Origin of the sequence: Kordiimonas marina (assembly GCF_023006325.1) — a bacterium.
GTDB lineage: Bacteria > Pseudomonadota > Alphaproteobacteria > Sphingomonadales > Kordiimonadaceae > Kordiimonas > Kordiimonas marina.
The window spans coordinates 627,899-685,519 of record NZ_JAINDF010000001.1 but is presented as its reverse complement, the minus strand read 5'-3'; the positions used below and the strand labels follow the sequence as shown (position 1 = coordinate 685,519).

At 59.1% G+C, this 57,621-nt stretch carries 45 protein-coding genes (1 of these 45 running past the window's edge); 30 read left to right on the top strand and 15 right to left on the bottom strand.

Annotated elements, in window-relative coordinates; all coding sequences use genetic code 11:
- Positions 1–41: 41 nt before the first annotated feature.
- Both K6118_RS03075 and K6118_RS03070 read right to left on the bottom strand, forming a co-directional pair.
- Entirely contained in the window at positions 42–2,003 is a 1,962-nt protein-coding gene (locus tag K6118_RS03075; protein ID WP_247118745.1) for an alpha/beta hydrolase family protein, read from the bottom strand.
- 33 nt (positions 2,004–2,036) lie between these two features.
- The gene (locus K6118_RS03070) at positions 2,037–3,965 is read right to left on the bottom strand and encodes an alpha/beta hydrolase family protein (protein ID WP_247118744.1); all 1,929 of its coding nucleotides are present in this window, start codon (positions 3,963–3,965) and stop codon (positions 2,037–2,039) included.
- Between the two features lie 237 nt (positions 3,966–4,202).
- Between K6118_RS03070 and sdhC the strand changes: the two genes are divergently transcribed.
- The 8 genes from sdhC to K6118_RS03030 all read left to right on the top strand — a co-directional run bounded on the left by sdhC (position 4,203) and on the right by K6118_RS03030 (position 11,425).
- The gene (sdhC, locus tag K6118_RS03065) at positions 4,203–4,598 is read left to right on the top strand and encodes a succinate dehydrogenase, cytochrome b556 subunit (RefSeq protein WP_281500534.1); all 396 of its coding nucleotides are present in this window, start codon (positions 4,203–4,205) and stop codon (positions 4,596–4,598) included.
- Positions 4,599–4,601: 3 nt separating this feature from the next.
- Positions 4,602–4,985, top strand: a complete 384-nt coding sequence (gene sdhD, locus K6118_RS03060; RefSeq protein WP_247118742.1) for a succinate dehydrogenase, hydrophobic membrane anchor protein — start codon at positions 4,602–4,604, stop codon at positions 4,983–4,985.
- Positions 4,986–4,988: 3 nt separating this feature from the next.
- Entirely contained in the window at positions 4,989–6,779 is a 1,791-nt protein-coding gene (gene sdhA / locus K6118_RS03055; RefSeq protein ID WP_247118741.1) for a succinate dehydrogenase flavoprotein subunit, read from the top strand.
- 17 nt (positions 6,780–6,796) lie between these two features.
- Positions 6,797–7,573, top strand: a complete 777-nt coding sequence (locus K6118_RS03050; RefSeq protein ID WP_247118740.1) for a succinate dehydrogenase iron-sulfur subunit — start codon at positions 6,797–6,799, stop codon at positions 7,571–7,573.
- A 202-nt stretch (positions 7,574–7,775) separates the two neighbouring features.
- Entirely contained in the window at positions 7,776–8,480 is a 705-nt protein-coding gene (locus K6118_RS03045; RefSeq protein WP_247118739.1) for a substrate-binding periplasmic protein, read from the top strand.
- 89 nt (positions 8,481–8,569) lie between these two features.
- Positions 8,570–9,316 carry a substrate-binding periplasmic protein gene (locus tag K6118_RS03040; RefSeq protein WP_247118738.1) on the top strand — a complete coding sequence of 249 codons (747 nt, stop codon included), beginning with the start codon at positions 8,570–8,572 and terminating at the stop codon, positions 9,314–9,316.
- 101 nt (positions 9,317–9,417) lie between these two features.
- On the top strand, positions 9,418–10,104 hold the full coding sequence (locus K6118_RS03035; RefSeq protein ID WP_247118737.1) for a substrate-binding periplasmic protein: 687 nt from the start codon (positions 9,418–9,420) through the stop codon (positions 10,102–10,104).
- Positions 10,088–11,425, top strand: coding sequence for a substrate-binding periplasmic protein (locus K6118_RS03030; RefSeq protein WP_247118736.1), 1,338 nt, complete (start codon positions 10,088–10,090; stop codon positions 11,423–11,425). The genes K6118_RS03035 and K6118_RS03030 overlap by 17 nt, the downstream gene beginning before the upstream one ends.
- Here K6118_RS03030 and K6118_RS03025 read toward each other — a convergent pair.
- Complete coding sequence (locus tag K6118_RS03025; protein ID WP_247118735.1) at positions 11,410–12,201, bottom strand: tyrosine-protein phosphatase; 792 nt, start codon at positions 12,199–12,201, stop codon at positions 11,410–11,412. The genes K6118_RS03030 and K6118_RS03025 overlap by 16 nt on opposite strands.
- 266 nt (positions 12,202–12,467) lie before the next feature.
- Here K6118_RS03025 and zapE point away from each other — a divergent pair, with 266 nt between their 5' ends.
- Positions 12,468–13,694, top strand: a complete 1,227-nt coding sequence (gene zapE, locus K6118_RS03020) for a cell division protein ZapE (protein WP_247118734.1) — start codon at positions 12,468–12,470, stop codon at positions 13,692–13,694.
- Here the strand turns inward: zapE and K6118_RS03015 are convergent.
- Positions 13,688–14,419, bottom strand: a complete 732-nt coding sequence (locus tag K6118_RS03015) for a 2OG-Fe(II) oxygenase (RefSeq protein ID WP_247118733.1) — start codon at positions 14,417–14,419, stop codon at positions 13,688–13,690. The two genes, zapE and K6118_RS03015, sit on opposite strands and share 7 nt — an antisense overlap.
- A gap of 380 nt (positions 14,420–14,799) precedes the next feature.
- Between K6118_RS03015 and mdh the strand changes: the two genes are divergently transcribed.
- The 7 genes from mdh to K6118_RS02980 all read left to right on the top strand — a co-directional run bounded on the left by mdh (position 14,800) and on the right by K6118_RS02980 (position 25,480).
- Positions 14,800–15,762: a malate dehydrogenase gene (gene mdh, locus K6118_RS03010; protein ID WP_247118732.1), complete on the top strand. Its 963-nt coding sequence runs from the start codon at positions 14,800–14,802 to the stop codon at positions 15,760–15,762.
- Positions 15,763–15,797: 35 nt separating this feature from the next.
- A complete protein-coding gene (gene sucC / locus K6118_RS03005) occupies positions 15,798–16,967 on the top strand; it encodes an ADP-forming succinate--CoA ligase subunit beta (protein ID WP_247118731.1) in 1,170 nt (389 codons plus the stop codon).
- Positions 16,967–17,842, top strand: a complete 876-nt coding sequence (sucD, locus tag K6118_RS03000; RefSeq protein WP_247118730.1) for a succinate--CoA ligase subunit alpha — start codon at positions 16,967–16,969, stop codon at positions 17,840–17,842. The genes sucC and sucD overlap by 1 nt, the downstream gene beginning before the upstream one ends.
- 46 nt (positions 17,843–17,888) lie before the next feature.
- Positions 17,889–20,792 (top strand): 2-oxoglutarate dehydrogenase E1 component, encoded by a 2,904-nt coding sequence (locus K6118_RS02995; RefSeq protein ID WP_425531531.1) that lies wholly within the window; start codon positions 17,889–17,891, stop codon positions 20,790–20,792.
- 22 nt (positions 20,793–20,814) lie between these two features.
- The gene (gene odhB / locus K6118_RS02990) at positions 20,815–22,080 is read left to right on the top strand and encodes a 2-oxoglutarate dehydrogenase complex dihydrolipoyllysine-residue succinyltransferase (protein WP_247118728.1); all 1,266 of its coding nucleotides are present in this window, start codon (positions 20,815–20,817) and stop codon (positions 22,078–22,080) included.
- 86 nt (positions 22,081–22,166) lie between these two features.
- Positions 22,167–23,573, top strand: coding sequence for a dihydrolipoyl dehydrogenase (gene lpdA / locus K6118_RS02985; protein WP_247118727.1), 1,407 nt, complete (start codon positions 22,167–22,169; stop codon positions 23,571–23,573).
- A gap of 152 nt (positions 23,574–23,725) precedes the next feature.
- Positions 23,726–25,480, top strand: a complete 1,755-nt coding sequence (locus tag K6118_RS02980; RefSeq protein ID WP_247118726.1) for a bifunctional metallophosphatase/5'-nucleotidase — start codon at positions 23,726–23,728, stop codon at positions 25,478–25,480.
- A 38-nt stretch (positions 25,481–25,518) separates the two neighbouring features.
- On the opposite strand, the gene K6118_RS02975 is transcribed toward K6118_RS02980, so the two are convergent.
- Genes K6118_RS02975 through K6118_RS02960 form a run of 4 tightly spaced genes read right to left on the bottom strand, consistent with a single transcriptional unit; the run spans position 25,519 to position 27,967 of the window.
- A complete protein-coding gene (locus tag K6118_RS02975; protein ID WP_247118725.1) occupies positions 25,519–26,010 on the bottom strand; it encodes a methylated-DNA--[protein]-cysteine S-methyltransferase in 492 nt (163 codons plus the stop codon).
- Positions 26,011–26,034: 24 nt separating this feature from the next.
- The gene (locus K6118_RS02970; RefSeq protein WP_247118724.1) at positions 26,035–26,355 is read right to left on the bottom strand and encodes a hypothetical protein; all 321 of its coding nucleotides are present in this window, start codon (positions 26,353–26,355) and stop codon (positions 26,035–26,037) included.
- 2 nt (positions 26,356–26,357) lie between these two features.
- On the bottom strand, positions 26,358–27,311 hold the full coding sequence (locus tag K6118_RS02965) for a tyrosine recombinase XerC (protein WP_247118723.1): 954 nt from the start codon (positions 27,309–27,311) through the stop codon (positions 26,358–26,360).
- Positions 27,308–27,967: a COQ9 family protein gene (locus K6118_RS02960; RefSeq protein ID WP_247118722.1), complete on the bottom strand. Its 660-nt coding sequence runs from the start codon at positions 27,965–27,967 to the stop codon at positions 27,308–27,310. Before K6118_RS02960 ends, K6118_RS02965 begins: the two co-directional genes overlap by 4 nt.
- Before the next feature lie 290 nt (positions 27,968–28,257).
- Between K6118_RS02960 and rpsU the strand changes: the two genes are divergently transcribed.
- From rpsU to K6118_RS02940, 4 genes are all read left to right on the top strand, one after another.
- Positions 28,258–28,476, top strand: coding sequence for a 30S ribosomal protein S21 (gene rpsU / locus K6118_RS02955; RefSeq protein ID WP_020401352.1), 219 nt, complete (start codon positions 28,258–28,260; stop codon positions 28,474–28,476).
- A gap of 143 nt (positions 28,477–28,619) precedes the next feature.
- On the top strand, positions 28,620–29,078 hold the full coding sequence (locus tag K6118_RS02950; RefSeq protein WP_247118721.1) for a helix-turn-helix domain-containing protein: 459 nt from the start codon (positions 28,620–28,622) through the stop codon (positions 29,076–29,078).
- A gap of 291 nt (positions 29,079–29,369) precedes the next feature.
- On the top strand, positions 29,370–31,436 hold the full coding sequence (locus K6118_RS02945) for a TonB-dependent receptor (RefSeq protein ID WP_247118720.1): 2,067 nt from the start codon (positions 29,370–29,372) through the stop codon (positions 31,434–31,436).
- 10 nt (positions 31,437–31,446) lie between these two features.
- Complete coding sequence (locus K6118_RS02940) at positions 31,447–32,388, top strand: alpha/beta hydrolase (protein WP_247118719.1); 942 nt, start codon at positions 31,447–31,449, stop codon at positions 32,386–32,388.
- A 3-nt stretch (positions 32,389–32,391) separates the two neighbouring features.
- Here K6118_RS02940 and K6118_RS02935 read toward each other — a convergent pair whose 3' ends face one another.
- The 5 genes from K6118_RS02935 to K6118_RS02915 form a co-directional block, all read right to left on the bottom strand.
- A complete protein-coding gene (locus K6118_RS02935; RefSeq protein WP_247118718.1) occupies positions 32,392–32,694 on the bottom strand; it encodes a DUF3892 domain-containing protein in 303 nt (100 codons plus the stop codon).
- 252 nt (positions 32,695–32,946) lie between these two features.
- Positions 32,947–34,425, bottom strand: coding sequence for an L-piperidine-6-carboxylate dehydrogenase (gene amaB / locus K6118_RS02930; protein ID WP_425531533.1), 1,479 nt, complete (start codon positions 34,423–34,425; stop codon positions 32,947–32,949).
- 49 nt (positions 34,426–34,474) lie between these two features.
- The gene (locus K6118_RS02925; protein WP_247118716.1) at positions 34,475–36,136 is read right to left on the bottom strand and encodes a thiamine pyrophosphate-binding protein; all 1,662 of its coding nucleotides are present in this window, start codon (positions 36,134–36,136) and stop codon (positions 34,475–34,477) included.
- A gap of 9 nt (positions 36,137–36,145) precedes the next feature.
- Positions 36,146–37,312, bottom strand: a complete 1,167-nt coding sequence (locus K6118_RS02920) for a saccharopine dehydrogenase family protein (protein WP_247118715.1) — start codon at positions 37,310–37,312, stop codon at positions 36,146–36,148.
- A gap of 1 nt (position 37,313) precedes the next feature.
- Entirely contained in the window at positions 37,314–38,399 is a 1,086-nt protein-coding gene (locus K6118_RS02915; RefSeq protein ID WP_247118714.1) for a saccharopine dehydrogenase, read from the bottom strand.
- Between the two features lie 208 nt (positions 38,400–38,607).
- Here K6118_RS02915 and K6118_RS02910 point away from each other — a divergent pair, with 208 nt between their 5' ends.
- Both K6118_RS02910 and K6118_RS02905 read left to right on the top strand, forming a co-directional pair.
- Positions 38,608–39,036: an Lrp/AsnC family transcriptional regulator gene (locus K6118_RS02910; RefSeq protein WP_247118713.1), complete on the top strand. Its 429-nt coding sequence runs from the start codon at positions 38,608–38,610 to the stop codon at positions 39,034–39,036.
- Positions 39,037–39,171: 135 nt separating this feature from the next.
- A complete protein-coding gene (locus K6118_RS02905; protein ID WP_247118712.1) occupies positions 39,172–40,113 on the top strand; it encodes an MBL fold metallo-hydrolase in 942 nt (313 codons plus the stop codon).
- 11 nt (positions 40,114–40,124) lie between these two features.
- Here the strand turns inward: K6118_RS02905 and K6118_RS02900 are convergent, their stop codons facing one another.
- Together K6118_RS02900 and K6118_RS02895 are read right to left on the bottom strand one after the other, a co-directional pair.
- Positions 40,125–41,477, bottom strand: coding sequence for a sensor histidine kinase (locus K6118_RS02900; protein ID WP_247118711.1), 1,353 nt, complete (start codon positions 41,475–41,477; stop codon positions 40,125–40,127).
- Positions 41,467–42,879, bottom strand: a complete 1,413-nt coding sequence (locus tag K6118_RS02895; protein WP_247118710.1) for a sigma-54-dependent transcriptional regulator — start codon at positions 42,877–42,879, stop codon at positions 41,467–41,469. Before K6118_RS02895 ends, K6118_RS02900 begins: the two co-directional genes overlap by 11 nt.
- Positions 42,880–43,250: 371 nt before the next feature.
- On the opposite strand from K6118_RS02895, the gene K6118_RS02890 reads away from it, so the two are divergent.
- The 8 genes from K6118_RS02890 to K6118_RS02855 form a co-directional block, all read left to right on the top strand.
- Positions 43,251–44,507, top strand: coding sequence for an efflux RND transporter periplasmic adaptor subunit (locus K6118_RS02890; RefSeq protein WP_247118709.1), 1,257 nt, complete (start codon positions 43,251–43,253; stop codon positions 44,505–44,507).
- 92 nt (positions 44,508–44,599) lie between these two features.
- Positions 44,600–45,283 carry an ABC transporter ATP-binding protein gene (locus K6118_RS02885; RefSeq protein ID WP_247118708.1) on the top strand — a complete coding sequence of 228 codons (684 nt, stop codon included), beginning with the start codon at positions 44,600–44,602 and terminating at the stop codon, positions 45,281–45,283.
- A gap of 75 nt (positions 45,284–45,358) precedes the next feature.
- The gene (locus tag K6118_RS02880; protein ID WP_247118707.1) at positions 45,359–47,863 is read left to right on the top strand and encodes an ABC transporter permease; all 2,505 of its coding nucleotides are present in this window, start codon (positions 45,359–45,361) and stop codon (positions 47,861–47,863) included.
- Positions 47,864–47,921: 58 nt separating this feature from the next.
- A complete protein-coding gene (locus K6118_RS02875; protein ID WP_247118706.1) occupies positions 47,922–50,423 on the top strand; it encodes an ABC transporter permease in 2,502 nt (833 codons plus the stop codon).
- 45 nt (positions 50,424–50,468) lie between these two features.
- On the top strand, positions 50,469–52,895 hold the full coding sequence (locus tag K6118_RS02870) for an ABC transporter permease (protein WP_247118705.1): 2,427 nt from the start codon (positions 50,469–50,471) through the stop codon (positions 52,893–52,895).
- A gap of 18 nt (positions 52,896–52,913) precedes the next feature.
- On the top strand, positions 52,914–55,424 hold the full coding sequence (locus K6118_RS02865; protein WP_247118704.1) for an ABC transporter permease: 2,511 nt from the start codon (positions 52,914–52,916) through the stop codon (positions 55,422–55,424).
- A gap of 300 nt (positions 55,425–55,724) precedes the next feature.
- Positions 55,725–56,723, top strand: coding sequence for a DUF2336 domain-containing protein (locus tag K6118_RS02860; protein ID WP_247118753.1), 999 nt, complete (start codon positions 55,725–55,727; stop codon positions 56,721–56,723).
- Between the two features lie 189 nt (positions 56,724–56,912).
- Positions 56,913–57,621, top strand: the 5' portion of a protein-coding gene (locus tag K6118_RS02855) for a DUF2336 domain-containing protein (protein ID WP_247118703.1). 260 nt of this gene lie beyond the right edge of the window; 709 of the gene's 969 nt are visible here — the first part of the coding sequence; the start codon lies at positions 56,913–56,915; the stop codon falls past the right edge of the window.

Here is a 57,621-nt window from a genome sequence, read left to right as displayed (position 1 = left end):
CCGAAGCCATCGCCAAGCTGGAAGCCGGGGCTTAACCCGCCTTACAGGTTCTTCTTCAGGAATTTTTCCAACTCAGTCAGCATGGTTTCACGCGCTTCTGCCGTGACCAGTTGATGATCACCATCCTCCAACAAGACGAAGCGGCTTTTCTTATGCGCATGGCGAAGTTTGCGGTCCATGTCCTTCGATTGCCTGGTGGGGACAGTTGAGTCGTTCTTGGCGGAAATCAGCAGCACCGGAACTTTGATTTCATCGATATGGTCGATAGGGGAAACGTCGCTGTCACTTGCACCTTCAAGCCCCATGCTTTTGATCCAGGCAAGTCCACCGATGAAGTTTTTCTCATAGCGCTTCATGTCAGGAATATCGGTGACGCCGTTGATGGAAGCCGCGCATTTATAGAGACCCGGTTCCATCGCTGCCCCCATCAGGGCTGCATACCCGCCGTAGGACCCGCCGACGATGCAGATGTGGTTCTTGTCGGCATAGCCTTCCTTGATCAGCCATTTGGTGGCGTCTGTGACATCATTCTGCATCAGGCCACCCCACTGGTGCTGACCTGCATCATAGAATTTGCCACCGTATCCGGTAGACCCGCGGAAGTTGGGCTGCAGGACCAGATAACCGCGGTTTGCCAGGAACTGGGCCCAATAATTCCAGTCACCAGTGTCCCGGGCCGAAGGTCCGCCGTGGGGTAGGACTACAGTTTTAAGTTTCTTGGCATTCTCCAGGCCGCGTGGAATGGTCATATAGGCGGGGATGGTGGAGCCGTCCCGGACTGGAATATTGACTTCCTTCACATGGGCCTGAGTGTTGGGTTCGATCCCTTCCATATAGGTGGACAGGACGCTCATTTTTTTGGCCTTCAGGTCGAGAAAATAATAGACGCCGGGGTCGGTGTCGTTATGGGCGAAGATGATATAGATGTCCTGGCCCTTGGCTTTACCGACGATTTCATTTGTCGTGTTCGGCAGGCTTTTATCGGCAATGTGCTGGATGCGCGCCAAGCCTTCGTCAAAATAGATGATATGTTGACGGTCCGTGGTATAGGCAACGCCCGCAGGCCAACCGGTTTCCGGGCTATCTACAACGCCATCGACATCGACCTTGGGGTTTTCATAGACGGTATCGATGATCTTGCCGCTGTCGATTGCCAGTTTGTAAACGCCCTTGGTGCCATATTGGCTTGCCTTGGTGACATAGATAACGTTCGGGTCTTTGCTGAAGCCTGCAATATCAGCAGTCTTGTACCAGTCGGTTTTGGTGAGCGGCTGTGTATTGCCGTCTGCATCCCGCAGGACCGCATACTCATTGTCGCGCTCATAACCGACGCCAAAGCGCACCGTGTGGGTCTGGTCGGCATACCAATATTGGATGCCACGCATGTCCTGCATGACTTCCCGGTAATGGCCATTGAAGATATTGAGCTTCCAGACTTCATCTGTGCCGTCGAGGTCGGCGTCGATCGAGAGCAGAATATGTTCCGGGTCATCGGGAAGAAGATCGATGATCTTATCCTGAAACTGCGGAAACGGTAGTTTCTGCGTTGCTGCTTTTGAGCCGACAACAGCAATTTTCTTTTGTTTGACGATCATCTCGGCATTTTGACCGTCCCGGTCAATGGCCAGCAGGCGGGTCTGTTCGGACTTTACAAGGCTGCCGCGGCGTTTCATGGAAAACTGATAGACAACCAAAAGGCGGTCGTTTGTCGCCCAGTAGAAATTCACGATATTGGCATCTTCACCGGAGGGTACGGCGGCTGGTTTGCTGCCGTCCAGGTTCTCCATCACCAGAGCGGTGCGGCCCTTGAGCTTGGTGATATAGCCAAATTGCTTGCCGTCCGGTGACAGCTTCACGCCATGGAAAGCCGGCAGGCTGGCATAGGCCTTGACCGGCAGCAGTGGCGCGGTCCCGTGGGGCTTTGCCTGTGCGCTGCTAGCCGGTAAGAGGACGGCACCTGCAAGCAAAAGCGCAGCAGCCGTGCGGTGTGTGGAAAAAATCATAAATCCCCCAACTCATGTTTTGAATGTTTGTGTTTATTTACCGATTTCCTGGGTGAGGAAACTTTCGAGCGGCTTGAGGAAAGCGACGCGGGCGGCCTCGGTATCCAGGAAATGGTCGCCGCTTTTGATGCTGACCATTTTCACCGGCTTCTTCAGGTGCTTCAGCGCCTTATACATTTCGGTGCTTTGTTCATAAGGCACGACCGGATCGTCCTTCACATGAACAATAAGAACCGGCGCGCTGACCCGGCCCGCCTGCTGGACAGGGGAGACGGCTTCAACTTTTTCGCCTTCATGGCCCATGGTTTTGGCAAAATCCTTGAACCAGAAAAGGTTGCGGGCGCGGGACGCCATTTCCTTGAGGTTGGCAACACCGTTCAGCGACACGGCGCACCGGTAAAGCCCAGGTTCCTTGATCACGCCCATGTAAGCCGCATAGCCGCCGTAGGAGCCGCCCACGATGCAGATGCGCTTGGGGTCCGCGATGCCCTGGGTGATTGCCCATTTGGTGGCGTCGGTGACGTCATCCTGCATCTTGCCGCCCCATTGGTTTTTCCCGGCTTCCATGAATTTCTTGCCGAAGCCTGCCGACCCCCGGAAGTTGGGTCTGAGGACGGCATAGCCCCGGCTCGCCAGAAACTGGGTCAAATAGTAATATCCCAGTGTGTCGCGGGATTGTGGGCCACCGTGCGGCAGAACCACCATCGGCAGTTTCGACGGTGACTTGCCGACGGGCAGGGTCAGATAGCTGGGGATGGACACGCCGTCCCGCGCCTTGATCACCTGCTTCATCGTCGGCGACAATTTCTGTGGTGGGATCAGCACATTGCGGGCAAAAGGCTGGACCCTGCCGTGGGCCATATCCACCAGATAGTAGGTGTCTTCCCGGTCGCTGAAATGCTCAATCATATAGAGCTGTTTTTCGCGGTTGGCCGTCCGGATGATATTGCTGCCACCGTGCAGGAGCCGGTCAAGCTGGGCCTGAAGGGCCGCGAGGTCTTTATCGAAATACTGCTCGCGGTACAGGTCGTCGATATAGCTGAAGCCAATGGGCTTGCCGGTTTTGGGGTCCTCCACCAGTCCTTGAACGCTGGCATCGGGGCGGTCGAACAGAACCTTCACCCGCTTTCCGGTTACCACATTGAAGGTGATCAGCCGTCGCGGGCCGCCTTTATAGGGGTCAGCGGCATAGGCGATATGCGGGTTTTCGGTGAAGCCGAGCGGGTTGATATCATCATCCGAATACCATTTGATATCCGCCAGGTTGCGCTTCTTGTTGCCGTCCGGGTCGATATAGACCATGTGCTCGCCGTCCGGGCCCATGCCCCAGCCCAGGCGGTATTGGTGGTTCTGGTCGGTTACCCAGCTTCTGATCCAGTCATAGCCTTGGGTGACGTTGGTATAGCGGCCCGTTTCCACGTCGACCTTGCGGATTTCCGCGCGGCCATCGAAGTCGGAGTCGATTGCCAGCAGGAAATGCTGCGGGTCGTTCGGCAGGAAGTCGATCACCCGGTCACGGATCTGCGGCTTTTGGCGCGCATAGGGATTGCGGTCATGCTGCTTGGGGTCACGGGCCATATCCACATAGCCCGGTTTTTTCACATCGACGCTGAAAAGCGCGCTGCGAACATAGGATTTGCCGACATCGTTGGTATAGCGGTAGGCGACGATCAGGCGGTGGTTGTTGATCCAGTGGAACCAGTTGATGTCGGTGTCCTCAACCGGCGGGATCGCATCCGCCTTAGCCCCGGGCGCAAGCGGCCGGATGATCAGGTTGATGCGGCCCTTGATTGGGCTTGTGTAGGCGATATAGCTGGCGTCCGGTGAAAACTGGACATCCCGCACGGTCGGTAGTTTAGCGAAGGTTTCAGCTTTGATGAGATCCTGCCCTGATGCGGCTTCCGTTACGGGAGTGCACAGGAACATCGCCGCCAGAAGCGGCGCAGCAAGTGAGATACGCATATGGATAAAGTGCCCCTAAAAGAAAATAGATAGTCCCCAAAGCTATTTCCTAGCAAACAGGTTGTGTTGGCGCAACCGATTTGCTGCCGGGAAATCCGGGCCAGCGCCCTGCAAAAACCATATCTTTTCTTGCAGCCGCCCCCTTGGGGGGTCTAAACAGTTGTTCGTGATTCAAAACGCGCCATCTCAACCGTTGGCGCAGGCCAAATTTGTTAACATCTGTCAGGGGATTATTTCATGGCACAGGGGAATAGGCCGCTCTCTCCCCACCTGCAGGTATATCGTTGGGGTGCACACATGGCCGTGTCCATTATGCACCGCGCGACCGGATCGGCGCTGGCTTTCGGCGCGATCTTGCTTACCTGGTGGTTGGTGGCACTGGCGACAGGACATGAGTATTTTAATATGGTTCAGGGCTATGCCTCGAGCTTCATCGGACGCATCGTTCTTTTCGGGCTGACCTTCGCGCTGATGCAGCATATGGCATCGGGCATCCGTCACCTGTTCATGGACACGGGCAAGCTTTACGACCTCAAGCCGAACTCGTTGACGGCTAAGCTCACCTTCCTGTTTTCCATCGTCATGACCCTTCTGATCTGGGTCGCGGCCTACAAGGTAATGGGGGAGCTTTAAGCCATGACTGATTTAAGGACTCCACTTTCGAAAGTGCGCGGCCTCGGCTCGGCCAAGGACGGCACGCATCACTGGTGGCTCCAGCGCGTAACCGCTATCGCCAACATTCCGCTGACGATCTTCATGGTCGTCTCTTTCGTCGGCAACGTCGGCAAGGATCACGCTGAATGGGTGGCCTGGCTCAAGCAGCCGCTGGTTTCGGTGATCATGATCCTGTTTGTTGCCAACCTTTTCTATCACCTGCGCCTCGGCCTCCAGGTCGTGGTTGAGGATTATGTGCACGATCATGGCACGAAGATCACCACCATGCTGGCGATCAGCTTCGGCACCGTGCTGATGGCAGCGCTCAGCATTTTCTCCGTTCTTCGTATCGCGTTTGGGGGATAAGACATGACCACGAGCAGTTACCCCGTTACTCTTCATACCTATGATGCCGTGGTTGTCGGCGCCGGTGGCTCGGGCCTCCGCGCAACCATGGGCCTCTCCGAGGCCGGTCTCAAGACCGCCTGCATCACCAAGGTGTTCCCGACCCGCTCCCACACTGTGGCAGCGCAGGGCGGTATCGCAGCTTCGCTCGGCAACATGGGCCCGGACAAATGGCAGTGGCACATGTATGACACCGTCAAGGGCTCCGACTGGCTCGGTGACCAGGACGCCATCGAATATATGGTGCGCCAGGCCCCGGCCGCGGTTTACGAGCTGGAGCACTATGGTGTGCCCTTCAGCCGGACCGAAGAAGGCAAGATCTACCAGCGCGCGTTCGGCGGTATGACCACCGAATTCGGCGAAGGCCCAGCGGCCCAGCGGACCTGTGCCGCCGCCGACCGGACCGGCCACGCCATGCTGCACGGTCTTTACCAGCAGTCGCTCAAGTACGATACCGACTTCTACATCGAATATTTCGCCATCGACCTGATCATGGAAAATGGCGAATGCCGCGGTGTGATCGCCATGTGCATGGAAGACGGTTCGATCCACGCCTTCCGCGCCCAGTCGGTCGTGCTGGCAACCGGCGGTTACGGCCGTGCCTTCTTCTCGGCGACTTCGGCCCACACCTGCACCGGTGACGGCGGCGGCATGGCACTGCGTGCCGGTCTCTGCCTGCAGGACCTTGAGTTCGTTCAGTTCCACCCGACCGGCATTTACGGCGCGGGCGTGCTGATCACCGAGGGCGCACGCGGTGAGGGCGGTATCCTCATCAACTCCGAAGGCGAGCGCTTCATGGAGCGTTATGCCCCGTCCGCGAAGGACCTGGCGTCCCGTGACGTGGTCTCCCGCTCGATCTCGAACGAGATCCGCGAAGGCCGCGGTGTTGGCCCCCTCAAAGACCACATGTACCTGCACCTGGATCACCTCGATCCGGAACTGCTGCATGAGCGCCTGCCGGGTATTTCCGAGTCCGCGAAGGTCTTCGCGGGTGTCGATGTGACCAAGGAACCGATCCCGATCATCCCGACCTGCCACTACAACATGGGCGGTATTCCGACCAACTATCATGGTGAGGTCATCAACCCGACGAAGGATGATCCGGACGCTGTTGTGCCGGGCCTGTTTGCCGTCGGCGAGGCCGCGTGTGTGTCGGTCCACGGCGCGAACCGCCTTGGTTCCAACTCGCTCATCGACCTTGTGGTCTTCGGCCGCGCAACCGCGCACCGGGTGGCGGAAATCACCAAGCCGGGTGCGTCGCAGAAGCCGCTGCCGGCAGGCTACGAAGAGATGGCTCTCAGCCGCCTCGACGCTGCCCGCTATGCCAATGGGTCGACCCCGACCGCCGAAATGCGCCTCACCATGCAGCGCACCATGCAGAACCACTGCGCGGTGTTCCGGACGGCAGAGGTGCTGGAGGAAGGCGTCAAGAAGATCGACGAAGTTGCCGCCAACATGGGTGACCTCAAGACGTCCGACCGCTCGCTCGTCTGGAACAGCGACCTCATCGAGACGCTCGAACTTCAGAACCTCATCGGTCAGGCCGCGCTCACCATTCATGGGGCCGCGAACCGGAAGGAAAGCCGTGGTGCACACATGCACGAGGACTATCCGGACCGGGACGACAAGAACTGGATGAAACACACCGCAGGCTGGTTTGCCGATGCCAAGGTCACGCTGGACTATCGTCCTGTGCATAGCTACACGCTGACCGAGGAAATGGACTATATCAAACCTAAAGCTCGGGTTTATTAAGGGAAGGGAGACGACAAATGGCTGAATTTTCACTTCCCAAAAACTCCCGCGTTGGCAAGGGTAAGACCGTCAAGGCGGAAGGGGCAACCAACACCCGCAAGTTCAGCGTTTACCGCTGGAATCCGGATGACGGTGAAAACCCGCGCATGGACACGTTCGAAGTGGACATGGACAGCTGCGGCCCGATGGTTCTGGACGCTCTCATCAAGATCAAGAATGAGATGGACAGCACCGTAACCTTCCGGCGGTCCTGCCGCGAAGGCGTGTGCGGCTCGTGCGCCATGAACATGAACGGCAAGAACGGCCTCGCCTGCACCACCGCGATCGAGGACCTGAAGGGCGATGTTTCCATCACCCCGCTGCCGCACCAGGAAGTGGTCAAGGACCTTGTGCCTGACCTCACCAACTTCTATGCGCAGTATGCCTCGATCAAGCCGTGGATGCAGACCCAGTCGACCACGCCTGAGAAGGAACGGCTCCAGAGCCATGACGACCGGGCGAAGCTCGATGGTCTTTACGAGTGTATCCTGTGCGCCTGCTGCTCGACCAGTTGCCCGAGCTACTGGTGGAACGGTGACAAGTATCTGGGCCCGGCTATCCTTCTGCAGGCGTACCGCTGGCTTATCGACAGCCGTGACGAAGCCACGGGCGAGCGCCTCGATAACCTCGAGGACCCGTTCCGGCTTTACCGCTGCCACACCATCATGAACTGTGCAAACGCCTGCCCGAAGGGTCTGAACCCGGCGAAGGCGATTGCCGAGATCAAGAAGATGATGGTGGAACGCCGCGGCTAAGCCACGGGCTCACTATACAGAAACAGACTTTCGATTGGGCGGCTCTTCGGGGCCGCCCAATTGCTTTTCCGCAGGCGCTTCTGGAACAGGAAGGCGCTGACAGACATAGAATTCGTTAATTTTTTGCCGCTAAGCTGTCTCGTGCATGACTGGGGGCGCCGGAAGGCCGATGCGCAGATTGTTTTTAATTGGGACGGCTCTTATGAGCCTTGCTGTGAGTATGGTGCTGGGTGCCCCTCGGTCGTGGGCCGCACCTATCTATGTCGTCGGGGATGATGACCTCAGTGCCTATAGCCCCGCCTGGCACGCGATCCTCAAGGAAGCGGGGATCGACGCCCAATTCATCACTGCTCAACAGGCAGAAAGAAGGCGCCTGTTCGTGGCCGGGCGTCTCGTCGCCGATTGCTGCACTATCCCCGAATGGCGCCAGCGGCCTGAAGAACAAGCCACTCAGCTTTATACCAATCCCTTCTTCTATGCGGTTGACCATATCGTCTTCAAGGCTGGCGACCCGTCACCGCCCACATCAGGGCCGGACTTGCGCACGCGCCGGGTCGCGACCGTGACAGGGTTCGATTATGTCGGCGGCGATAATTTCGGCACCCGGGTGGAGACGGAATCGATGAATGCGGCGCTGGCAGCGGTTGCCGAAGGGCGGGCCGATGCCGTGATCGTCAATGTGCAGGAATTCATGCGCCTGCAGCGGATGGAGCATCGTCCGCTGACACTGGGGCGCGAATATCACCGGGTGAATTTGCGCGCCCGCGTCCATAAGGACTATCCGCAGCTTGTGCCGCGTCTCAATGCTGCGATTGTGCGGCTCCGTCGGGCTGGAAAGGTCGAGGCGCTGGTGGGGGCTGCCCTGCGCGGGGCTGAAAAGGTGGGCCATACCCAAACGACACCGTGACGGTTGATGGAGGTCAAGGCATCCTAACTTTGTCTGGTCTCTATGGCGGTTGAGAGAAGGTGAAAGGCTGCAGGATCGTGGAAGGTGTCATGTTGAAAGTAAAGGGATACAGTCCGATTTTCCTGCGCGGGGTAATAGCAGCGTTCCTGTGTGCCGTTAACATATCGGCGGCAAGAGCCGAGGATGCTCCTGTGCCCGCCAGCAAGTTGGGAGACAGTGTGTTTCGGGATGCCTGGCACGCCATCCTCAAGGAAGCCGCTATTCGGATCAAGCCCATAGCTGCCCCGCGCGACGTACGCCGCGAGATGTTCGTCCGCGGTAAAATCGTGCTCGACTGCTGCTCGGCGCCGGCATGGCGCAACCGGGCGGATGAACAGGCGGTGCAGCTTTTCTCAGTTCCCTTCTTTCCCATCATCGATCACCTGGTTTTAAGAAAGGGACATGACTACAAGCTAGCAGATCCGCATGACCTGCGCGGTGTGACTGTCGGCATCGTACAGGGGTTTACCTATCCTGGGCAGGACCGTTTCGGTAAAACCGTGACGGCGGTATCGATGGGGGAAGTGTTCGACCTTGTGGTGGAGGGGAGGGCCGACCTCACCATTGCCAACGCACAGGAGTTTGCCCGGCGGCAGCGCCTCCATCCCCGGCCGCTTGTCCTGGGGCCGGAATATAGCCGGATGGTCCTGCGTGTCCGTGTCCACAAAAGCCGCCCGGACTTGCTCGCCCGCATCAACAAGGCTATTGCAGCCCTGAAGGCAGACGGCCGCATCAATGCCTTGACCGGGTATCGGCTGCGGGACGTTACGGCTCCTGGCTTCCAGTCCCTTCAATAGGCGCCATGATAAACACCTGTTAACATCTTGCGCCTATAATAAACGACGGGCTGCATATATGTTCGGTCTCCGCTGATCATGCCTAGGGGTGGATGGTACGGATGAAGTGGAAAATCCTGATCTTTTTCCTGCTAATGAGCCGGGCTGCAGCCGCGGCTGAGGATACCCCCGTGCGCGTCGGTCAGGCGGATTCCGCGGGCCTGATGGCAACCTGGACCGCGATCCTTAAAGAAGCGGGCATCCGCTATCAGATGGTCTTCGCCCCGAATGCCGAGAAGCGGCGCTGGTTCGTGCGCGGCAATATCATACTGGACTGTTGCGCGACGCCGGAATGGCGCGACCGGGCCATTGAAAAGCGCGTTCAGCTGTTCAGCGATGTCTTCCTTGTCAGTGAAGAGCATTTCGTGTTCCGGAAAGGCAAGGTGGTGCCCATTAACGGGCCAAATGACCTGCTGCCCCTTACCTTTGCCATTGTCCGTGGGTTCGACTATCCGGCAGTCGTGGCCGAGTGCAATATCGTTGCAGGCCGTGACGTCAATGAAATGCTGGACCTGATCGCATCGGGCAAGGCTGATATCGGCCTGATTTCCCAGGCTGATTTTCAATATTATATAAATGAGAAACAGCGAGACCTTGAGCTTGGCGGCTTGAACCAGAAGGCGGGGCTTCGTATACGGGTTCATAAATCGAGGCCCGACTTGCTCGACCGGATTAATAAAGCGATTGCCACCATGAAGGCCGATGGCCGCCTGAACCACTTGCTGGAGCCCCATGTCAGTACCCGTTAGGTCATTGTTTCTCGGCTTGCTCCTGTGTTTCAGCGTCTCTCTGCCGTCGGTGGCTCAGGCGTCTCTGAAGGTTGGGCAAAGCAATTCCATCGAATATTCGCGCGTCTGGGAGGCGATCCTCAATGACGCCGGTATTCGGGCGGACTTTGTCATCGCGCCCACGGACAAAAAGCGCCAGATGTTTGTGAATGGTGCAATTCAGCTGGACTGTTGTGCATCGCCCCTATGGCGGCAGAAGCCGGAAGAAAAGGCCGTGCAGCTTTTCTCCGACGTTTTCTACCGTTCGCCTGAATATTATGTCTTTCCTGAGGGCCATGTCTTGAAGATCAAGGCGGCACAGGATTTGCGTCAGTTCCGCGTCGCTGTTATCCGCGGTTTTTCCTATAAGGGTGAGGAAGATTTCGGCTCGGTAGTAGAATGCCGGGATATGAATGAATTGCTGGATACGGTTGCCGCGGGCAAGGCGGACCTCGCCTTCATCAACCTGAATGACTATCAGCGCCGGATGCGGGAAAAGCCCCGGGCGGTGGCGTTGGGCCAGCTGGCTTTCATTGCCGATCTGCGTATCCAGGTGCGCCGGTCCAGCGCTAAGCTATTGCCGCGGATCAATGGCGCCATCGCCCGGCTTAAGGCCAGCGGCCGGATCGAGGCGATCCTCAATGATCTGGATGCGGATAATCTCAGGGTACGGGTGGGCCAGAGCGACTCATCCGGGTTTCACGCGGTCTGGTCCGCCATCCTTCATGCCGCCGATATCGAGCCGGAATTCATCGACGCCCCGCAGGAGCGCAAACGGCGTCTCTTCACCGAAGGGGTGATCCTGCTGGACTGCTGCGCCGCCCCCTTGTGGCGGACCCGGCCTGATGAAGTGGCGACCCAGCTTTGGAGCGATACCTTCTATGTCACGCGGGAACAATTCGTGTTTGTCCGCGGCAAGGAACCGGATGTCAGCACGCCGGCTGCCCTCAGGAAGCTCCGGGTCGCGGTGGTCCGCGGTTTCGACTATAAGGATCAGGCCTTCTTCGGCCTCAAGGTGCCAGGCCGCGATGTGGAAGATGTACTGACGCTTCTGGCCGCGGGGCGGGCCGATGTCGGCATCATCAGCAATGTCGATTTTCATGCCCTGATGCGGCGCCATCCGGGGCCGTTCGTTCTCGGCCCCGTCAGGGTGGAGGCGGAGCAGAAAATCCGGGTCAATAAAGCGGCGGCGTCGCTGTTGCCGCGGATCAATGCCGCGATCAGGCGTATGAAGGCCGAAGGACGGATAAAGGCGCTTCTGGAAGGCCCATCGGCCGGTAAGGCACCTTACTCGGCGAGGTAAAGGTCTGCCAGTTTCTTGCGCCGTTCGGGGCTGAGCCCCATGGCCTTTTCCAGATAGGCATCGAGGGTGCCATATTCGCGGCCGATGCTGGCGTAGGCGGCTTTCAGGAAATCGGGTTCGACGCCGATAAGCGGGTGGACGTCCGGGGCGGCGATCTCCCGCCCGGCCTTGCGCGAAAGCCATTCGGCCAGCTCCGCGCTGGTGCCCTCAATATCCACGGCGTCGTTGGTCAGGAGAAAATCCGCCATGATGTCTTCTTCCCCGGCGCCGAGCGCGTGCATGAGAAGCGCACCCGCGACCCCCGTGCGGTCCTTGCCGGCTGTGCAGTGGAACAGCACGCCGCCCTTCTCGCCGCCGTCGATGATGGCATCGAAAAACAGCTTCAGGCCGCCTGCGTTGGCGATCGGGATGGTCTCGAACGCCAGGATGAACTGGTCGCGGAGCTCCTTCGCGGGGAAGGGCGCGTCGGCCAGGCGGGCATAAAGCTCCTGTATCCAGGCGGCCGCGTTGCCGCCGATGGGGGAGGGGCGATAGTCCGGCGCCCAGCCTTCGGGCCAGCGAACCGGACGGCGCTCCTTCTCGGGGGCGGAGCGGAAGTCGATCACCGTGTGGATATCGCGCCCCGCCACATCCTCCGCGGCGGTTAGGTCCGCGAGGTGCCCCGACCGAAACAGTTTCCCCCACCGCGTCTGGCGGCCGTCCGCCGCCGTATAGCCGCCCATGTCGCGGAAATTCTTGACGCCGGAGACGGGCAGGATGCGGGGGGATGAGGTCATTCAGTTGGTCCTTTTATAGGGCGCCGAAAATCGGCTGCCAGCTTGTATCCCGGCTTTTACCATGGTCATGGGAGACCGCGATAAGCCGGTGTAGGCTTCTATCTTTATTAAGGCGAAGTGTTGCCTGATCAAGGAAAGACCCTGATTTCTGGGTCGTCACCGGGCCCACGGCGGCACTTTCGTCGGCCGGTCTTCTGTTTGCCGCTTTCGGTTGGCGCACCAGATCTGTCATGATAGAGCATGTCCGATCTCACATGAGGATAAACGTGACCAACAAGCACAAGACCCATGGCCCGCTGGCGGCCTATGACGCGCTGATCGAGGCAGGCGAAGTCCGTCCGGATGACGACCAGCGCCGCGTGCTCCGCCATCTGGAGCGGCTGTATCACGGGCTGGAAGACTATCCCGAAATCGCCGGGAGCGGCGCGCTCACGGGCCTGTCGGTCAGAAGCTGGCGGCTGGCCCAGCTGTTTCGCAGGCGTGACGGCGGCAAGGGCGAACCGCCCAAGGGCGTTTACATGTATGGCGGCGTTGGGCGCGGCAAATCCATGCTGATGGACCTGTTCTATGAGCTCGCGCCGGTGAAGGCCAAGCGCCGGGTACATTTCCATGAATTCATGCTGGACGTTCACGCCCGCCTGAAAGAATGGCGCGGGCTTTCGGTCAAGGAACGCGCGGCACGCGGCGGCCGGGGCGTGGGTGATGACCCGATCCCGCCGGTCGCGCGGGAGATTTCCATGGAAGCCACGCTGCTGTGCTTCGATGAAATGCAGGTGACGGACATCGCCGACGCCATGGTGCTCGGTCGGTTGTTCAAGGAACTGCTGGACCGGGGGGTGATTATCGTCGCCACCTCAAACCGCGTGCCGGATGACCTCTATAAAGGCGGGCTCAACCGCCAGCTTTTCCTGCCGTTTATCGCGCGCCTCAAGGAAGCGTTCGAGGTGGTGCCGCTCGATGGCCCGACCGATTACCGCTATGACCGCCTGAAGGGCATGACCACCTATTATACCCCGGTGAACGCGGAGACGACGGCGAAGCTGTCGGAAGCCTTCTTCCGCCTGACCGACCGTGAGGTGGAGAACCGTGACAAGGTGCCGTCCGAGACGCTGACCGTGCAGGGGCGGGAGCTTTTCGTGCCGAAGGCGGCGCGCGGCGTGGCGGTGTTTTCCTTCAAGCGCTTGTGCGCGAACCCGCTTGGCGCGGCCGACTATCTCGCCATCGCGCGGCACTATCACACCGTTATCATGGTGGCGATCCCGGCTTTGGGGCCGGAGAAACGCAACGAGGCCAAGCGCTTCGTCACCTTCATCGACGCGCTTTATGAGCATAGCGTCAAATTCCTGTGCTCGGCCGAGGTGCCGCCGGAGCGGCTGTATGAAAGTGGCGATGGCCGCTTCGAGTTCGAACGCACGGTCTCCCGCCTCATGGAAATGCAGTCGGAAGACTATCTCCACCGCGGCCATGGCGTGCGGGAAGAGGTAGTTCAGTAATCTGGACGTTCGCCGCGCTTGAGCCAGCCGAGGAAGCTTAGGCGGGGCGCACCGGAGAAGGGGGCGACGTGGGAGACCGCGTGCGGCTGCGGGATCAGGAAGATGTTCAGCGTGTTGAAGCTGGGGGTGAAGCCCGCATCGATGTTGCCGTCCTCACCGTAGAACAGCAGGTTGCCGCCCCAGTCCGGCTGCCAGCGCCGTGTCATCGAAATGGTGTAGGCGGCGGCGCGGTTCTCGTGCGCGTGGGTGTCGTTATGTTCGGTCAGGAAATGGCCGGGCAGGTAGCGGCTGGCGAAACTGTCGGCATGGGTGATGGCCGCGTCCCCCGTCAGGTCCCGCATGAAACCCAGGAATGGCTCGGAATTCACATAATCATGCATGGCATGCAGCGGGTGGCCCTGCTCCCGCCCGTTCCGGATGGCGTCGGTCATATAATATTGATGGAAGAAGTACTGGAAGCCCGCCCGTGCGCCGCGGTCGATGGCGTCCACCAGCCGGTTCTGCTGTTCGGGGCTCATCCGCGCGATGCCGGACAGCGGGATTTCAAAAAACTCATGGCCCTCATTATAGGCGACGAACCAGGTGTTGTTCCGGAGAAGCAGACCCTCAAGATGGTTGGCGACGCCTTCCTCCAGAAAGTTCGGGATTTGCAGGCGGCCATTCGTCCGCAGGGTTTCACCGAGCGCTTTCGGGTCGTGGCGGGCATCAAGGGCGATCTTGACCATGGTCTTTAAGGTCCTGTCTCAACAAGGGCTTCACGGCAGTCGGCATCCAGCGGACCCAAGCGCCTCCGTCCCTTGTAGGGGGAAGGACCGCGCTTGGCAACTGGCGGGGACTCGCGCGGCCCGATATGACTTTTCAGCAGGTGTTATTCGCTTTTACCCGTATGAGCCATTCCCAGAATGCATGGCTGGTTCGTCAAAAACGGAGGACAAATGCCCGGAAAACTCAATAATGTGTGGATTCGAAGTTGGATCACGAGGACGGGAAGCATTCATGGCTTGTCTACAGGGGGTAAACGCGCTAGGTACCTCCCAGAATATTCTTCGTTTTTCAGTACAGCGGTTGCGTTCTAGTAGCCCAAACTCATGGCTGGAGCATTCTCATGGCACGTAATAAAATTGCATTGATCGGCAGTGGCCAGATCGGTGGCACCCTTGCTCATCTCGCGGCACTTAAAGAAATGGGCGATGTCGTCCTCTTTGATATTGCCGAAGGCCTGCCGCAGGGCAAAGCACTGGACCTTTCGCAGTCCGGCCCGGTTGAGGGCTTTAACGCGACGCTTAAAGGCGCGAACGACTATGCCGATATCGCAGGCGCGGATGTGGTGATCGTCACCGCTGGTGTGCCGCGGAAACCGGGCATGAGCCGCGATGACCTTCTGGGCATCAACCTCAAAGTTATGAAATCGGTCGGTGAAGGCATTGGCAAGTATGCGCCCAATGCCTTTGTTATTTGTATCACCAACCCGCTTGATGCGATGGTTTGGGCGCTGCAGAAATTCTCCGGCCTTCCGGCCAACATGGTTTGCGGCATGGCTGGTGTGCTCGATAGCGCCCGCTTCCGCCACTTCCTGGCTGACGAATTCAAGGTTTCGGTCCAGGACGTCACCGCGTTCGTCCTCGGCGGCCACGGCGACACCATGGTGCCGCTGACCCGTTACTCGGCTGTTGCCGGTATCCCGGTTCCGGACCTGGTCAAGATGGGCTGGTCGACCCAGGAGAAGATCGACGCGATCGTTCAGCGCACCCGTGACGGCGGCGCCGAGATCGTTGGTCTCCTCAAGACCGGTTCGGCTTTCTACGCTCCGGCCACCAGCGCGATTGAGATGGCTGAAAGCTACCTCAAGGACAAGAAGCGCCTGCTGCCGGCTGCCTCGCACCTGAATGGCGAATACGGCCTTTCCGACATGTATGTCGGTGTGCCGGTTATCATCGGTGCCGGTGGTATCGAGAAGATTGTCGAGATCGAGCTGATCGGCGAAGAAAAAGCCGGTTTCGAGAAGAGTGTTGGTGCCGTGAAGGGTCTGATGGACGCTTGTAAGGGCATCGACGGCTCGCTCGCTTAATAATCCTACCCAACGTTTAGGGAGTTGGTGGACAAATGAATATCCATGAATACCAGGCCAAAGGCCTCCTGAAACAGTTTGGCGCGCCCGTCCTCGCGGGCGGCGTGGCCTACACGGCGGCCGAAGCGGTCGACGAAGCCAAGAAGCTCGGCGGCCCGGTTTGGGTTGTCAAAGCCCAGATCCACGCTGGTGGCCGCGGTAAAGCGGGCGGCGTGAAGGTCGTCAAGTCGCTCGACGATGTCGAAGCGGTTGCCAAGGAGCTGATCGGCAAGACCCTGGTTACGCACCAGACCGGCCCGGAAGGTAAAGAAGTCAAGCGCGTCTACATTGAAGACGGCTGCGCGATCAAAAGCGAATTCTACCTTTCCATGCTGCTCGATCGTGCCACCGGCCGCGTCGCCATCATGGCGTCGACCGAAGGCGGGATGGACATCGAGGAAGTTGCCGAAAAGACACCTGAAAAGATCGTTACCTTCTCGATCGACCCGGCAACCGGCCTGCAGGCTTTCCATTGCCGCCGCGTAGCCTTCGGCCTGAAGCTGTCGGGCGCTGCCGCCAAGGAATGCCAGAAGGTTGTGGCTTCGCTTTACAAAGCCTACACCGAGCTGGATGCCTCGCTTCTCGAGATCAACCCGCTGGTGCTGACCGAAGACGACAAGATGGTCGTTCTCGACAGCAAGATGTCCTTCGACGGCAACGCACTGTTCCGTCACCCGGACGTGCGTGAGCTCCGTGACGAGTCGGAAGAAGACCCGAAAGAGATCGAAGCCAGCAAATACGACCTCAACTACATCAGCCTCGATGGCAACATCGGCTGCATGGTCAACGGTGCCGGTCTCGCCATGGCGACGATGGACATCATCAAGCTCAAGGGCGGCATGCCGGCCAACTTCCTGGATGTGGGCGGCGGCGCGACCAAAGAGCGCGTGACCGAAGCTTTCAAGATCATCCTCTCGGACGATAACGTTGAGGGTATTCTTGTTAACATTTTCGGCGGTATCATGCGCTGCGACGTCATCGCGGAAGGCGTGGTTGCGGCTGCACGTGAAGTCGCGCTCAGCGTTCCGCTGGTGGTTCGCCTTGAAGGCACCAACGTCGACCTCGGTAAGCAGATCATGGCCAAATCCGGCCTGCCGATCATCACTGCCGACGACCTCAACGATGCGGCTGAGAAAGTCGTCAAGGCCGTGAAGGAGGCCGCGTAATGTCTGTACTTGTAGGTAAAGATACCAAAGTTATCTGCCAGGGCTTCACTGGGGCCCAAGGCACGTTCCACTCCGAGCAAGCGATTGCATACGGCACCAAGATGGTTGGCGGTGTAACGCCGGGTAAAGGTGGCACCAAGCACCTCGACCTGCCGGTGTTCGACACCGTGGCCGATGCCCGCGAAGCAACCGATGCCAACGCCTCCGTGATCTATGTTCCGCCGCCGTTCGCGGCTGACGCGATCCTCGAAGCCATCGACGCTGAGCTGGAGCTGGTTGTCTGCATCACCGAGGGTATCCCGGTTCTCGACATGGTTCGCGTCAAGCGCGCCCTGCAGAATTCCGGCACCCGCCTCGTTGGTCCGAACTGCCCGGGCGTTATCACCCCGGGTGAATGCAAAATCGGCATCATGCCGGGCCACATCCACAAGCGCGGCAACGTCGGTATCGTTTCCCGCTCGGGCACGCTGACCTATGAAGCTGTTGCACAGACAACAGCTGCAGGCCTCGGCCAGTCGACCTGTATCGGTATCGGTGGCGACCCGGTAAACGGCACCAACTTCATCGATTGCCTGGACATGTTCCTGGGCGACCCGGAAACCGAAGCCATCATCATGATCGGTGAAATCGGCGGTTCCGCGGAAGAGGAAGCTGCCGAATTCCTGAAGCAAAGCAAGGTCAAGAAGCCGATCGCTGGCTTTATTGCTGGCCGTACGGCGCCTCCGGGCCGCACGATGGGCCACGCAGGCGCCATTGTCTCCGGCGGCAAAGGCGGCGCGGAAGACAAGATCGAAGCCATGGCATCTGCCGGTATCGTCGTTTCTGATAGCCCGGCTGCCCTCGGCACCACGCTTCTGAAAGCCATCAACGGTTAAACCTTGAACTAGAGGGGCGTGGCGGTAACCGCCACGCCAATTGCCCATGGGTGCAGATATGGACCGCATCGCCGCGCTGGAAGGTGTAAGCCCCCAGTTTGTGGAATCGCTCTATGAACAATATAGCGCCAACCCCGAGTCAGTAGACCAGGGCTGGCGTGATTATTTTGAGACGCTGGAAGCCGGGATCGGCAAAACGGCCCCGAGCTGGGCCCGTTCCGACTGGCCGCTGCGTCCCAGTGATGACCTGACCACCGGCCTTGATGGCTCGGACATGTTCATCGAAAGCGAGAAGGCCAAAGCCACAGGCGCGGCCGTTTCCGCCGCCGATGTGCGCGCGGCCACCATTGACAGCATCCGGGCCCTGATGCTCGTCCGCACCTACCGGGTGCGCGGGCACCTGATGGCCAACCTCGACCCGCTCGGGCTTGAGGAACGGCCGGTCAACCCGGAACTGAAGCCGGAAAATTACGGCTTCGGCCCTCAGGATATGGACCGCAAGATTTTCATGGACGGTGTGCTCGGTCTTGATACCGCAACGCTGACCGAAATCATCGCGATCCTGAAGCGGACCTACTGTGCCAACATTGGTGTGGAATTCATGCACATCAATGACCCGGATGAGAAGGCCTGGATCCAGCGCCAGATCGAAGGCCGCGACAAGGAAATCCAGTTTACCGCCAAGGGTAAGGTCGCGATCCTGAACAAGCTCATCGAAGCGGTTCAGTTCGAACGCTTCCTCGGCAAGAAATACACCGGCACCAAGCGCTTCGGCCTCGATGGCGGTGAAGCCATGGTGCCCGCGCTTGAAGCGGTGATGAAAACCGGCGGCCAGTATGGCCTCGACGAGATCGTCATCGGGATGCCGCACCGCGGCCGCCTGAACGTTCTCGCCAACGTCATGCAGAAGCCGTACCGCGCCATCTTCAATGAATTCCACGGTGGATCCTTCAAACCTGATGACGTTCAGGGCTCGGGCGATGTGAAATATCACCTCGGGACCTCGGCCGACCGTGAATTCGACGGCAACAAGATCCACCTGTCCTTGAACGCGAACCCCTCGCACCTCGAGGCGGTGAACCCGGTCGTGATCGGCCGGACCCGTGCCAAGCAGGAACAAAAGAAAGACACCAAGCGTGAAACCACGCTGTCGCTTCTGCTTCATGGGGATGCCGCGTTTGCGGGCCAGGGCATCGTCGCCGAATGTTTCGGCATGTCGGGCCTCCGCGGTTACAACACCGGCGGGACGGTCCACTTTATCGTCAACAACCAGATCGGCTTCACCACCAGCCCGCAGTTCGCGCGCTCCAGCCCCTATCCGTCGGATGTGGCCAAGATGGTGCAGGCGCCGATCTTCCATGTGAACGGCGACGACCCCGAAGCCGTTGTGTTCGCGACCAAGCTGGCGACCGAATTCCGCCAGACCTTCAAGCGCGACGTGGTCATCGACATGTTCTGCTACCGCCGCTTCGGTCACAACGAATCCGATGAACCGGCCTTCACCCAGCCGCTCATGTATGCCGCCATCAAGAACCATCCGTCGGTGGTCAAGCTTTATGCTGACCGTTTGATCCAGGAAGGCGTGATCACGGCAGAAGAATTCGAGCGGATGGAAAATGAATTCATCAGCTATCTCGAAGACGAATTCACCGCCGGCAAGGACTATAAGGTCAATAAGGCCGACTGGTTCGAAGGCAAGTGGGAAGGCCTCGGCCTCGCCGACCAGGATCATGAAAAACGCCGCGCCGAAACCGGTGTCGCCGAAATCATGCTCCGTGAAGTCGGTGAACAGATCACCACGGTGCCGGAGAAGTTCAACGTTCACCGGACGCTGAAGCGTATTCTGGATGCCAAGCACCAGATGTTCGAAACCGGCGAAGGCTTCGACTGGTCGACGGCTGAAGCCCTCGCCTTCGGTACGCTCCTGCGTGACGGTTTCGGCGTCCGCCTGTCCGGCCAGGACTGCGGCCGCGGCACCTTCAGCCAGCGTCATGCCGTCTTCGTCGACCAGAAGACCGAAGACCGCTATGTGCCCCTCAAAGGCATTAACCCGAACGCGAACTTCGAAGTGCTGGATAGCCCGCTTTCGGAATTCGGCGTTCTCGGCTTTGAATATGGCTACTCGATGGCTGAGCCGTCGACGCTGACGCTGTGGGAAGCCCAGTTCGGTGACTTCGCCAACGGCGCCCAGATCATCATCGACCAGTTCATCTGTTCGGCGGAAGCCAAGTGGCTTCGGATGTCGGGCCTCGTTATGCTGCTGCCGCACGGCTATGAAGGCCAGGGGCCGGAGCATTCGTCAGCACGGCTTGAGCGCTATCTCCAGCTGTCGGCTGAGGATAACTGGCAAGTGGTCAACTGCACGACCCCGGCGAACTATTTCCATGTTCTCCGCCGTCAGATGCACCGCAAGTTCCGTAAGCCGCTCGTGATCGTGACGCCCAAGTCGCTTCTCCGTCACAAGCGCTGCACCTCGCAGCTCGCCGATTTCGGTCCTGGCTCGCAGTTCCACCGCGTATTGTGGGACAATGCCGACATGGAAAACGGCGGCTCGATCAAGCTGAAGGCGGACGACAAGATCAAACGCGTCGTCATGTGTTCGGGCAAGGTCTATTACGACCTTCTGGAAGAGCGCGACACGCGCGGTCAGGACGATACCTATCTCCTGCGTGTTGAACAGCTATTCCCGATGCCGGCACAGGCGCTCAAGATGGAGCTCCAGCGCTTCAAGAACGCCACGCAAATGGTCTGGTGCCAGGAAGAGCCCAAGAATATGGGCGCCTGGAGCTATATTCACGAACCGCTTGAGCAGGTTCTCATTGATCTCGATATGAAGTGCACGCGGCCCGTTTACGCCGGCCGTGCGGCAAGCGCTTCCACCGCAACCGGTCTTGCGTCCAAGCACGCAGCCGAGCAGGCAGCGCTCGTCGATCAGGCACTGACGATTTAAGAAGAAGGGTAGGAGCACCCAAATGGCAATCGAAGATATTGTAATCCCGCAGATGGGAGAATCGGTCGCGGAAGGCACCATCGGCACCTGGCTGAAGAAGGTGGGCGACGCGGTCGCCGCGGACGAGCCGATTGTTGAAGTGGAGACCGACAAGGTCGCGATGGAAGTGCCGAGCCCTGTGGCCGGTGTCATCACCGAACTTGTTGTTGCCGAAGGCGACACAGTGGAAATCGGCGCGCTGATCGCCCGTGTGGACACGGAAGGCAAAGCCAGTGCAGCGTCTGCCGCGGCGCCCGCAGCAGCCCCGGCTGCCGCCCCGGCCGCCAAGGCCGCAGCCCCGGCAGAAAAGCCTGCGACTGTCTCAACGGTTGAAGGTCCCGCGCCTGCGAAGGCCCATGCGGACCTGATGCCGATGTCCCCGGCTGTTCGTCGCATCGTCGACGAATATAACCTCGACCCGACCTCGATTGTCGGTACCGGCAAGGATGGCCGCCTGACGAAGGGTGACGTGCTTTCCGCGATCGAAGCTGGCACCGCCCGCCCGTTGTCGGCCCCGGCAGCCGCCGCTGCACCGGCCGCAGACAAGGGCCCGCGCGAAGAACGGGTGAAGATGACCCGCCTCCGCAAACGGATCGCTGAACGCCTGAAGGACGCGCAGAACACCGCCGCCATGCTCACCACCTATAACGAGGTGGACATGACTGCGATCATGGAAGCGCGCAACAAATACAAGGACCTGTTCGCGAAGAAGCATAACATCAAGCTCGGCTTCATGAGCTTCTTCACCAAGGCCTGCTGCCTGGCGCTCAAGGAAGTGCCGGCCGTCAACGCCTTCATCGAGGGCGATGAGATCGTCTATCACAACTATGCCAACATCGGTGTTGCGGTTTCCGCCCCGAACGGCCTTGTTGTGCCGGTTCTCAAGGACGCGCAGGACATGTCCTTCGCCGACACTGAAATCGGTATCGCCACCTATGGCAAGAAGGCCCGTGACGGCAAGCTGACCATCGATGACATGCAGGGCGGCACCTTCACCATTTCGAACGGCGGTATCTTCGGCTCGCTGATGTCGAGCCCGATCCTGAACGCGCCGCAGTCGGCCATTCTGGGCATGCACAAGATCCAGGACCGTCCGATGGCGATCGGCGGCCAGGTTGTGATCCGTCCGATGATGTATCTGGCGCTGTCCTACGATCACCGCATCATCGACGGCCGCGAAGCCGTGACCTTCCTGGTGCGCGTGAAGGAAGCCCTTGAAGACCCGACCCGCCTGCTGTTGGACATGTAAGGCGGCTGGTCCGGACTGAGTGAATGAGTAAAATGGGTGGGGGCCGAAATCCCCGCCCATTATTTCGACAAGAAGGGACAAAAAGAATGTCTGATGCTTTCGACGTAGTAATTATCGGCGCTGGCCCCGGTGGCTATGTCGCGGCCATCCGCGCCGCTCAGCTTGGCCTCAAGACCGCGTGTATCGACAAGCGCGACACCTTGGGCGGTACCTGCCTCAATGTCGGCTGTATGCCGTCGAAGGCGCTCCTGAATGCCTCGCACCTCTATCATGAGGCCGCGCATGACCTCGGCAAGTTCGGCATCAATGTGAAAGGGGTCTCCTTCGACCTCAAGGAAATGATGGCGACCAAGGACAAGACGGTCGAAGGCCTGACGGGCGGCATCGAATTCCTGTTCAAGAAAAACAAGATCACCTGGCTCAAGGGCACCGCAAGCCTGAGCGCTAAGGATACGGTCAAGGTCGAGCTCAACGACGGTGGCACCGAAACGTTGAAGGCGAAGAACATTGTCATTGCCACCGGTAGTGATGTCGCCAGCCTGCCGGGCGTCGAGATCGACGAAAAGCAGATCGTCTCCTCCACCGGCGCGCTGAGCCTGCCGAAGGTGCCGAAGCATCTCGTGGTTATCGGCGGTGGCGTGATCGGGCTGGAGCTTGGCTCGGTCTGGCAGCGTCTGGGGTCGGAAGTCACCGTGGTCGAATTCATGGACCAGGTTCTGCCGGGCATGGACGGTGAGGTTCGCAAGACCTTCGGCCGCGTGCTCAAGAAGCAGGGCTTCACCATGAACCTGTCCTCCAAGGTCACCTCGGTTGAGAAATCCAAGTCCGGCGTCAAGGTAACGTTCGAGCCCGTCAAGGGTGGGGACGCCACCACGCTCGACGCTGACGTGGTTCTCGTCTCCGTTGGCCGTCGGCCGTTCACCGCAGGCCTCGGCCTTGAAGCCGTTGGCGTGGACATGGATGAGCGCAGCCGGGTTAAAGTGGCACACGACTTCTCCACCAACGTTCCGGGTATCTGGGCGATCGGTGATGTGATCGAAGGCCCGATGCTGGCGCACAAGGCCGAGGACGAAGGCGTTGCGGTTGCTGAAAATATCGCGGGCCTTTCGGGCCATGTGAACCATGACGTCATTCCGGGCGTGGTTTACACCCACCCGGAAGTGGCCTCTGTCGGCAAGACTGAAGAGGACCTGAAGGCCGCGGGCGTTGACTATAACGTCGGCAAGTTCCCCTTCACCGCCAACAGCCGCGCGAAGGCGAACCTGGATACCGAAGGCTTCGTGAAAATCCTCGCCGACAAGAAATCCGACCGTGTGCTCGGCGTTCATATCATCGGTGCTGACGCTGGCAACATGATCGCCCAGGCGGCGACCGCGATGGAATTCGGCGCCTCGGCTGAAGATATAGCCATGACCTGCCATGCGCACCCGACCGAGACCGAAGCGGTCAAGGAAGCGGCGCTCGCGGTTCATAACCGTCCGATCCATATGTAATCGGCACAGGTCGTTCAAAGACACGGAAATCCCGGTCCCCGAGTGAGGGGCCGGGATTTTTGATTCTGGTGAGTTTTTTCACGTTTTGGGCTGCGCTTTCGTTTCTGAAGCGTATGATGATCCACAATTATAAATAAACATAGGTGGTATCTATGAGGGTATTTTCGCATATTCTGACGGCGGCTGTGGCACTCAGCCTTACGGCTTGCGCGGGCGAAACTAAGGCGCCTGAAGTTACCAGCAAGGTGCCCGCCCCCTCCAAGACCATCGCCATGCTGGCGGTGAATGACGTCTACCGGATTGAGGGTGTTGATGACGGCAAGCGCGGCGGTCTTGGCCGGATTGCCTGGTTGCGCCACCGCCTTGAAGCGGAAACCGGCGCGCCCGTGCCGCTGATGCACGCGGGTGATTTCCTGTCACCGTCGCTCTATAGCCTCAGCAATGTCGGTAATTTCGCGGGCGCGGAAATGGTCGATGTCCTCAACCGCATGGACGGCAACGCAAAGGCCTTCGACCCGCTTATGTTCGTCGATATCGGCAACCATGAATTCGACAATACCAGGTGCCAGCAAGGCGAGGGGCTCAAGAATTTTACCGACCGGGTGCAGGAATCCCAGTTTCACTGGCTGTCCGGCAACCTGGACTATTCCGCTTGCAAGGGCGCGGATGGCCTCAGGAATGGCCCGATCCACGATGCGCAGATCTTCACGGCGGGCGGCATCAAATTCGGCATATTCGGGCTTACGGTGGACTTTGAAGGCAATACCCCTGCCGACAAGCGCCATGGCCCCAAGATCAGCCCGGACTATGCCGCCTATGCCAAGCGCCTTAGCGCTCAGCTTCGCGCGGCGGGCGCCGAATTCGTGATCGGCCTCACCCACCTGGATTGGGCGTGCGATGTGGCGCTCCTGCAGTCCCTCGGCAAAGATGGGCCGGACCTGATCATGGGCGGGCATGACCATGTCCAGATGGCGCATTTCGTGCCGGAGAACCCAGTGCCGGGGCAAATGTTCCGCGCGGTCTATAAGGCCTCCTCCGACGCGACCGATGTGGCGGTCTATCATTTCTGGCGCGGGGCTGACAGCAAAGTGCATTACCGCTATGACCCGGTCGACATGGATTTCCGCGTGCCGGAGGACAAGACAGTCGCCGCTGACGTGAAAGCGTGGGAGAAACGCTTGGCCACCAAGGCCTGTGCAAACAAGGCGCCTGATTGCCTGCAGACGGAGGTCGGTAAAACGGCCTACGCGTGGGCGCTCAAGGAAGCTGAAAACCGCGAGAATGAGACCCGTGTCGGCAACTGGTTCACCGACCTGATGCGGGAACAGGCTGATGCATCGGGCGGTTTCTGTGCCGGGAACAAGGGCACGGTCGCGCTCATCAACTCCGGCACCTTCCGGCTCAATTACGACGTCTCCAAGGGGCAGCTTCTCCGCCGGGAACATGTGCTGGCCACCATGCCGTTCGGGGCGGACCTGACCGAGCTATGTGTGGACGCCTCCACTCTGCGCGCGGCGGTCGCCCAGGGGCTTAATGCGCCAGGGCAGGGCCGATACCCGCATTTCTCCGGGATGCAGGTCACTTACAAGCGCACCACCGGGAAGGAGGCGGACATCATCTCACTCAAGGTGAATGGGCAAGAGGTTCCGGCAGGTGCCACGGACAAATTCCTCATGGTTACGGGCAGTTATATGGCGGCGGGCAATGACGGCTATCCGTTCGGCGATATCCAGGGAGACGCGAATCGGCGGAAGCTCCACAAAGACCTGGCGCAGATTGTCCCGCAGCGGATCAATGACCAAAGCATGACACCCGCGATCACCGATGCCAACCGCCGCAAAGTCCACCTGCCATCGGCGGTGGACACCATGGTGCCGACCTGCAGCGCCGGCGGATATGCCGAATGACAGGGGCTGAACGCCAATAGGGTCACTAACAAAGGGGCTCAGGCGAACAGCCGGGCCCCTTCATGATGCAGAAGCCATGATTTGCGCTCTATGCCGCCCGCGTAGCCCGTGAGGCTGCCGTCCGCACCGATGATCCGGTGGCAGGGGTGGATAAGGCAAATGGGGTTGCGGCCGTTCGCACGCCCGACTGCGCGGGGGCTTGAAGAAAGTTCAGCCGCAAGCGCGCCATAGCTTGTCGTCGTGCCCGCCCGAACCGTCCTTAAAGTCTCCCAGACCTTCTGTTCATAGGGTGTGCCAAGGGGCGCTGTCTCAAGGCCATCGAGCGCATCGCGGTCCCCGCCGAAATAGCTGTCGAAAGCCGTTTTGATGGAAGCGGGCAGGGATGCTTCCGTGGGGCGCAAGCCGTCGTAATATTGCTTTAGCTGGCGCGTGACCCGTTCCGCCCGGTCAGCGAATTCGCAGATCACGATCACCTCACCATCCAGCACCAGGGTCAGGGCGCCAAGCGGTGTTTCATATATTGATGTCATCAGGTCGGTCATGTCGGACTAGAGCTAAAGCGCGCCAAACAGGTAGCCGGAGGCAATGAGCGTCAGGGTGATGCAGACGAAAGGCGTCAGCGCCATATGAGGAACCGGGTCGCCTGCGCGCATGGCACGGGTGAAATGGATGGCGGAGCGGATGCCGGTCAGCGCGGTTGCGCACCCGGTGATGACCACGGCCATCACTTCCATCTCGGTATGGCTGGTGGCGGGCCAGAATTTGAACGCGGCGAATATCAACATCAGCGACAGGACCGCGAACGACGCATAAAGCCCCGCGAGGCTCCAGCCACGCAGGCGGTCATGATTAGATGTTGGGTGTTGTTCACTCATACTCAGGCCCTTCTGAAGGCCTTATCATACACATCCTTAAGCCGGGCGCTATCGACTTCGGTATAGACCTGGGTTGCCTTCAAATCAGCGTGGCCCAGCAGCTCCTGGATCGTGCGCAGGTCCCCGCCGCGGGACAGGAGGTGGGTCGCGAAACTGTGGCGCAGCGCGTGTGGGGTGGCGCTTGCAGGCAGGCCGAGGATGGCCCGCACCTTCTGCATCGCGCTTTGGATTGTGCGCGGGTTCAAGGGCCCGCCGCGCTTGCCGACGAACAGTGGCCCGTCAGGGGTAAGCACATAAGGGCATAGGTCACGGTAGGCTTTGATGGCGTCCCGTACGATAGGCAGGACGGGTACCACGCGTTCCTTGCCGCGCTTGCCGACAATGCGCATGGTGTCGCCCGTCGGCACGCTTGCAGGCGTTATCGACAAGGCTTCCGAGATACGGAGGCCGCAGCCATAAAGAAGCGTGATAACGGCGGTATCGCGCGCGGCGACCCAGTCCTCATCCGCGAAATCACCCACTGTTTCCATCACCGACCGGGCGCCTTCTTCCGTGAGCGGTCGCGGCACCCGGTGCGGCAGTTTCGGGCCCTGGATCGCGCGGATAGCGTCATTCTCTATCCCGTGGGTGCGCGCGAGGAAACGATAGAAATTGCGGATCGCCGACAGGGTCCGGGCGCTTGAACGCGCACTCACGCCGTCCCCCCGCTTGTGGGCGAGGAAGGCGCGGAAATCCCGAACGGTCAGCCCTGCCAGCATTTTCGGCGTGATGATGCTTTCACGGTATCCGGCGAGGAAGGCGAAAAAGTCGCCCAGGTCGCGGCTGTAGGCTTGCAGGGTATGCGGGGACAGGCGTTTTTCGCTAGTCAGATAGCGGCGCCATTCAGCCACCAGCGCTTGCGCGGCCGCATCGAGGGCGGCCAGGGTTTCGGCGCTGATGGTGGGGTCTTCGCTCACGGCTTGCTGGCGGGATACCTGAGACGGCCGAGGAAGCGGCTGACGGACGGCATGTTTTCACACGCCTTGCGCATTTGGAACTTGGCCTTTTCGAACTGCATGACATTTTCGATGCGGCGGTCAAGGAAGGCCCAGGTATCTTTGAAGCCTTCGCTGTCGTCGTTCAGCCAATAGAGGAGCACGGCAGCATACACGGCGCTCAAGGTGGCGCGCTTGGTGTACCAATTATGGTCGGTCGAGGTGTCGCCGATCGCGCGCCAGATACGGTCGGCCGTGCGCCAGCCGGCTTTGGTGCCGCGGGCAAGGTTCGGCGGCATGGCGTGGGCGGCAACACCGCGCTTGATCGCCTCACGGGCCTCGGCATTCTGTTCAAGCCGGATGCGAATCGCCTGGGTGATCTTGTCGCGAATGCGCATATTCTTGAGGTCGAGGGCTTCGATGGCGGCAACCATGCGGTTGTCCGCGTCCAGAAGCATTTCCTCAAGCACGTCCATCGCCCCTTCAGGGTAGGCAAGCTCAGCCATTTCAGGGCTGATGCCGATATCCGCTGCTGCGGCCCTCAGGGCCTTTTCGTTCCAGCCATCAAACGGGACATGCGCCAGCATCGCTTCAAGAAGCGGCTGCCTCAATTCTTCCGGTGTGCGGTCTTCTGCCATGGTGTGGGCCTCTTACCCTTCCCTAACGTTAGGGGATGATTCGTGCCCTCAGTCCTATCATGGATGGTACGCGCGTGCGAAGGGGCATTGTGCCGCATTTTGCATTCGGGCGGCCTTTTTGCTATACTTAGCTTATGTAAGGAAGGTCGTAACGGGCGGCAGTAGCGGTCCGAAGGCTTTTTTTGTGAAAATAACTTGTGCGAATACGGGCGCTTTGCTATAGGACCAGCCACTAATGGCCTGCAGGCTCGCGTCTGTAAATTCAAGCCTTAGAAAGGAGTGTGTAACCCATGGAGGTTACCGTTCGTGATAATAACGTGGACCAGGCCCTTCGTGCCCTGAAGAAAAAGCTTCAGCGTGAAGGCGTGTACCGCGAGATGAAAATGCGTCGCTTCTACGAGAAGCCCTCTGAAAAGAAGGCCCGTGAGCAGGCAGCGGCCGTCCGCCGTGCCCGTAAACTGGAGCGCAAGCGCCTTGAGCGCGATGGTCTCGTTGTGAAGGGCCGCTAAGCGACCCGGTCACACGACCCGACGAATCAAAAGCCCCTTGGAACTGATGTTCCTAGGGGCTTTTTCTTTGTCTCCGGTTGGTGTTCTCGCGTTCCGGCGAGCGGATATCACTGTCCTGTATGGGGCGGTAGGCAGGGGGAACCATGAAACACCTTGCTGCCGCCGGACCTCTAGGGCATTGTTTGCTCATGCAGAAATCGGAATCAGCACAAGAGTCTCCCACGATCAGCGACGCCCAGCTTGTGGCGTGGATCGATGCACTTGAGGCGTATGCGCGGGACTGGGACGCGACCTTCGAAGGTCAGCCTTACTATTTTACGCAGGAATTCTGGTATCTGTTTGTGGGGGTCGTCACCAACGCATGGCGTGGCCGACCTGTTACCGTGAGTGCAGCAAACCAGTTCATGAAAACGGGCTCTACCCGTACGCGGGAGGAGCGGATCAAGAAAGCCGTTCAGGATGGGTTCCTGCTTAAAGTGCCGGGCAATGACGACAAACGCACAATGTTTCTGACCCCTTCGCCAGAACTGGAACGGCTGATCCGCGGGCACCTCGGACGTACTTACAACCGGGTCCGGCAGGCCTTTGTTCCCGAAGGCTGAGCTGAAGGCATTCGCCATGGCAGGTGCTGGGGCTACCCGCTTAACTCTCATCCTGAAAAATACCCGCAAATATTGCGGCTAATTCTTCTGCATTCTTTGCTGTTTTTTCCAAAGCCCGCAAGGTGAAGGCTGTCCTCAGGGAAATGGGAAAAGTGGGAAGTGAAAATGAGGATTTACCGGACTCTAGTATTGTCCAGCTGTGCAGTGGCGGCAGTTCTTGCCAGTCCTGTGCAGGCTGCCGATAAAAAGACCGACAAAGCTGTACCCAAGGGTACAGCCAAGGATACAGGTATGCTGGAGGAGATTGTCGTCTCCGCACGCCGCAAGCTTGAAAACCTGCAACAGACGCCGGTGTCGGTTTCAGCACTTGGCGAAAATCAGCTGGACCGGCTTCAGGCCACTGACATTGGTGACCTGCAGAATTCTGTGCCGGGGCTGACCATCCATGTCGGCGATGCCTCCAATGTGGTCGCTTACATCCGTGGTGTTGGGCAGATTGACAGTCTGGCCTTCGCGGATCCCGGTGTTGGCATTTATCTGGACGATGTCTATCTCGGGCGGGCACAGGGTGCGTTCCTGGATGTTTATGATGTTGACCGCATTGAAGTGCTACGCGGCCCCCAGGGCACCCTTTATGGGCGCAATACCATCGGCGGTGCCATCAAATATGTCAGTAAGCAGCCTGACAATGTGTTTGCCGGACGTGTTGAAGCTACCGTCGGAGATTATGGTCAGCGACGGGTTAAGGCCGGGCTCAATGTGCCAATTGTGGAGGGCAAGCTGTTTGCTAAGGCTGCTGTAGCCTACGACGGAAGGGATGGTTATGCCACCAATCTGGCGACAGGAAAAAGCGATGGCGACAAGAAAAGCCTGAGTTTCCGCCTAGGTGTGCGTTGGCTTGCGACAGATGCGCTGACCGTGGACTTGAGCTTCGACCAGTCTGAAGATAATAGCGATACCTCGCGCACGCCGAATAGGGAAACTTCAGTCTTCGGGATCGTTCCGGCGAGCGATAACCCGCGTGAGGTTGATGCTGATTTCAACGACCTCAATCGGTTGAAGACCCGGGGTTGGTCCGGCAGGGTGACCTACGACCTCAGTGATACCACCAGCTTCAAGTCGATCAGCGCTTACCGGGAAATGAATTATGATACCCATCTGGATCTGGATGCCACGGCGTTGCCGCTCTTTGGCGTGTTTGTCGACGAGGGCCAGGATCAGTTCAGCCAGGAGCTTCAGTTAAGCCATACCGCTGCGAGCGGCTGGTCGCTTATCACCGGACTTTATTATTTTACCGAACATGATGTGACCATGTCGGGCATTTTCGGACCGGCGATTGCGTTCATTTCAAATTCGCTTAACGACCAGACCAACAAGAGCTATGCAGCCTATTCGCAGCTTGATTATCCGGTGAATGACCGCCTCAGCCTGACCCTGGGTCTGCGCTATACCTACGAGACCAAGGATTTCGCGCGAATTCAGGAATTCTATGGCGCCGATACGCCGATGGTGCCGGTCCTTGGCACCGGGGCGCGCGTGACGGATTTTTCGGTGAATGCAAACTGGAGTTCTCTGTCGCCCAAGGCCGGGCTCGACTATAAGCTCAGTGACAATAACTTCCTCTATGCCAGTGTATCTAAGGGCTTCAAGTCGGGCGGGTTCGACGGCCGCTCCAACTCCGCCAACCAGGCGGTGCCCTATAATCCTGAAACGATGTGGGCCTATGAGGTTGGCAGCAAAAACACACTGTTGGACGGCAGGATGTCGGTCAATCTGGCCGCTTTCTACAATGATTATAAGAATCTGCAGCTTTCCAGTTTTGTGGCCGACCAGAATGGGAATTTCAGTGCGCTTTTCACCAATGCGGGTGCCGCCAGCATTAAGGGGCTTGAACTGGAGCTGAAGGTCCGGCCGACTGAGGCTTTAAGCCTCAATGCAGCTGTGAATTTCACCGATGCTCACTATTCGGAATATATCGGCCCTGGCGGCGTGGACATAAGTCACGAGCGCAAGCTGGTGAATACGCCTAAGTGGACCCTGTTCCTGGCAGGCGACTATGAAATTCCGTTCGCCTCCGGTGCCACGCTCGGGCTTCATGGCGATATCGCCTACCGCAGCAAGACCTACCCAACGGTCAGCAGCAGTGAAATTCTGGCACAGCCTGGCTATGCCGTGGCGAATGCCGAAATTCGCTATAGCTCGCCAAATGAGACCTGGCAGATCTATGCCGGGATGAAAAACATCACCGACAAGGCTTACCGCACCCATGGCTTCGACCTTTCCGACAGCCTTGGTTACCAGTTGGCCTATTATGGCGCGCCGCGGACCTGGTCGGCTGGTGTGGTATACCGCTTTTAGGATGGACTGAATGCCTGATATCGACCCGGAAACGCGTGTGTTCCTGGACCAGCTGAACAGTGCCGATGGCCCTGAGTTCGACAGTCTGACAGTCGCGGAAAAGCGTGCAGGGCTGGATGCCTTTTTCGCAGATGCGGCCCCGAGTGCCCCGAAGGCGGATGTGGTGGATATCGACATCCCAGTGCGCGCGGGCCGCACGGTTTCGGCAAGTGTCTTTTCCCTCCCCGGAAAAGAAGCCCGTCTGCCGGTGCTCTTCCTGATCCAAGGAGGAGGGTGGGCACTGGCAGGCAGGGCGGCTTATGGACCGCTTGCCCGCCTTCTTGCAGACAGGTTGGGACGCGTTGTTGTGGTGGCAGATTTCCGACTGGCTCCCGAGCATCCGTTTCCTGCCGGTCTTGAAGACTGTATTGATGTTTACAAATGGGTGAGGGCACATGCCGGTGAAATCGGTGGCGACGCTGAGCGGATTGCATTGATGGGGGACAGCGCTGGGGGAAACCTGGCCGCGGCCTTATGCCTGTCAGATGAGGTGAGCGCTGCTGAAAGGCCCGAGGCGCTTGTGCTTGCCTATCCCATGACCGATATCCGGCCGGATGCTGCATGTTATGCATCCCGCCGTGAGCTTGGGGGCGGAGACTATTTCCTCACCACTGGTTCGATCGATTGGTCTGCGGAGGTTTATACAGCAGGGGGTACCAATTCCGGGCACCCGCTTGTCTCAGTCATTTGCAATGACCAGCTCGGCAGATTACCGCTTACACTTGTGCTGACGGCGGGTCTTGACCCTCTCAAGGATGAAGGCCGGATATTCTGCCTGCGAGCCGTCGCTGGCGGGGCCAATGCGGTGCATCGGGAATATGCCGGCACCATACATGGCTTCCTGTCTTTCTTCCATGTGTTGCCGGTTGCCTATGAAGCACTTGCAGATATTGCCGCTTTTCTGAGGACCTAGTCCTCAGGCCAGCATTTCTTCCTTGGGCTCAGGCAGGCTGAGCAGAGAGAGCGGTTCCAGCTTGTCGTCTGATGTTTTTAGGTAATAGCCATAAGGCCCGCGCGCGATCACCAGTTTCTGGCGCTTATGACCTTCGACGCCGATGTAAAACTCGAAGCGGCCGCAGCGGATGCCTTCGATGGCTTCTTCCTGGGGGATTTCCCAGAAGCTGCCGTCGTAACTGGGGACATAAAGGTGTGTCACCTGTTCGAAACTGTTGAGGCTTTCGTCTTTTCTGACTGCGCTGACATCATACGTACTGGGCATACCGTGTCCTCTGACTTGAAACTGGCGAATGTATCGGTTGCCTGAAGAAAGGGGCGCCAGCTTGCCTGAAGGCACCCTCTGAATTTCTACTTTAGTTTGGAAATCTTGCCATTGTCTTAGGGACTAGAAGGGCTTTGTCTAAAAATGTCAGTACCTTGCGGATGATGCCCAAAAGAAAAGGGCGATCCGAAGCCGGACCGCCCACTGGGTACTCAATACTTTTTTATCGTTTTAAAAGACTTTCAAGCTGCCTTAGTCGAGGTCGAACTTGATGCCCTGCGCGAGCGGCAGCTCGTGGCTGTAGTTGACCGTCGAGGTCTGGCGGCGCATGTAGGCGCGCCACGCGTCGGAACCGCTTTCACGGCCGCCGCCGGTTTCTTTCTCACCGCCGAAGGCGCCGCCGATTTCAGCGCCCGACGTGCCGATGTTGATATTGGCGATACCGCAATCCGAGCCCGAGGTGCTGATGAAGGCTTCGGCTTCCCGTACATCGGTGGTGAAGACCGCCGAGGACAGGCCCTGCGGCACGGCGTTTTGCGTGGCGAGGGCGGCGTCAAAGTCGGTGTATTTGACGATGTAGAGGATCGGCGCGAAGGTTTCTTCGCACATGCTCGGGGTCTGTTCGCTCAGCTCAACGATGGCCGGCTGGACATAATAGCCGTCCGGGTATTCGTTGCTGAGGACACGGTCACCACCGGTAACGGTGCCGCCTTCGCCGCGCGCGGCTTCAAGGGCGTGCTGCATGTTCTCGAACGAAGCTTTGTCGATCAGCGGACCGACGAGCGTGCCGGCCTTGAGCGGATCACCAATACGGATGCTGCCGTAAGCTTTCTTCAGGCGCGGTACCAGATTGTCATACACATCAGCATGGACGATCAGGCGGCGCGTGGTGGTGCAGCGCTGGCCGGCGGTGCCGACGGCGCCGAACACGATGCCCGGGATCGCCATGTCGAGATCGGCTGTCTGCGTGACGATGATGGCGTTGTTGCCGCCCAGTTCCAGCAGGCATTTGCCGAAGCGTTCTGCTACACGCGGGCCAACCTGGCGGCCCATGCGGGTGGAGCCGGTCGCGGAGATGAGTGGCACGCGGGTGTCATCCACCAGCGCTTCGCCGACATCGCGCATGCCGATAAGGACATGGGACAGGCCTTTGGGCGCATCATCGCCGAATTTCTCGATCGCGCGTTCCAGGATTTTCTGGCAGGCGAGGGCGGTCATCGGGGTTTTTTCCGACGGCTTCCACAGGACGCTGTCACCGCAGGCGAGCGCGAGGGCGGTGTTCCAGGCCCAAACGGCGACCGGGAAGTTGAAAGCGGAGATGATGCCGACCGGGCCAAGCGGCTGCCAGTATTCGCGCATATGGTGGCCCGGACGTTCGGACGCGATGGTCAGGCCGTAAAGCTGGCGGGAAACACCGACCGCGAAATCGCAGATGTCGATCATTTCCTGAACTTCGCCTTTGCCTTCTTCCAAAATCTTGCCGCATTCGGCGGTCACGAGGGCGCCAAGGGCATCCTTGTTGGCGCGAAGCTCTTCACCCAGCAGGCGGACAAGCTCACCGCGGCGCGGGGCCGGGACGCTGCGCCATGCCTTGAAGGCGGTCTCAGCTTCAGCGATTTTGGCCGAAACCGTTTCCGGGGTGTCCATCTGGACCTTGCCCATCAGGCCGCCGTCGATCGGTGACCGGACTTCAAGGTTACCGTTTTCGAACATCGACGGGTCAATACCCATTTCTTTGAGGATGTCAGCTACACGCGCTTGCATCAGTATTCTCCTTAAATCACTTGTTCCTGAGACCCGTCAGCGTGGCCGTGGGGCCGATGGCTTCCGGATCTACCATAATTTCAATGAGGGCAGGTTTGCCCGCGGCTTGCGCGGCCTTGAGGGCCGGCGCGAAATCTTCTGTTTTCTCAACCCGTGTGGCGAAGGCGCCGAAGCTTTCGGCGAATTTCACGAAATCGGGGTTCGTCAGTTCCGTACCGGAGATGCGGTAAGGGTAATTGCGTTCCTGGTGCATCCGGATGGTGCCGAGCATACCGTTGTTGAACACCAGGAAGATGACATTGGCCTGATAGCGGACGGCTGTTGCCAGCTCCATTGAGCTCATCATGAAGCAGCCATCCCCCGCGCAGGCGATCACGGTACGCTCAGGCGCGATGATCTTGGCGGCGATGGCAGCGGGTACGCCGTAGCCCATGGCGCCAGAGGTCGGAGCCAGCTGGCCCGGGAAAGTCCGGTAGCGGTAGAAGCGGTGCAGCCAGGCGGCATAGTTGCCGGCGCCGTTACAGAGGATGGCGTCCTCCGGCAGTGCGTCGCGCATATATTCATAGAGGCTGGCAAGCTTGACCGCGCCCGGGTTGTCATTGGGGGTAGTCCAGGCTTCGAACGCGGCGCGGTCGGCCTTGGTGCTGTCCGCCCACGTGGCGCTGTTTTCAAACACCATATCGGCCAGCATGGGCGCGATGGTGGTCGGCGTCGCGTTGATGCCCAGCGTCGGGTGGTAGACCCGGCCCAGTTCCTCTGCGCCCTGATGGATATGGATCAGGGTTTGTTTGGGAACCGGCACGGAAAGGCGCTCATACCCACCCGTCGTCATTTCCCCAAGCCGTGGGCCGAGGACGAGCAGCACGTCAGCATCCTGCATCCGCTTCACAAGCGCGGGGTTGGCGCCGATACCCATGTCACCGATGTAGTTCGGGTGGTTGTTGTCGAACCGGTCCTGGCAGCGGAACGAAACCGTGACAGGCAGGTTGTTCTTTTCGGCGAAGGCCTCGACCTGTTTAACCGACGCGGCATCCCAGCCGCTGCCGCCCAGCATCAGGAGCGGGCGTTTGGCGCCGTCCATCAGGCGCTTGAGTTCCGCCATGTCCTCAGCCCCCGGATGCGCCTTGGCCGGGCGGTAGGGGAGGCAGGCTTGGCGGTCGGTCAGGGCGCGCAGCATGTCCTCGGGTAGCGCGAGCGCAACGGGGCCCGGGCGGCCGGAGGTGGCGACGCGGAAGGCGCGGCCGACATATTCGGCGACCCGTGAGGCGTCGTTGATCTCGGCGGTCCATTTGGTGACTTCACTGAGGAAGCGGCGGTAGTCCACTTCCTGGAAGGCTTCCCGTTCAACCTGGTCGGCAGCGACCTGGCCGATCAGCATGATCATCGGCGTGCTGTCCTGGAAGGCGGTATGCAGACCGATGGTCGCGTGCGTGGCACCAGGCCCGCGGGTGACAAAGCAGATGCCGGGGCGGCCGGTCATCTTGCCGTAGGCTTCGGCCATGTTGGCGGCCGAGGCTTCGTGCCGGCAGGTGATGAATTTCAGCTGCTTTTCGGCGTCATAAAGCGCATCAAGCGCGGCGAGGTAGGATTCGCCCGGCACGCCGAAGGCAAGGTCTGCGCCGTTTGCCATCAGTGCTTCGATGAGGGCCTGTCCCCCCGTGATTTGTGTATCCGTCATGGCCGCACCTTAAAGGTCAATATTATCTGCACGGATGCTTATGCCAGCGTCCATCAGGCCGTGCAGCCATTTTTTCGCTTCCATGGGGTCGGTCAGCCCGGCATGGACACCAGGGGTGAAGAAACCGCGGCGGACAGCCTTGATCGCCTGCGCAACCGTGAGCGACACGGTGCGGGCCATGGCGGTCTGCCACCCACTGCCGACTTCATCGAGCGCGAGTGCGGCGGACCAGATATCCTTGCCGCTCTCGTCCTTGACCGTCAGTGCCACATAAAGCACCACCCGGTCTTCTTCACCATCAGCATAGCTATAGTCCTGCCATAGCTGTTCGGACATGGCCTTCAGGCTGTCCATGTCGGCGGTTTCGACCTTGGTGAAAATGTCGGCCCAGGCTTTTTTCCAGCCCGCCTGGCGGAGTGTGCCGCGGACGAAGGTCTCAAGGCCGGTTTCGCCCTCAAGGCCGTATTCCTCGACATAGGGCAGGCTGTTGCGGTTGGGGTAAACCTCAAAGGTTTCTCCCGCGATATCCAGCTCGGACACGGCTTCCCAGGCTTTCTCGGTCACCTTCTCGGCGCCGCCTTCGATGCTGCGGGCCTGGTTCTTGAGCGCCTTGAGCACCCCGAAAGGCGTCCAGGAGAATTTGTAGGTGAAATCGGTTTTCTCGGCCGGGATGCCGCCGCAGTGGGAGACGAACGCTACCGTGTGGCCTTTGCCGAGAACGCCTGCCTTACGGGCTGCGTCCACCAGGATGTGAGCGAACAGATGGTCGATGCCCGGGTCGAGCCCGACTTCGTTTACGAAGGCCAGCCCCTTGTCCTTGGCGGCTGCATCGAACGCGCGCATGGCGTCATCGACATAGCTGGAGGTCACGAGGTTCGCCCCGACTTCGAGCGCGATCTCTGCCACGGTGGCATGGAGGGTGGCGGGCAGCATGGAGACGACGATATCGCCCGACTTGATCTGGCCTTTGAAAGCCGCGACCGAGGCGTCATCGCCAAGATCGAGTTTGCCGATCCCAAGTTTATTGCCGCCACTGACATGGCCCGCCAGCATCTTGGCGCGTGCGTCGGTCATGTCCCAGACCGTGACGTTGCCGAGTTCGGAGGCGAGGGCCACAAGGCCGGGGCCGGATGCGAGGCCTGCGCCGATCCAGTGAATATGGGTACTGTCAGTCATACTAGGAAGCCTTCCGTTCGGTCATGGCGGCGCAGGCCTTCTGGTAGGCCGCATCGCACGCGACCCAAACCGGGTCGTTGTGCCAATCCGCAAGTGTTTTCAGGTAAGGGAAGATCATGCCCGCGAACTCTATACTGGCTTCGGTCGGCAATAAAGACGGCAGATTGTCGATGGCGATCAGGTCCAGTGTCCCGGTACCGGTTTCAACCTCAAGCGCAGGGGATTTCCAGCGCGTCGGCTCGCTATAAAGCGGCAGCGGGTTGAAATCGCTGAACGGGTCGCAGGAAACGTCGGAAATGACGTTGAGGCGCGCGCCTGGCTTGAAATGATCCTTGGTCAGGAACGGCGGGATCATATGATCGACGAAGGTGCAGTTGACCAGAATGTCATGATCCAGGATGGCGTTCCGGTCGATATCCGCGGTTTCCTTACGGCCCCAGCGGGTGACCTCAATGCCGTGGCGCTCAAGGATCTCCACAGCGCCCGTGCCGCTGCGGCCCGACGCGCCAATCACCAATGCTTTGGGTGCAGCACCGTCGGCCTTGCGACTTTTGATAAGGGCGTCGAGGGCGTCGGCGCTTTCAAACGGGGTCAGACCTTCCCCAATGAGTGAGGCGCGCCCGGCTTCGCGGTCGTACCACTGCATCAGCGCAAGCGCCGCGCCCATATAGCCAGCCCAATAGCCAAAGGCGGCGACACGGCGGCCGTTCGGCTCAGTCATATATTCAATGTCGAACAGCGCGCCGCCGCCATGCAGGAAACGGTCGAGCAGCGCCTGCCAGCCTGCCTGTTCCTTATAGGCGTGGGCGAAATAGATATGGCGGTGCATGAGCGTCTGCGGCTCACTCGGCAGTTCCTTCAGGCCGAGGATGACGGCATCTTTGGGGGCCTGCAGCCATGCGCCGGGCTCGGACATAGTGCAGCCGGCGTCTTCATAAAGCGCGTCCGCGAAAATGCGTTTTTGGGATTTTTCGACCACGACACGAATGCCGGCGTCGATCAGCTTTTTTGCTCCGTCAGGCAGAAGTGGGGTGCGCCGCTCAGTTGCGCGCGCCTCATCACGAAGCCATAGAGTCAGTTTTTTCATTCCACCACTCACTAGTAACTTTTCCGTCCCATATGACGATTCTATTCGTGAAAGTGATGGTTCGAAACTGCGCTTTAGTATATTGTTTCCGTTAAATTGACGGAATTATCGTCTTTTTGTCGGCAAAATGCCGGTGAATTTTCTTGCGGCCAATGCCTTGTGTCCGATGGCGGCGCAGGGATTGTTTCGATGCCTTGAGGAGGTCCTTATGCTGGATGCGACAGACGAAAAATTGCTCAGGCTTTTGACGGCTAACAGCCGCGAAGCGACGTCCTCCCTTGCGCGGAAACTGGGGCTTTCACGCTCCACCGTGCAGGAGCGAATCAACCGCTTGATCGACAGAAAGGTGATCGCCGGCTTCACGGTCAAGACCCATGAGGAATATGAGGGCAAGCTGATCACGGCCCATGTGCTGGTCTCAATCGACCAGAAATATGCCCAGCAGGCGATCGGCCTGATGAAGACCCACTCGCATATCAAGACCATGTATGTGGTCAGCGGCGCCTACGACCTGATCGCCATCGTTAAAGCCCCCAAAATGGAGGAGATCGACCAGACGCTCGATTTCATCCTCGGCATCAACGGTGTGAACAAGACCAATACCTCGCTGGTGCTGTCAGCCAAGAAGGAAAGCTGACCTTCATTCGGGCTGCGGGTGTCGCAGGCTCGCAATAGTTTCACCAAGGCGTGAGAAAGGGTGACTGTATAAGCCTTTGAGAAAAATCTAAGAGGGATGATGCGTGTAGCGGCACCAAGTGGGGGGACACGAAGCGTGCAGCAGAATAAGACAGATGAACTGAATGGCCTGATGCCGAGCCCGGCTGTGGCGCAGCGCCTGAGGCATGATGCCCGGTACGGCCTGGCCGAACAGGTAGCGCCAGGGGTGCTGCGTGTGCTCGCGGACAATGCCAAGGACTATACCGGTGCGGGCACCAACACCTATATCGTCGGTGATGACAGCGTCATGATCATCGACCCCGGCCCCGACTGCCCGGCGCATATGGCGGCCGTGATGCGGGCGGTGGGCACCCGGCCGATTACCGGTATTTTCGTCACTCATACCCATCAGGACCATAGCCCGGCGGCCAGGGCCTTGAAGGCTGTGACAGGCGCGCGGACCTATGGCTTCGGGGCGCTGTCACCTGACATTCTCGCCCTGACGGATGAAGATGTGGACCCGGATTTCGAACCCGATGAACGCCTCGCCGACGGCCACTGTGTTGGGGACGGCATGTGGCGGCTGACAGCCCTGCATACGCCCGGCCATTTTCCCAACCACCTTTGTTACCAGCTTGCCCATCAGGGGCTTTTGTTTTCAGGCGATCATGTCATGGGCTGGTCGACCACCGTGGTGGTGCCGCCGCTCGGCAACCTCGCCGATTATATGATGAGCTTGGGCAAGCTGGAGGCCGAAAGTGCGCGCCTGATGCTGCCGAGCCATGGCCCGGAAGTCGCGGACCCCACGGGCCGTATCCAGGCCGTACGGGCGCACCGGCTGATGCGGCATGACCAGATCATCGATTGCCTCAGACGTGGCATCAGGGATGTGGACGCCATCGTGGCTGAAATCTATGTCGGCCTGACCCCGCGCCTGATCGATGCCGCCAAGGGCTGTGTGCGCGCGCACCTTGAGCTGATCGAAAAGGGCGGCGCGGCCGGAGAAAAGCCCGCGTATCCCGTCTCAAGACCTAACGCGCCGTCAGCGACTGCCTGACGCTCCCAATCTCAGAATGTCAGGGTGAATTTGGCGCCGCCGCCCTCGCGGTCGGATAGGCTGACAGAGCCGCCGTGGGCGATCATCACCTGGCGTGTCAGCGCGAGGCCGACGCCGCTGCCGTCCCGTTTGGTGGTGAAGAAGGGCACGAAAACCTTCTTGATGATATCGGCGGGTACCCCTGGGCCATTGTCGGCAATTTCGATGGCCGCGTGGCCACGGCGGTTGAGCCGGGCGGTGAGCCAAACTGTTGCCCCTTCAACACCTTTCAGCGCCTGTTCGGCATTCTGCAGCATGTTGATGAGGATCTGTTCGATCATGTCTCGGTCGGCGGAGATATCGAGCTCGCTCGGCTCGACATGAACGGTAAGCGCGAGGCCTTTTTCCTCCCAGTTTTGAGCTGCAAGGCGGGTCACGTCCGCGAACAGGTCTTCTATGCGGATCAATTTCTTGTCCGGCGGCGGCAGGCGGGTCAGGCGCCGGTAGCTGGAGACGAATTGCATCAGGCTGTCAGACCGGCGCGCGACCGTTGTGACAGCGTCGCGCACGTCGGCCAGTTCATCGACGACTTCGGGGTTGTCAGGCACGCGGCTCGCGGCGTCTTCGACCAGGTCGACTGCGGTTTTGGCGAGGCTGGCCACCGGGGTGATCGAGTTCATGATCTCATGGGTCAGCACGCGGACAAGGTCCTGCCAGGCTTGCAGTTGGGCGACGTCCAGTTCGCTCTGGATATCCTGCAGGCTGATCAGCTTTTCCGTGCGGCCGCCGATCACCAGCTGGCTGGCGGAGATGGTCAGCTGTTGTTCGAGCCCCTCTGCAGCGAAAGTGACAAGCCGTCTTTCGCCTGCCTGCAACACGGTCACCTGCTTGGCCAGGTCCGCGCCGAACTGCTGCAGGTCGGCTAGCTTGGTAACGTGCGCGCTGCCGAAAAGCCGCCGGGCGGCGTTGTTCCACAGCGTGATATGGCCGTCGGCATACAGCGAGATCAGCGGCGCAGGTACGTGTTCGAGCAGCGCCTTCAGGTGCTTGAGTTCCGCTTCCTGGCCTGAGCGGACCGCCTGGAAGCGCTGGAGAATATCAGTGAAGGTGTCCCCCAGTTCACCAAAGCCGGAACCGAGGCTTTGAAGGTTGAAGCGCTGGCTGAAATCGGCATAGCGCGCGGCATCCAGAAAGCGGGTGACCTCGGCATTGGTTTTGGAGACGAACTGCACCATTTCGGTGGTCAGCCCGGCAGCGACCCCGAAGGCGAGCAGCGTGGCGGCATGATAGCCGGGGATGATGATCAGATAGACGAAGCCCAGAAGCGTCAGCATGATCAGGATCAGGCGACCGGCGAGCAGGAGGCTGAATTTCTTAAAGCCCATGCTTTTCCATCCTCCGGTAAAGGGCGGCGCGGGTAAGGCCCAGTTCCTTGGCGGCATGGCTGATATTGTAGCGGTGCCGCTTGAGCGCCTGTTCGATCGCGCGCTGTTCCAGCCGGTCCAGGTTCAGGTCGGCGTCCTCCGTGTCTTCCACAAGGGCGGGCGCTTTCACGTCGGCTATCGCACCCGGCTGGTTGGGCTGGGCATCAAGCTGGAAGTCAGATGCCTCGAACGCCTCGCCTTCCGAGAGGATCACTGCACGCTCCAGCGCATGGCGGAGTGCCCGCACGTTGCCGGGCCAGTTGTAGGCCTTGAGGGCCTCTACGGCGCCTTCGCTGAAAGGCTTTTCCGGCTTGCCGTATTTGCGGGCATAGAGGCCGGCATAATAGCCGGCGATGGCCGGGATATCGCTGGCCCGGTCCCGGAGCGGCGGCAGGGGGATTTCGACGGTATTCAGCCGGAACAGCAAGTCCTGGCGGAAGATATCCTCATCATGCAGCTTTTCGCGGGGCACGTTGGTTGCCGCGATCACGCGGATATCGATGGGAACGGTGCGGTTCGAACCCACGGGCGCGACCTGCCTTTGTTCCAGAACGGTCAGGAGCTTGGCCTGAAGATGCAGCGGCAGGTTGCCGATTTCATCGAGGAACAGGGTGCCGCCGTTCGCGGCCTCAAGCCGTCCGACCCGGTCATCGCGGGCATCGGTGAAGGCGCCTTTCTTGTGGCCGAACAGTTCGCTTTCGAACAGGCTTTCGGCCACCGCGCCCAGGTCCACCGACATGAACACCTTGTCGGCGCGGTGAGACTGGCGGTGCAGTTCACGCGCGACCAGTTCCTTGCCGGTGCCGTTTTCACCGAGGATCAGCACGTTGGCGTCCGTCGGTGCCGTGCGGCTGATGAGCGACAGCACCGCTTTGATCGCCTTGCTTTCGCCGATGATCGGCTGCTTTGGCTGGGCCGCGACTTCAGCAAGCGCACGGTTGGTTTTCTTGAGCTCTTCGGCTTCGGACCGGCTGCGGCGCAGCTTGACGCTGGCGGACAGGGTCGCCACGACTTTTTCATTCTGCCATGGCTTGGCGATAAAGTCGGTGGCGCCCTTTTTCATGGCATCGACCGCGACATCGACACCGCCGTGGGCAGTGATCATCACCACCACGGCCTGAGGGTCGATTTCCAGGATTTTGCCGAGCCAGTAGAAGCCCTGGTCGCCCTGGGATTCGCCGGGGCCGAAATTCATATCCAGAAGGATGGCGTCGAAACTGTGGTTCGCCAACATCTCCGGGATAAACTCGGGCTTGTTGCAGGTTATGACCTTGTCATAATGCCGTTTGAGGAGCAGTTTTCCTGCCGTCAGGATGTCGTCGTCGTCATCGACGATCAGGATTTTCCCGTCTTTGGTCGCCATTCGGCTTTCTCCCTGGCCGGCATTTGTCGGGCCGGTTTTTTTATCTGTCCGGCTCTCTGTTTGGTTCTGGCCGGTCCTCGCTTTTGTCTGTTCGGAACCGTACAGAATGTGTTCGATATCGTACAGTTAAAAGTGTAAGAATGCGACCGGCTGGATATGAAACAAAGTAAAATCAATGGGTTATTCTGATGGCACAACCTTTGCTGTAATTTTGCTGATATGTTTTACGTGCGTATCAGGGATGGACGACAGCAATGGGTACAGTGACCGATATGGAAAATAAGGCAAAAAAAGAAACCCCAATCTCAATGCACGGCGGCCGGACAGGCGGACCGAAAGGCCCGTCTTCAGGGGCCGCATCCGGCGCTGGAATGGACCGGCGTGTTGACGTGAAAAAGAAACCCTGGAAGAAGATCGGCATCGGCGTGGTGGCGATCATTGTCATTGGCTTCCTGGCGATGCTGGTGATGGATGCGTCTTCCGGGCGGACCTATAAGGTCAACAAGGACCGGGTCGTGGTCTCGACCGTCTCGAAGGGCGTGTTCGAGGATTTCATTCCGGTGCGCGGCCGGGTGACACCCCTCAAGACCGTGTTTCTGGATGCCATTGAAGGCGGCCGGGTCGAGAAGGTGTTGGTGGAAGATGGTGCCATGCTCAAGAAGGGCGACCTGATCGTCCAGCTTTCGAACACCAATCTGCAGCTTGAAGTCACCCGCAACGAAGCCGCGGTGACCGAGCAGCTCAACAATATGCGGACGATCGAACTGCAGCTTGAGCAGAACCGGCTGCAGCACAAGCGCGACCTTGTGGAGATCGATTACCAGATCATCAAGCTGACCCGCCAGGCGGAGCGTCAGCGCGTTCTGGCATCCAAAGGCGCGGTCTCCCAGGCCACGCTGGACGATACCGAGGACGAGCTCACCTACTATAAGAACAAGCAGGCTGTGACCAAGGAAAGCCAGACGGCTGATGCCAAACTGCAGGAGTCCCAGCTCAAGTTCCTGAAAGAGGCCAGCTCACGGCTTGAAAACAACCTGACGCTCGCCCGCCAGAACCTGGAAAACCTGAGCGTAAAGGCACCGGTGGCCGGTAAGCTTTCGGGCTTCGACCTTCAGGTTGGCCAAAGCATCAGCCGGGGCGGCCGCATGGGCCAGATCGACGACCCGAACCATTATAAGCTCGTCGCTAATATCGATGAGTTTTACCTGGGCCGGGTCGATATCGGTCAGACAGCCAGCTTCAATCATGACGGCAAGGTCTATCAGCTTGTGGTCAAGAAGATTTACCCGCAGGTCAATAACGGCCAGTTCGAGGTGGATTTCGAATTTGTGGGCGGTGAGCCCCAGGATATCCGCCGCGGCCAGACCCTGCAAACCAAGCTGACGCTGGGCGACAGTGCCACCGCGACCCTCATCCCCAACGGTGCCTTCTTCCAGGATACCGGTGGCAACTGGGTCTTCGTGGTCAGCCCCGACGGGACCCAGGCGGTGAAACGCACCGTGCATCTGGGCCGCCGCAACAGCCGCTTTATCGAGGTGCTTGACGGCCTTGAGGTCGGAGAGAAAGTTATCACCTCCCCCTATACCAGCTACACGGATATGGACCGCCTGAAGCTGGGATCGAAATGACAATCCGGTCCGAGACACGACAGCAACTAAGGATAACCCAATAATGGCCCGTAAATGCGGCCCGGGTTCAGGAAGTGAGGAAAGGAAATACCATGCTGAAGCTTCACAATCTTTCGAAGGTCTACCGTACCGATGAAGTGGAGACAGTCGCGCTCAACAGCGTCAATATCGAGATCGAACACGGTGAGTTCGTCGCCATCATGGGGCCTTCAGGCTGTGGCAAGTCGACGCTTCTCAACATCGTCGGGATGCTCGATACACCTTCATCCGGCGAATATTGGTTCATGGATGAAGACGTCGCCGGCTATTCGGAAGCCAAGCTCGGCAATATCCGCAAGCAGAATATCGGCTTCATCTTCCAGTCGTTCAACCTGATCGATGAACTGACGGTGGCCGAGAATATCGAGCTGGCGCTCCTCTATCACAACATCCCGGCGAGCGAACGCCGTGACCGCGTGGCCCATGTGATGGACAAGGTCGGCATCGCCCACCGCGCCAAGCATATGCCCAGCCAGCTTTCGGGCGGTCAGCAGCAGCGCGTGGCCGTGGCCCGTGCGGTCGTGGGCGACCAGGCCATGATCCTGGCGGATGAGCCGACCGGTAACCTAGACAGCGCCCACGGCCAGGAAGTGATGGAGATGCTGCAGTCCCTCAATGAGGAAGGCACCACCATCGTGATGGTCACGCACAGCCCGGCCCACGCCGACTATGCCCGCCGCACCATCAACCTGTTTGACGGTCATGTGGTGACGGAAAACCTGCGGGCTGCGGTTTAAGGCCGCGGTTAAGGAACGATAAAAAGCCCACCATAAGGGCGACAACAATAAAAACAGACAGCGGGGAGACATCCCATGTTTCAGAACTATCTCAATGTGGCACTGAGGAACCTGATCAAGCACAAGCTTTATAGCGCGATCAACATCATCGGCCTAGCCGTCGGGTTGGCCGCCTGCATCCTGATCAGCCTTTATGTGCGTGACGAGCTTTCATTCGATAAATTCTGGTCGAATGCCAACAATATCTACCGCCTGCAGACCACGTTTAAAATTCCGGGCCGCGAACCGTTCGTGACCGTGATGGCACAGGGGCCGAGCAAACATGCCCTCAAGGAATATTTCTCGGAGGATATCGACAAGGTTACGCGCTTCAACAACATGAATACCATCCTTCGTTACAAGGGCGGTGTCTATAGTCAGGAGATGATGTGGACCGACCCCGAGACGGCGGACATGTTCAGCTTCGACGTCGTGGAAGGCGATATCCACAAAGCCCTGCATGACAATGCCAGCCTCGCGATCAGCCAAAGCCTGGCGAAGAAATATTTCGGTGACGAGGACCCGCTTGGCAAGGTGGTGACGGTTAATGTCCATCGCCTGCAACGGGATTACCGTGTGGCCGCGGTTTTCAAGGACCTGCCGCATAATACAGTCCTGAAATTCGATGCCCTGGCGATGATCGATGAGAAAGATTTTGCCCAAGAGCCTTGGGAATTCACACAGTGGTTCAGCGTCAATAACTATGTCTATTTCACGCTCAAACCGGGGGTGAATATCGCGCGTGTGAATGACCAGCTTGCCGCCTTCACCAACAAGAATATCACCATGCCGTCCGCCATCACAGGTGGTCAGAAGCGGGATGCGTCTTCCTTCATCACCTATGATACGCTGGCCCTGCCGGATGTCGAACTGCACTCGCCCCGCTCCGGGATGGAAATGAAGGCTGCGGGCAGCCTGACTACAGTCATTATCTTTTCAGCCATCGCCGGTCTGATCCTTCTGATCGCCTGCATCAATTTCATGAACCTGGCGACAGCCAAGTCGACCCAGCGGGCCCGCGAAGTTGCGCTTCGGAAAGTGCTGGGCGCGAAGCGGGGACAGCTTGTCCTGCAGTTTATCGGGGAGTCTGTCTTCATCGCGGCCATCGGCCTTGTGCTGGGCTTCGTGCTGGTGGAGCTGGCCTTGCCGGCCTTCAACCAGTTTATCGGTAAAGATATGGTCTTCAATTATGGTGACCCGGTCGTTCTTCTGTTGCTTGTGGGCCTCACCGTGACCGTCGGGGTTCTGGGCGGCGCTTATCCGGCCCTGGTGCTGTCGGGCTTTCTGCCCGCGCGGGTGTTGAAGGCCAACAAGTCGGCTGAGACCAGTGGGTCAATGCGCCTCAGAAGTGTCCTTGTCGTCGTGCAGTTCTCCATCTCGATCGCGCTTATCATCGCGACCGGGGTCGTCTATGGCCAGAAGCTGTATGCCACCAATATGAATCCTGGCTTCAACAAGGATAATCTGCTGGTGATCCATAACGTTGGCCGTACCGGTGCGCGCGACAAGCAAGAAGCCTTGAAGCAGGAAATCCTGCGGATGCCGAATGTCACCTCTGCGGCCTTCTCAGATGACACGCCGGGCACGTCGGACGAAAACAATACCTCGGTAAAAGTGCCTGGCAGTGAGACCGACCAGTCGATCCTCCTGGGGGTTCAGAATGTCGACTATGATTTTCTGAAGACCTACCAGATCAAACTACTGGCTGGCCGCAATTATAGCCGGGACCGTACGATGGATGGCGTTCCGGATGGCAGCAAAGCCAAGGATGGTGAAATGTTGCCGGGGACGGTCATCCTCAACGTAGGCGCATTGCGCCGCCTCGGGTTTGGTACGCCGAAGGAGGCTATCGGCAAGCAGATCACCATGGGCATTGCAGGTCCGAACGGTAAACCCGCGAAGACACTGATGACCGTCATTGGGGTCATTCCCGAGATCCATTTCCAGACGCTCAAGAATATGCTGCGGCCGGAAATGTATTTGTATCGCTCGCACAGCCCGTTCGACAGTCTGACCGTGCGGTTCAAGGGCAACCCGGAAGCGCTGATCAAGCGGATCGAGGGGACCTGGAAATCGATGATCACCACGGTGCCGTACGAATATGATTTCGTCGACCAGAACCTGGCGGAAGCGTTCGACCGGGAGGCCAATACCTCGATCCTTCTTGGCATCTTCTCCGGCCTTGCCATCATCATCGCCTGCCTGGGGCTTTATGGCCTTGCCTCCTTCACCGCCGAGCGGCGCACGAAGGAAATCGGTATCCGCAAGGTCATGGGGGCGACGGTGTTTGATGTGGTGCGCCTCTTGATCTGGCAATTCTCCAAGCCGGTGCTGATCGCCAACCTGATTGCCTGGCCGGTGGCAGCTTACGGCCTGATGCGCTGGTTACAGAACTTCCCGTACCGCCTGGACAGCTGGTATCTGGTACCCTGCTGCATCGCGGCAGGCCTGCTGGCGCTTTTGGTTGCCTGGGTCACCGTTGGCGGTAACGCCGCCAAGGTTGCCCGCGCAAACCCGATCAAGGCGCTGCGCTACGAGTAAACGTTTGGGGTGGGAGGCCCAGGCTTCCCACCCCTGCTTACCTGAGGGGGGACTGCACGTGTTTGGAAACTATATAAAATCAGCGATACGCAGCATCCTGCGGCAGCGGCTCCATACGGCGATCAATATCGCCGGACTCGCAGTGGGCTTGGCCGCCTGTATCCTGATCGGCCTCTATGTGCAGGATGAGCTTTCCTGCGACAAGGACTGGGCGCACGCCGACCGTATCTATCGCCTTGGCACCACCTACACATTTCCAGGGAGCGCGCCATTCGTCACCGTTTATACCGGCGGTCCGGTCAAGGAAGCGTTCAAGGCTTATTGGGCCGGGGATGTCGAGACCGCAGCCCGCATTAACCGCCATGGTGCGACCCTGCATTATGGGAGCGAGGTCTTCCGGGAGAAAATCGCCTGGGTCGACCCTGAGATCGCGGACATTTTCAATTTCAAGGTAGTGGCGGGGAACCTGCGCCAAGTGCTTGCAGACAAGGCGAGCCTGGCTGTCAGCCAAAGCTTTGCCCGGAAATATTTTGGGGGTGCGGACCCGATTGGCAAGGTGGTGACGATCACGCGGGCGAGCAAGCCCCGCGATTACCGGGTTGGGGCTGTTTATCGTGACATGCCAGCCAACAGTTCGCTCAGGCTTGAAGCCATGGTGGCGATTGATGAACCGGCCTTCGTGGACACCCCCTGGATGTTTGCCCAGTGGGGTAGCCTTACCAACTATCTCTATTTCACACTGAAACCCGGCGTTTCTATTGGCGCGATCAATAGCCGCCTTCCGGCCTTCATCAAGAAATATATCCCGGTATCCGACCTGACCGACGACAAGGCGGCTAATGTGAACAGCCTCATGCAGTTGAAGACACAGGCGCTCACCGACATTCATCTGCACCCTGTCACGGATGATAAGCAGGAAATGAAACCGGCGGGCAGCATGACGAACGTCATGGCCTTCATGGCGGTGGCGGTTTTCATCCTGCTTATCGCCTGCATCAACTATATGAACCTCGCGACCGCGCGCTCGACCTTGCGCGTCCGCGAAGTCGCGCTCAGGAAGGTGATGGGCGCCCGGCGCGGACAGCTGGTGTTCCAGTTTATGGGCGAGGCCGTCCTGACCGCGCTTGTGGCGCTTCTGGTCGGCGTGATGTTGGTCGAGGTGCTGTTGCCCAGCTTCAATAGCTTCGCCCACAAGACGCTCACGCTCGATTATACCGACCTGCATCTGGTCGCCATGCTGGTGGGGCTTGTGGCCTTTATCGGCTTGATCGGCGGAATTTATCCGGGGCTGTTCCTGTCGGGCTTTCTGCCCGCCAAGGTTTTGAAAGCCAACAAGGTCACGGAGCCAGGTGGGTCGATAACCATGCGCGGCGCGCTGGTGGTTCTCCAGTTCGCGATCTCGGTCGCCCTGATGGTGGCGACGGCTACGGTGTATGGCCAGAAGCTTTATGCAACGACCATGTCGCCGGGCTTCGACAAGGATAATCTTCTTGTTCTCGATGGGCTGGACAGCAAGGGGGCTGCCAAAAAACAGCAGGCATTCCGGCAGGCGGTCTTGCGTCTTCCGGGGGCCGAGAGCGCCGCTTTATCCGACAGTACGCCCGGGCACCCCGGTTTTGATAATGTCACGACCCGGGCTGCGGAGGATGTAAGCCAGTCGCCGATGATGATCGAGTATCAGAAAATCGGTCCGGCCTTTCTGGATACCTACCGGATGAAGTTTCTTGCCGGTCGGTCCTATGACAGGAACCGGCAGTCGGATGGTCTGCCCGACCTGAAAGCCGTGAAAAACGGCGCACCGGCTTCCGGCACGATCGTGCTCAATAAGACAGCGGCCAAGGTGCTTGACCTGGGGGTGCCTGAGGAAGCCGTCGGGAAGAGTGTCGACATCAGGGTCGGCGGCACGGATGACCGGCCCCTCTATGCCACCTTGCGCGTGATCGGGGTGGTGGCTGATGCTCCCTTCCATTCCCTGAAAAGAACGGCGGGGCCAACTCTCTTTCTGTGGTCGCGGGCGCCGTTTTACAGCCTGACGGTCCGGTTTGACGGGGATGGGCAGGCGTTCCTCGCCAAGGTCAAAGATTTATGGACCGCCATGATGCCGGGCCAGCCGTTCCAGTATGAATATGTCGATCAGGTCATGGCGGAAGCTTATGAGCAGGAAGCCAACAGCTCGACCCTGCTGATCGTGTTCTCGGGCCTTGCCATCGTCATTGCTTGCCTGGGGCTTTATGGCCTTGCGGCCTTTGTGGCGGAACGCCGGACTAAGGAGATTGGCCTCCGCAAGGTGCTTGGCGCCACCGTGGCGGATATCGTGCGCCTGCTGGTCTGGCAATTCTCGAAGCCGGTCCTCCTCGCCAACCTGATCGCCTGGCCAGTGGCGGCTTACGGCCTGATGCTCTGGCTTCAGACATTCCCTTACCGGATGGACAGCTGGCTTTTGCTGCCCTTCTGCATCGCGGCGGGCGTGATCGCGCTTCTGGTTGCCAGTCTCACGGTGGGCGGCAACGCAGCAAGGGTGGCGCGCCAGAGCCCGATCAAGGCGCTCAGGTACGAATAAGGGCAAGGGGCAAAGACCCCGGCCCAAACGACAGCGGAGAAAACAGTGTTTGGAAACTATATAAAAACGGCGGTCCGGAACCTGCTCAGATACAAGCAGTATACGCTGATCAACGTGTTCGGCCTCGCGGTCGGTCTCGCTGCCTGCATGTTGATCCTTCTCTATGTGAATTTCGAGCTTTCCTACGACCGCTGGATTCCGGACGAGAGCCGCGTGATGCGGGTGGAAACGCGTTTCTATGACAAGGCCGGGCAACCCGTGAATACGGCGGAGACAATCCCACCTGTGACCAGCCCACTGTTTGCGGAGCAGATTGGTGATATCGAGCAGTTCAGCCGTTTCATGAATTATGACGTGGCGGTCGCGGTCGATGGGAAGGCCTATGAGCAGAACCTGACCATGTGCGACCCCGGGGTTTTTGACCTGATGGGCATCAGGCTCATCGAAGGAGACGCGAAAACCGCCCTCAGTGACCCAGGGTCCATTGTGCTTTCCGTTACCTCGGCCAAGCGTATCTTCGGTGATCAGGATGCCCTTGGCAAAGTGGTGAAGCTGGATGGGGAATATCTGGCCCGTGTAACCGGCATCATGCCGGATTGGCCCAAGGCATCTGATTTGGAAATGCACGCCATCGTGCCGATGACGACCCCGCTTCTCAAACATATGGCCTGGCTCCAGACCAACTGGGGCTCCTTCTGGGGGCCGACCTATATCCGCCTGCGTGCCGGGGCGGACCCGAAACATGTTGCAGATGACATCAACAAACTGGCGCTCAGGGTCGGTCCGGCGGACGACTTCAAGGATAGGGTGGCTGAAGGCATTCACCCATCATATAGCTACTATCTGACCCTTGCGGCGGATGCGCACCTCAAAAGCACGCATCACGATTCAGGCGGCCGCAGCAGCGTTGCCGTTTTGTGGTCTGCGGGGGTGACGGCCTTCCTGATCCTGGCGATTGCCATCATCAATGCCGCGAACCTTGGCACCATGCTGGCGATGAAGCGTGTGCGCGAGGTTGCAATCCGCAAGGCGCTGGGGGCCTCCCCCCGGAACCTGATGATGCAGGTGCTGGTGGAAACCATCGCGCTCACGTTTCTGTCCATGGTTATCGGTATTGCCCTGGCCGAGCTGTTCCTGCCGACTTTCTGCCATTTGATGGACAGAAGCCTGTCGAGCGAGCTGATCTACCGCCCTGAGACGCTGGCGATCCTGGTTGGCGGGACGCTGGTGGTCGGCGTTATCTGTGGGCTATACCCCGCGATGGTCGCGATCCGGTTTCGCCCGGTGGACTATCTGGCCGGGGTCAAGCCCAAGCTTGGGGTCCGCTTTCGCAACAGCCTGATCGTACTTCAGTTCGCGGCGACGATCGGCCTGCTGACCACCTGTGCCGTGGTCTTCATGCAGGCGCAGTATGCCCGCAATGCCGACCATGGCTTCGATAGCAGCCAATTGGTGGATATCGGCGGTGTCGACCGGCCGGTTGTGCATAAGCGTGAGGAAGCGCTCCGGCAGGCGCTCGCGCGGGTGAAGGGGGTTGAAGCCGTTGGCGCGTCCCACGGTATGGCCGGGGACAGCTATAACAACAATAACGGCGTCTGGCTGCCGGACGGCACCATGAAACAGCTTCGCCGTTTCGCCATGTCGGAAGACCTGCTGCCGCTGATGGGGGTGAAGCCCATCGCGGGCAGGCTGTTTTCCAAGGACCATCCGTCGGATAGCTACACCGAACCCGGCAAGGGCGCGTCACATGGCATCATTATCAATGACCTTGCCGTCAAGAAGCTTGGCTTCGCGAGCGCACAGGATGCCGTCGGCAAGACGGTCCATACCTGGGACAATTTCCCCTCCACCATCATCGGGGTGATCGATAATTTGCGGTTCCGGTCAGCGCGGGAGAAACCGGACGCGACCTATTATTGGATCGGGCCGGAGGAATACCGCCATGAAATCGTGAAGGTCAGCCGGCAAAACCTGCCGGAAACACTGGCGGCCATAGACAAGGTATGGCGGGATTTCTTCCCCGACCTGCCAATCCGCCGTCAGTTCGTCGATGAGGCCTTTGCCAAATATTACGACACCGATCGCCGCCAGGGCTGGTTGCTGCTCTTCAGCGCCGGCGTGATGGTTGTGATCGCGGTGATGGGGCTTTATGGCCTCGCAGCCCTCGCCACCGAACGCCGGGCGAAGGAGATCGGTATCCGCAAGGTATTGGGCGCGCGCACCCGCAATATCGTCAGGCTGCTTCTGTGGCAGTTTTCATTGCCGATTCTGGTTGCGAACCTTATTGCCTGGCCGCTGTCCTGGTGGGGGCTCGGCCATTGGCTTGAAGGCTTTATCGACCGGGTCGGTCTGTCGCCGCTGCCGTTCCTGGGGGCCGGGGTGCTGGTGCTGTTGATCGCCTGGGGGACCATCATCGGCCATACGCTCCGTGTCGCGCGGCAGAACCCGATCAAAGCACTCCGGTACGAATAAGAATAAGCGAGGAAAACCATGTTCAGGAATTATTTCACCACCGCCCTCAGGCATTTATTGAAGAACCGGTTATTCTCGGTGATCAACGTCTTCGGGCTCGCGATCGGGCTTATGGCCTGCATCCTGATCCTGCTGTTTGTGCGGGACGAACTGTCCTTCGATAGCTGGGTCAAGGATTCTGGCAGGATCGTGCGGCTGCACACGGCTTATATTTCTCCTGACCGGGCGCCGTTTCGTACGGTGCGCTCGGCAGGGCGAATGATGGAAGCAGTGAAGGCCTACGCGCCGGATCTTGTCGAGACCGGGGTGCGCATGGTGTTTGACAAGCCAAGTGTGCGCGTAGGTGACAAAATCTTCATCGAAACCGTGGCGCTCGCCGACCAGAGCTTCTTCAAGGTGTTCGATCTGCCGTTTGTGGAGGGGAGTGCAGAAGCCTCGTTCAACAAGCCGCTCGACCTCGTGATCAGCGAACGCATGGCGCGCAAATATTTCGGCACATCCGACCCCGTGGGGCAACCGCTCCGGGTCTGCTGCGTAGGACCAAAACCCGTTGATGTAACCGTCACTGGTGTGTTCAAGGACCTGCCCAGCAACAGCCACATGAAGTTCGATATGCTGGTGCGGATGCAGCCTGCCATGTTCGATGCCTATCCGAATATTCTGAACACCTGGAACAGCGTCAACACATACACTTATTTCAAACTGAAGCCGGGGGCGACGGTGGCGGCACTCAACGCCCGTCTCCTGCGTTGGCTCGACAGCGAGAGCCCGTTCCTCAAGATGGTGCCCGAAGGGACGAAGCCATCCGACAATATCAAGCTGAATGTGATGGCGCTCAGGGACCTCCATCTGTATGCCCATGAGGATGCCGGGAACATGGGCGACCAGAAACCGCTTGGCGACATGGATACTGTCTATGCCTTTACCGGTGTTGCGCTGCTCATTCTCGTGATTGCCTCGATCAATTTCATGAATCTTTCCACGGCGCGGGCTATCTCCCGGGCGCGGGAGGTGGCTGTGCGCAAGGTTCATGGGGCATCAAGGCTGCAGGTAGCCTGTCAGTTCCTGGGCGAAGCGGTCATGATCACGGCGTTTGCCCTTTTGCTCGCCCTTGTCGGGGTTGAAGTGGCGCTGCCCTACTATAATGAAGCAATCGGCCGGACGCTGACGTTCGACCCAGGGACGGACTTTTCACTGCTTCTGGGGCTCGTTTGCGCCGCCGTGGTTGTTGGGCTCGTCTCTGGCAGCTATCCTGCGACCTACCTGTCGGGGTTCCGACCCGTCAAGGTGCTGAAGGCGAACAGGTCCGCGGCGGTGGACGGCGCCAGCCGTTTCCGTGCGATACTTGTGGTTTTCCAGTTTGCGGTATCGATCGGTCTCGTTGTCTGCACGGCGGTCATTTATGCCCAAACCAGTTATGCCCGTACCATGAACCTGGGCTATGTCCATGAGGGCAAGTTGGTCCTCAAGGGGCTGAGCCGTGCCAACGCCATAACCGAGCGTGATGCACTGGCCAACGAATTTGCCAAGCTACCCGGTATCACCAGCGCGGTCTTCTCCTCGGAAGTGCCGAGCGAAGACAATGAGAATAACCTTGTCACAACGATCGTGGGGTCAGGTCAGGCCAAGGGTCCGGCAAAAGGCGTTCTTCTAAACTATCATTCCTTCGGCGACGGCTTCTTCGAGGCCTATGGCGTCAAGCCTGTTGCGGGCCGTACCTTCAGCCGTTCGCATAGCAATGACGTCGTAATTCCCCATAAGAAGGGGGACGATAGCGTAGGGAATGCTACGGCGGTGATCAATGAATCGGCGGTACGCGCGCTCGGATTTCGGACGCCTGAGGCGGCACTCGGGCAGGCGTTGCGAGCGAGCCTGTTTCAGGCAGGGAACTATGAGTTGACCATTGTTGGTGTCGTTCCCGATCTCTATTTCCGTTCCGTCAAGTTCGGCATTCGCCCGACCATTTATCTCAACCGCCCGGACGGCTATCGCCGCCTGACCCTGAGTTTCAGGACCAATGACATTAAGGGGCTTTTGGCGAATGTAGACCGGACCTGGAACCGCCTGGTGCCCAGCGTGCCGCCGGTTCGGGAATTTCTGGATGATATGATCGGTGCCCAATATCAGGCTGAGGAGCGTGAGGCCCAGATGTTCGCAGCCTTCAGTGTGCTGGCTGTCATCGTTGCCTGCCTCGGGCTTTACGGACTGGCGGCGTTCACGGCCGAGCAGCGGACCAAGGAGATCGGTATCCGCAAGGTCCTGGGCGCGACGACGCGGGATATTGTCCAGCTTCTCATCTGGCAGTTTTCGCGCCCGGTTCTCATCGCCAATGTCATCGCCTGGCCGATCGCCTGGTATGCCATGTCCGGTTGGCTTCAGGCGTTCCAGTACCGGATCGGCGGTGAATATATCTGGATTTTGGCGCTGATCGCGGGGGGGATGGCGCTTGCCATCGCCTGGGTGACAGTGGCCAGCCGGGCGATTCGTGTCGCCCGGGCGAATCCGATCCACGCGCTTCGGTATGAGTGATGTGTTTACGGTCGTCCCTTAAGAAAATCCCACGCTGTGGGGCGGCCGTCTTCTAGGGCGCTATGCCCGAAGATGGGAAGGGGAGTGCTGGTCGCTCCCCTTTTTATTTGAAAAACAAAGAGGAATCCCAGTCGATAAAATTTTATCTAAAATTATAACCGGAGTTATTCATAGTAAATGATGTTCATTTTATATCGTATTTTATCGATATATTGACGAAATCCTTAGTTTCCCATGGGATAGTTCATCTTCTGGCAACAGTATTTGAGTTTCAGGCACGTAATTGGAGCCAAGGCCGTGATGATGAACGCAGTGTCCCTCGTGGATGCCGTAAAATTGGAAAAAATGGTTCTTGCCAAGCGGGTTGGCCGCTTTCTGGCAGCAGACCAGGCTCGGGAGGAGCGCGCCGCCGTAGAGAATGTGGCGCGGGTCTTGGCTCAGGACGTTTGCGACCAGGTGCGTGGGGTTCTGGCTTTTGAGTTGCGGCACTGCAAGATTCTGCCGCGCGATCTGGCTGAAAAAATCGCTTACGATGTTGAATCGGTTTCCGGCCCGTTCCTGATGGAAACGCGCGCTTTCAGTGCCCGTGAACTGGTGGCCCTTATTCCAGGCCTGAAGGAACATGCCCTGCGGACGCTGGCCCAGCGCTCGGACCTTCATGACGCGGTTACTGTTGCGCTTGCAACAAACGGTATGGAGCCGAGTGTGACGTCGCTGGTGCGGAACGACCGCATCAACCTGTGTGAAAAGGCGTGCAACAAGGTTGTCGACCGCTTCGCGGACAACCGCCGCATGATGGACCATATGGGCGCGCGCGGGGACCTGCCGCTCAGCATTGTCGAGCGCATTGCCGATAAAGTTTCCGACCATTGCCGTGAGCTTCTGATCGAGCGTTATACGGTGGAAGAGGATGTCGCGGCCAAGGTCACGGGCGACAGCAAGATCGAAGTGCTGTGGCAGAAGATCAAGGATGCGAGCCCGGCACAGGTCCATGCGTTTGCGACCGAGCTGAGGGCGAGCCGCCGTCTCAACCATCTGCTGGTTGTCGAACTGTCCGAGAAGGGCAGCGCGGCCTTCTTCGAAAGCGCGCTAGCGCTGGAAGCCGGGTTGCCGCTTGGCCGTATCCGCGAAATTTTGACCCTGGTCGACCCGGGCGCCTTTGTGCGCCTGATGCAGATGGCCAATGTCAGTAAGTCAATGGCGCCGCGCTTTTTGCGGCTTGCCAAAAAATTCCATGGGGCCCGGCAGCAGGATGCCGGTGAGAACTCTCAGGCAGACGAAGAGGGTGAGGTTGTCTGAGCCGTCCCGGTCCGGGATGGTTCAGGCACCCGCTACCCTTTTCAAAAGTATCAAATCGCCCATGGGGTTTAGTGCGATTTGGTGGTTTGCCTGGTCTTGATAGGGGTGTTGATGTATGTTCACAGTTGGGTACCACGCTGAGAAGCCCGCCTTCGGGTTCATCCGACTTTCAGGTTGGAGCGGCGAGGCATGACCATGTCATCCATATCATTAATGGACTCAGCAAAGCTGGAGAAGATACTGCTGACCAAGCGTATCGGCCAGTTCCTTGGCAGTGGCCATGAAATAGAAGATGAGCCCCGTGTAGCGGTCGAGAATGTTGCCCGGGCGCTGGCGCAGGACCTGTGTCTTCAGGTCCGGGAAGCTCTGGCCTTTGAACTGCGCTCTTGCACCTATCTACCCCACGATCTCGCAGCCCGGATTGCCACCGATGTGGAAAGCGTTGCCGGGCCTTTCCTTGCGGCGACCCCCGTCTTCAGTGATGAGCAATTGTCCGGGCTTATTCCGCATCTGGCGGCCCATGCCCATATCACGCTCGCCAAGCGGGCCGATTTGGGGGACAAGTCGATCTACGCGCTTGTCACCATCGCCGGGGAAGAAGCGGTTACCTATCTCGTCCGCAACGACAAGGTCGAGTTGCCCGAGGCGGCCTTCAGCAAGATCGTCAGCCGGTTCCGGGGCTCCCGCAACCTGATGGAGCGCCTTTGTATTCGCACCGACCTGCCGCTTGCCGTGGTGGAGGATCTGGTCAGCCTGGTTTCCGACTCATACCGTACCCTTCTGATGGACGCTTATGGTCTCGATGGTGCGCTCGCGGACAGGCTCGTCAACCACAGCCGCTATGATGTTATCTGGCGGCAGGTGCGCTATGCCAGCCCCCATCAGGTCCATGCCTTTG

Bases quoted from the DNA above. Each gene is read 5' to 3' on its own strand.
- K6118_RS03075 (WP_247118745.1), bottom strand. From the start codon at position 2,003: ATGATTTTTTCCACACACCGCACGGCTGCTGCGCTTTTGCTTGCAGGT.
- K6118_RS03070 (WP_247118744.1), bottom strand. From the start codon at position 3,965: ATGCGTATCTCACTTGCTGCGCCGCTTCTGGCGGCGATGTTCCTGTGC.
- sdhC (WP_281500534.1), top strand. From the start codon at position 4,203: ATGGCACAGGGGAATAGGCCGCTCTCTCCCCACCTGCAGGTATATCGT.
- sdhD (WP_247118742.1), top strand. From the start codon at position 4,602: ATGACTGATTTAAGGACTCCACTTTCGAAAGTGCGCGGCCTCGGCTCG.
- sdhA (WP_247118741.1), top strand. From the start codon at position 4,989: ATGACCACGAGCAGTTACCCCGTTACTCTTCATACCTATGATGCCGTG.
- K6118_RS03050 (WP_247118740.1), top strand. From the start codon at position 6,797: ATGGCTGAATTTTCACTTCCCAAAAACTCCCGCGTTGGCAAGGGTAAG.
- K6118_RS03045 (WP_247118739.1), top strand. From the start codon at position 7,776: ATGAGCCTTGCTGTGAGTATGGTGCTGGGTGCCCCTCGGTCGTGGGCC.
- K6118_RS03040 (WP_247118738.1), top strand. From the start codon at position 8,570: ATGTTGAAAGTAAAGGGATACAGTCCGATTTTCCTGCGCGGGGTAATA.
- K6118_RS03035 (WP_247118737.1), top strand. From the start codon at position 9,418: ATGAAGTGGAAAATCCTGATCTTTTTCCTGCTAATGAGCCGGGCTGCA.
- K6118_RS03030 (WP_247118736.1), top strand. From the start codon at position 10,088: ATGTCAGTACCCGTTAGGTCATTGTTTCTCGGCTTGCTCCTGTGTTTC.
- K6118_RS03025 (WP_247118735.1), bottom strand. From the start codon at position 12,201: ATGACCTCATCCCCCCGCATCCTGCCCGTCTCCGGCGTCAAGAATTTC.
- K6118_RS03015 (WP_247118733.1), bottom strand. From the start codon at position 14,419: ATGGTCAAGATCGCCCTTGATGCCCGCCACGACCCGAAAGCGCTCGGT.
- mdh (WP_247118732.1), top strand. From the start codon at position 14,800: ATGGCACGTAATAAAATTGCATTGATCGGCAGTGGCCAGATCGGTGGC.
- sucC (WP_247118731.1), top strand. From the start codon at position 15,798: ATGAATATCCATGAATACCAGGCCAAAGGCCTCCTGAAACAGTTTGGC.
- sucD (WP_247118730.1), top strand. From the start codon at position 16,967: ATGTCTGTACTTGTAGGTAAAGATACCAAAGTTATCTGCCAGGGCTTC.
- K6118_RS02995 (WP_425531531.1), top strand. From the start codon at position 17,889: ATGGGTGCAGATATGGACCGCATCGCCGCGCTGGAAGGTGTAAGCCCC.
- odhB (WP_247118728.1), top strand. From the start codon at position 20,815: ATGGCAATCGAAGATATTGTAATCCCGCAGATGGGAGAATCGGTCGCG.
- lpdA (WP_247118727.1), top strand. From the start codon at position 22,167: ATGTCTGATGCTTTCGACGTAGTAATTATCGGCGCTGGCCCCGGTGGC.
- K6118_RS02980 (WP_247118726.1), top strand. From the start codon at position 23,726: ATGAGGGTATTTTCGCATATTCTGACGGCGGCTGTGGCACTCAGCCTT.
- K6118_RS02975 (WP_247118725.1), bottom strand. From the start codon at position 26,010: ATGACATCAATATATGAAACACCGCTTGGCGCCCTGACCCTGGTGCTG.
- K6118_RS02970 (WP_247118724.1), bottom strand. From the start codon at position 26,355: ATGAGTGAACAACACCCAACATCTAATCATGACCGCCTGCGTGGCTGG.
- K6118_RS02960 (WP_247118722.1), bottom strand. From the start codon at position 27,967: ATGGCAGAAGACCGCACACCGGAAGAATTGAGGCAGCCGCTTCTTGAA.
- rpsU (WP_020401352.1), top strand. From the start codon at position 28,258: ATGGAGGTTACCGTTCGTGATAATAACGTGGACCAGGCCCTTCGTGCC.
- K6118_RS02950 (WP_247118721.1), top strand. From the start codon at position 28,620: ATGAAACACCTTGCTGCCGCCGGACCTCTAGGGCATTGTTTGCTCATG.
- K6118_RS02945 (WP_247118720.1), top strand. From the start codon at position 29,370: ATGCTGGAGGAGATTGTCGTCTCCGCACGCCGCAAGCTTGAAAACCTG.
- K6118_RS02940 (WP_247118719.1), top strand. From the start codon at position 31,447: ATGCCTGATATCGACCCGGAAACGCGTGTGTTCCTGGACCAGCTGAAC.
- K6118_RS02935 (WP_247118718.1), bottom strand. From the start codon at position 32,694: ATGCCCAGTACGTATGATGTCAGCGCAGTCAGAAAAGACGAAAGCCTC.
- amaB (WP_425531533.1), bottom strand. From the start codon at position 34,425: ATGGGTATTGACCCGTCGATGTTCGAAAACGGTAACCTTGAAGTCCGG.
- K6118_RS02925 (WP_247118716.1), bottom strand. From the start codon at position 36,136: ATGACGGATACACAAATCACGGGGGGACAGGCCCTCATCGAAGCACTG.
- K6118_RS02920 (WP_247118715.1), bottom strand. From the start codon at position 37,312: ATGACTGACAGTACCCATATTCACTGGATCGGCGCAGGCCTCGCATCC.
- K6118_RS02915 (WP_247118714.1), bottom strand. From the start codon at position 38,399: ATGAAAAAACTGACTCTATGGCTTCGTGATGAGGCGCGCGCAACTGAG.
- K6118_RS02910 (WP_247118713.1), top strand. From the start codon at position 38,608: ATGCTGGATGCGACAGACGAAAAATTGCTCAGGCTTTTGACGGCTAAC.
- K6118_RS02900 (WP_247118711.1), bottom strand. From the start codon at position 41,477: ATGGGCTTTAAGAAATTCAGCCTCCTGCTCGCCGGTCGCCTGATCCTG.
- K6118_RS02895 (WP_247118710.1), bottom strand. From the start codon at position 42,879: ATGGCGACCAAAGACGGGAAAATCCTGATCGTCGATGACGACGACGAC.
- K6118_RS02890 (WP_247118709.1), top strand. From the start codon at position 43,251: ATGGACCGGCGTGTTGACGTGAAAAAGAAACCCTGGAAGAAGATCGGC.
- K6118_RS02885 (WP_247118708.1), top strand. From the start codon at position 44,600: ATGCTGAAGCTTCACAATCTTTCGAAGGTCTACCGTACCGATGAAGTG.
- K6118_RS02880 (WP_247118707.1), top strand. From the start codon at position 45,359: ATGTTTCAGAACTATCTCAATGTGGCACTGAGGAACCTGATCAAGCAC.
- K6118_RS02865 (WP_247118704.1), top strand. From the start codon at position 52,914: ATGTTCAGGAATTATTTCACCACCGCCCTCAGGCATTTATTGAAGAAC.
- K6118_RS02860 (WP_247118753.1), top strand. From the start codon at position 55,725: ATGATGAACGCAGTGTCCCTCGTGGATGCCGTAAAATTGGAAAAAATG.